General features: G+C 37.8%; 62 protein-coding genes, 2 tRNA genes, 1 rRNA gene and 1 riboswitch (1 of these 66 running past the window's edge). Of the genes, 8 read left to right on the forward strand and 57 right to left on the reverse strand.

All coding sequences use genetic code 11. The annotated features are described in order from the left end of the window. Window positions 1-339: 339 nt before the first annotated feature. The 17 genes from lysS to Q0371_RS06340 all read right to left on the reverse strand — a co-directional run bounded on the left by lysS (window position 340) and on the right by Q0371_RS06340 (window position 18,485). Window positions 340-1,830 (reverse strand): lysine--tRNA ligase, encoded by a 1,491-nt coding sequence (gene lysS / locus Q0371_RS06260; protein ID WP_298469506.1) that lies wholly within the window; start codon window positions 1,828-1,830, stop codon window positions 340-342. A gap of 160 nt (window positions 1,831-1,990) precedes the next feature. Next, window positions 1,991-3,016 (reverse strand): tRNA dihydrouridine synthase DusB, encoded by a 1,026-nt coding sequence (gene dusB, locus Q0371_RS06265; RefSeq protein WP_298469509.1) that lies wholly within the window; start codon window positions 3,014-3,016, stop codon window positions 1,991-1,993. Next, window positions 3,013-3,186, reverse strand: a complete 174-nt coding sequence (locus tag Q0371_RS06270) for a helix-turn-helix transcriptional regulator (RefSeq protein WP_340886226.1) — start codon at window positions 3,184-3,186, stop codon at window positions 3,013-3,015. Before Q0371_RS06270 ends, dusB begins: the two co-directional genes overlap by 4 nt. A 2-nt stretch (window positions 3,187-3,188) precedes the next feature. After that, a complete protein-coding gene (gene folK, locus Q0371_RS06275; protein WP_298469624.1) occupies window positions 3,189-3,710 on the reverse strand; it encodes a 2-amino-4-hydroxy-6-hydroxymethyldihydropteridine diphosphokinase in 522 nt (173 codons plus the stop codon). Then, window positions 3,704-4,069: a dihydroneopterin aldolase gene (gene folB / locus Q0371_RS06280; RefSeq protein ID WP_298469515.1), complete on the reverse strand. Its 366-nt coding sequence runs from the start codon at window positions 4,067-4,069 to the stop codon at window positions 3,704-3,706. Before folB ends, folK begins: the two co-directional genes overlap by 7 nt. Before the next feature lie 3 nt (window positions 4,070-4,072). Further along, complete coding sequence (folP, locus tag Q0371_RS06285) at window positions 4,073-4,930, reverse strand: dihydropteroate synthase (protein ID WP_298469518.1); 858 nt, start codon at window positions 4,928-4,930, stop codon at window positions 4,073-4,075. 1 nt (window position 4,931) lies between these two features. Continuing rightward, window positions 4,932-5,771 carry an aminodeoxychorismate lyase gene (gene pabC / locus Q0371_RS06290; RefSeq protein ID WP_298469521.1) on the reverse strand — a complete coding sequence of 280 codons (840 nt, stop codon included), beginning with the start codon at window positions 5,769-5,771 and terminating at the stop codon, window positions 4,932-4,934. Next, a complete protein-coding gene (pabA, locus tag Q0371_RS06295) occupies window positions 5,772-6,359 on the reverse strand; it encodes an aminodeoxychorismate/anthranilate synthase component II (RefSeq protein ID WP_251557197.1) in 588 nt (195 codons plus the stop codon). Continuing rightward, window positions 6,356-7,777, reverse strand: coding sequence for an anthranilate synthase component I family protein (locus Q0371_RS06300; RefSeq protein WP_298469523.1), 1,422 nt, complete (start codon window positions 7,775-7,777; stop codon window positions 6,356-6,358). The genes pabA and Q0371_RS06300 overlap by 4 nt, the downstream gene beginning before the upstream one ends. Window positions 7,778-7,909: 132 nt before the next feature. Continuing rightward, window positions 7,910-8,833 (reverse strand): cysteine synthase A, encoded by a 924-nt coding sequence (gene cysK / locus Q0371_RS06305; RefSeq protein WP_169360374.1) that lies wholly within the window; start codon window positions 8,831-8,833, stop codon window positions 7,910-7,912. Between the two features lie 385 nt (window positions 8,834-9,218). After that, window positions 9,219-10,148 (reverse strand): peptidyl-prolyl cis-trans isomerase, encoded by a 930-nt coding sequence (locus Q0371_RS06310; RefSeq protein WP_169360373.1) that lies wholly within the window; start codon window positions 10,146-10,148, stop codon window positions 9,219-9,221. Next, window positions 10,132-11,013 (reverse strand): Hsp33 family molecular chaperone HslO, encoded by an 882-nt coding sequence (hslO, locus tag Q0371_RS06315; RefSeq protein ID WP_169360372.1) that lies wholly within the window; start codon window positions 11,011-11,013, stop codon window positions 10,132-10,134. The genes Q0371_RS06310 and hslO overlap by 17 nt, the downstream gene beginning before the upstream one ends. Continuing rightward, window positions 11,014-11,796 carry a type III pantothenate kinase gene (locus Q0371_RS06320; RefSeq protein ID WP_169360371.1) on the reverse strand — a complete coding sequence of 261 codons (783 nt, stop codon included), beginning with the start codon at window positions 11,794-11,796 and terminating at the stop codon, window positions 11,014-11,016. 110 nt (window positions 11,797-11,906) lie between these two features. Continuing rightward, on the reverse strand, window positions 11,907-13,940 hold the full coding sequence (gene ftsH / locus Q0371_RS06325; protein ID WP_169360370.1) for an ATP-dependent zinc metalloprotease FtsH: 2,034 nt from the start codon (window positions 13,938-13,940) through the stop codon (window positions 11,907-11,909). A gap of 155 nt (window positions 13,941-14,095) precedes the next feature. Continuing rightward, the gene (hpt, locus tag Q0371_RS06330) at window positions 14,096-14,638 is read right to left on the reverse strand and encodes a hypoxanthine phosphoribosyltransferase (RefSeq protein ID WP_169360369.1); all 543 of its coding nucleotides are present in this window, start codon (window positions 14,636-14,638) and stop codon (window positions 14,096-14,098) included. Window positions 14,639-14,653: 15 nt separating this feature from the next. Beyond that, window positions 14,654-16,045, reverse strand: a complete 1,392-nt coding sequence (gene tilS / locus Q0371_RS06335; RefSeq protein ID WP_298469533.1) for a tRNA lysidine(34) synthetase TilS — start codon at window positions 16,043-16,045, stop codon at window positions 14,654-14,656. Window positions 16,046-16,112: 67 nt separating this feature from the next. After that, a complete protein-coding gene (locus tag Q0371_RS06340) occupies window positions 16,113-18,485 on the reverse strand; it encodes a SpoIIE family protein phosphatase (protein WP_298469537.1) in 2,373 nt (790 codons plus the stop codon). A gap of 296 nt (window positions 18,486-18,781) precedes the next feature. On the opposite strand from Q0371_RS06340, the gene Q0371_RS06345 reads away from it, so the two are divergent. The 3 genes from Q0371_RS06345 (at window position 18,782) to Q0371_RS06355 (ending at window position 19,733) form a co-directional block, all read left to right on the forward strand. Next, window positions 18,782-18,855, forward strand: a tRNA-Met gene (locus Q0371_RS06345). 7 nt (window positions 18,856-18,862) lie between these two features. Further along, window positions 18,863-18,934: transfer RNA gene (locus tag Q0371_RS06350), tRNA-Glu, on the forward strand. A 67-nt stretch (window positions 18,935-19,001) separates the two neighbouring features. Next, the gene (locus Q0371_RS06355) at window positions 19,002-19,733 is read left to right on the forward strand and encodes a nucleotidyltransferase domain-containing protein (RefSeq protein WP_169360366.1); all 732 of its coding nucleotides are present in this window, start codon (window positions 19,002-19,004) and stop codon (window positions 19,731-19,733) included. A gap of 464 nt (window positions 19,734-20,197) precedes the next feature. Here Q0371_RS06355 and Q0371_RS06360 read toward each other — a convergent pair whose 3' ends face one another. The 27 genes from Q0371_RS06360 to Q0371_RS06485 form a co-directional block, all read right to left on the reverse strand. Then, complete coding sequence (locus Q0371_RS06360; RefSeq protein WP_169360365.1) at window positions 20,198-20,656, reverse strand: DinB family protein; 459 nt, start codon at window positions 20,654-20,656, stop codon at window positions 20,198-20,200. Between the two features lie 353 nt (window positions 20,657-21,009). After that, window positions 21,010-21,441, reverse strand: a complete 432-nt coding sequence (locus tag Q0371_RS06365; protein ID WP_169360364.1) for a S1 domain-containing RNA-binding protein — start codon at window positions 21,439-21,441, stop codon at window positions 21,010-21,012. 143 nt (window positions 21,442-21,584) lie between these two features. Then, window positions 21,585-21,983 (reverse strand): septum formation initiator family protein, encoded by a 399-nt coding sequence (locus Q0371_RS06370; protein WP_298469544.1) that lies wholly within the window; start codon window positions 21,981-21,983, stop codon window positions 21,585-21,587. Window positions 21,984-21,994: 11 nt separating this feature from the next. Further along, the gene (yabQ, locus tag Q0371_RS19190; RefSeq protein WP_169360363.1) at window positions 21,995-22,513 is read right to left on the reverse strand and encodes a spore cortex biosynthesis protein YabQ; all 519 of its coding nucleotides are present in this window, start codon (window positions 22,511-22,513) and stop codon (window positions 21,995-21,997) included. Further along, the gene (gene yabP, locus Q0371_RS06375) at window positions 22,510-22,812 is read right to left on the reverse strand and encodes a sporulation protein YabP (protein ID WP_169360362.1); all 303 of its coding nucleotides are present in this window, start codon (window positions 22,810-22,812) and stop codon (window positions 22,510-22,512) included. Before yabP ends, yabQ begins: the two co-directional genes overlap by 4 nt. A 170-nt stretch (window positions 22,813-22,982) precedes the next feature. Continuing rightward, complete coding sequence (locus Q0371_RS06380) at window positions 22,983-23,273, reverse strand: RNA-binding S4 domain-containing protein (RefSeq protein WP_251556966.1); 291 nt, start codon at window positions 23,271-23,273, stop codon at window positions 22,983-22,985. Between the two features lie 4 nt (window positions 23,274-23,277). Then, window positions 23,278-24,738, reverse strand: a complete 1,461-nt coding sequence (gene mazG / locus Q0371_RS06385; protein WP_169360360.1) for a nucleoside triphosphate pyrophosphohydrolase — start codon at window positions 24,736-24,738, stop codon at window positions 23,278-23,280. 12 nt (window positions 24,739-24,750) lie between these two features. Next, complete coding sequence (locus Q0371_RS06390; RefSeq protein ID WP_298469552.1) at window positions 24,751-26,361, reverse strand: polysaccharide biosynthesis protein; 1,611 nt, start codon at window positions 26,359-26,361, stop codon at window positions 24,751-24,753. Window positions 26,362-26,446: 85 nt separating this feature from the next. Beyond that, window positions 26,447-26,983, reverse strand: coding sequence for a stage V sporulation protein T (gene spoVT / locus Q0371_RS06395; RefSeq protein ID WP_169360358.1), 537 nt, complete (start codon window positions 26,981-26,983; stop codon window positions 26,447-26,449). Window positions 26,984-27,071: 88 nt separating this feature from the next. Continuing rightward, entirely contained in the window at window positions 27,072-30,599 is a 3,528-nt protein-coding gene (gene mfd, locus Q0371_RS06400) for a transcription-repair coupling factor (protein ID WP_298469556.1), read from the reverse strand. A gap of 91 nt (window positions 30,600-30,690) precedes the next feature. Beyond that, complete coding sequence (locus Q0371_RS06405; protein ID WP_251556961.1) at window positions 30,691-30,921, reverse strand: anti-sigma-F factor Fin; 231 nt, start codon at window positions 30,919-30,921, stop codon at window positions 30,691-30,693. Between the two features lie 46 nt (window positions 30,922-30,967). Further along, window positions 30,968-31,531: an aminoacyl-tRNA hydrolase gene (gene pth / locus Q0371_RS06410; protein ID WP_169360355.1), complete on the reverse strand. Its 564-nt coding sequence runs from the start codon at window positions 31,529-31,531 to the stop codon at window positions 30,968-30,970. 235 nt (window positions 31,532-31,766) lie between these two features. Next, window positions 31,767-32,381 carry a 50S ribosomal protein L25/general stress protein Ctc gene (locus Q0371_RS06415; RefSeq protein WP_169360354.1) on the reverse strand — a complete coding sequence of 205 codons (615 nt, stop codon included), beginning with the start codon at window positions 32,379-32,381 and terminating at the stop codon, window positions 31,767-31,769. 79 nt (window positions 32,382-32,460) lie between these two features. Beyond that, complete coding sequence (locus Q0371_RS06420; RefSeq protein WP_169360353.1) at window positions 32,461-33,420, reverse strand: ribose-phosphate diphosphokinase; 960 nt, start codon at window positions 33,418-33,420, stop codon at window positions 32,461-32,463. A gap of 25 nt (window positions 33,421-33,445) precedes the next feature. Then, on the reverse strand, window positions 33,446-34,816 hold the full coding sequence (gene glmU / locus Q0371_RS06425) for a bifunctional UDP-N-acetylglucosamine diphosphorylase/glucosamine-1-phosphate N-acetyltransferase GlmU (protein ID WP_169360352.1): 1,371 nt from the start codon (window positions 34,814-34,816) through the stop codon (window positions 33,446-33,448). A 365-nt stretch (window positions 34,817-35,181) separates the two neighbouring features. Then, entirely contained in the window at window positions 35,182-35,496 is a 315-nt protein-coding gene (locus tag Q0371_RS06430; RefSeq protein ID WP_298469562.1) for a multidrug efflux SMR transporter, read from the reverse strand. Next, on the reverse strand, window positions 35,496-35,837 hold the full coding sequence (locus tag Q0371_RS06435) for a multidrug efflux SMR transporter (protein ID WP_169360350.1): 342 nt from the start codon (window positions 35,835-35,837) through the stop codon (window positions 35,496-35,498). The genes Q0371_RS06430 and Q0371_RS06435 overlap by 1 nt, the downstream gene beginning before the upstream one ends. A gap of 62 nt (window positions 35,838-35,899) precedes the next feature. Beyond that, window positions 35,900-35,998: riboswitch (guanidine-I (ykkC/yxkD leader) on the reverse strand. Between the two features lie 100 nt (window positions 35,999-36,098). Next, window positions 36,099-36,386 (reverse strand): septation regulator SpoVG, encoded by a 288-nt coding sequence (gene spoVG, locus Q0371_RS06440; RefSeq protein WP_169360349.1) that lies wholly within the window; start codon window positions 36,384-36,386, stop codon window positions 36,099-36,101. 287 nt (window positions 36,387-36,673) lie between these two features. After that, a complete protein-coding gene (locus Q0371_RS06445; protein ID WP_169360348.1) occupies window positions 36,674-37,045 on the reverse strand; it encodes a RidA family protein in 372 nt (123 codons plus the stop codon). Continuing rightward, window positions 37,023-37,874, reverse strand: coding sequence for a pur operon repressor (gene purR / locus Q0371_RS06450; protein WP_251556959.1), 852 nt, complete (start codon window positions 37,872-37,874; stop codon window positions 37,023-37,025). Before purR ends, Q0371_RS06445 begins: the two co-directional genes overlap by 23 nt. Window positions 37,875-37,931: 57 nt before the next feature. Next, the gene (gene ispE, locus Q0371_RS06455; RefSeq protein ID WP_169360347.1) at window positions 37,932-38,798 is read right to left on the reverse strand and encodes a 4-(cytidine 5'-diphospho)-2-C-methyl-D-erythritol kinase; all 867 of its coding nucleotides are present in this window, start codon (window positions 38,796-38,798) and stop codon (window positions 37,932-37,934) included. 214 nt (window positions 38,799-39,012) lie between these two features. Beyond that, window positions 39,013-39,189 carry a small, acid-soluble spore protein, alpha/beta type gene (locus Q0371_RS06460; protein ID WP_144541539.1) on the reverse strand — a complete coding sequence of 59 codons (177 nt, stop codon included), beginning with the start codon at window positions 39,187-39,189 and terminating at the stop codon, window positions 39,013-39,015. Window positions 39,190-39,320: 131 nt separating this feature from the next. Next, window positions 39,321-39,584, reverse strand: coding sequence for a biofilm formation stimulator Veg (gene veg / locus Q0371_RS06465; protein WP_144541541.1), 264 nt, complete (start codon window positions 39,582-39,584; stop codon window positions 39,321-39,323). 152 nt (window positions 39,585-39,736) lie between these two features. Then, window positions 39,737-40,618 carry a 16S rRNA (adenine(1518)-N(6)/adenine(1519)-N(6))-dimethyltransferase RsmA gene (gene rsmA, locus Q0371_RS06470; protein WP_169360346.1) on the reverse strand — a complete coding sequence of 294 codons (882 nt, stop codon included), beginning with the start codon at window positions 40,616-40,618 and terminating at the stop codon, window positions 39,737-39,739. Continuing rightward, on the reverse strand, window positions 40,615-41,184 hold the full coding sequence (gene rnmV, locus Q0371_RS06475) for a ribonuclease M5 (protein WP_298469577.1): 570 nt from the start codon (window positions 41,182-41,184) through the stop codon (window positions 40,615-40,617). The genes rsmA and rnmV overlap by 4 nt, the downstream gene beginning before the upstream one ends. Before the next feature lie 168 nt (window positions 41,185-41,352). Then, window positions 41,353-42,570 (reverse strand): G5 and 3D domain-containing protein, encoded by a 1,218-nt coding sequence (locus tag Q0371_RS06480; RefSeq protein WP_169360344.1) that lies wholly within the window; start codon window positions 42,568-42,570, stop codon window positions 41,353-41,355. Between the two features lie 122 nt (window positions 42,571-42,692). Next, window positions 42,693-43,463 (reverse strand): TatD family hydrolase, encoded by a 771-nt coding sequence (locus Q0371_RS06485; protein WP_298469581.1) that lies wholly within the window; start codon window positions 43,461-43,463, stop codon window positions 42,693-42,695. A 613-nt stretch (window positions 43,464-44,076) separates the two neighbouring features. On the opposite strand from Q0371_RS06485, the gene Q0371_RS06490 reads away from it, so the two are divergent. The 3 genes from Q0371_RS06490 (at window position 44,077) to Q0371_RS06500 (ending at window position 45,496) form a co-directional block, all read left to right on the forward strand. Next, window positions 44,077-44,610, forward strand: coding sequence for a spore coat protein (locus Q0371_RS06490; RefSeq protein ID WP_298469584.1), 534 nt, complete (start codon window positions 44,077-44,079; stop codon window positions 44,608-44,610). 31 nt (window positions 44,611-44,641) lie between these two features. After that, on the forward strand, window positions 44,642-45,064 hold the full coding sequence (locus Q0371_RS06495; protein WP_169360341.1) for a spore coat protein: 423 nt from the start codon (window positions 44,642-44,644) through the stop codon (window positions 45,062-45,064). A gap of 216 nt (window positions 45,065-45,280) precedes the next feature. Next, on the forward strand, window positions 45,281-45,496 hold the full coding sequence (locus tag Q0371_RS06500) for a spore coat protein (RefSeq protein ID WP_205964094.1): 216 nt from the start codon (window positions 45,281-45,283) through the stop codon (window positions 45,494-45,496). A gap of 696 nt (window positions 45,497-46,192) precedes the next feature. On the opposite strand, the gene metG is transcribed toward Q0371_RS06500, so the two are convergent. Continuing rightward, window positions 46,193-48,160 carry a methionine--tRNA ligase gene (metG, locus tag Q0371_RS06505; protein ID WP_298469590.1) on the reverse strand — a complete coding sequence of 656 codons (1,968 nt, stop codon included), beginning with the start codon at window positions 48,158-48,160 and terminating at the stop codon, window positions 46,193-46,195. A gap of 334 nt (window positions 48,161-48,494) precedes the next feature. Between metG and Q0371_RS06510 the strand changes: the two genes are divergently transcribed. Further along, window positions 48,495-48,770 carry an AbrB/MazE/SpoVT family DNA-binding domain-containing protein gene (locus tag Q0371_RS06510; RefSeq protein ID WP_144541581.1) on the forward strand — a complete coding sequence of 92 codons (276 nt, stop codon included), beginning with the start codon at window positions 48,495-48,497 and terminating at the stop codon, window positions 48,768-48,770. Window positions 48,771-48,891: 121 nt separating this feature from the next. Here Q0371_RS06510 and rsmI read toward each other — a convergent pair whose 3' ends face one another. From rsmI to Q0371_RS06560, 10 genes are all read right to left on the reverse strand, one after another. Then, the gene (rsmI, locus tag Q0371_RS06515) at window positions 48,892-49,764 is read right to left on the reverse strand and encodes a 16S rRNA (cytidine(1402)-2'-O)-methyltransferase (RefSeq protein ID WP_169360339.1); all 873 of its coding nucleotides are present in this window, start codon (window positions 49,762-49,764) and stop codon (window positions 48,892-48,894) included. Further along, window positions 49,736-50,026 (reverse strand): GIY-YIG nuclease family protein, encoded by a 291-nt coding sequence (locus Q0371_RS06520; protein WP_298469603.1) that lies wholly within the window; start codon window positions 50,024-50,026, stop codon window positions 49,736-49,738. Before Q0371_RS06520 ends, rsmI begins: the two co-directional genes overlap by 29 nt. Continuing rightward, on the reverse strand, window positions 50,013-50,759 hold the full coding sequence (locus tag Q0371_RS06525) for a tRNA1(Val) (adenine(37)-N6)-methyltransferase (protein WP_298469606.1): 747 nt from the start codon (window positions 50,757-50,759) through the stop codon (window positions 50,013-50,015). Before Q0371_RS06525 ends, Q0371_RS06520 begins: the two co-directional genes overlap by 14 nt. 62 nt (window positions 50,760-50,821) lie before the next feature. After that, window positions 50,822-51,178: a DNA replication initiation control protein YabA gene (gene yabA / locus Q0371_RS06530; protein WP_169360336.1), complete on the reverse strand. Its 357-nt coding sequence runs from the start codon at window positions 51,176-51,178 to the stop codon at window positions 50,822-50,824. Between the two features lie 24 nt (window positions 51,179-51,202). Then, window positions 51,203-52,018, reverse strand: coding sequence for a stage 0 sporulation family protein (locus Q0371_RS06535; protein WP_169360335.1), 816 nt, complete (start codon window positions 52,016-52,018; stop codon window positions 51,203-51,205). Continuing rightward, window positions 52,011-53,021 (reverse strand): AAA family ATPase, encoded by a 1,011-nt coding sequence (locus Q0371_RS06540; RefSeq protein ID WP_298469627.1) that lies wholly within the window; start codon window positions 53,019-53,021, stop codon window positions 52,011-52,013. Before Q0371_RS06540 ends, Q0371_RS06535 begins: the two co-directional genes overlap by 8 nt. A gap of 64 nt (window positions 53,022-53,085) precedes the next feature. Next, window positions 53,086-53,526 carry a YaaR family protein gene (locus tag Q0371_RS06545; protein WP_169360334.1) on the reverse strand — a complete coding sequence of 147 codons (441 nt, stop codon included), beginning with the start codon at window positions 53,524-53,526 and terminating at the stop codon, window positions 53,086-53,088. Between the two features lie 24 nt (window positions 53,527-53,550). Continuing rightward, the gene (locus Q0371_RS06550) at window positions 53,551-53,880 is read right to left on the reverse strand and encodes a cyclic-di-AMP receptor (protein WP_142643831.1); all 330 of its coding nucleotides are present in this window, start codon (window positions 53,878-53,880) and stop codon (window positions 53,551-53,553) included. Between the two features lie 49 nt (window positions 53,881-53,929). Beyond that, window positions 53,930-54,571 (reverse strand): dTMP kinase, encoded by a 642-nt coding sequence (gene tmk / locus Q0371_RS06555; protein ID WP_169360333.1) that lies wholly within the window; start codon window positions 54,569-54,571, stop codon window positions 53,930-53,932. Between the two features lie 2 nt (window positions 54,572-54,573). Continuing rightward, window positions 54,574-55,995, reverse strand: a complete 1,422-nt coding sequence (locus Q0371_RS06560) for an aminotransferase class I/II-fold pyridoxal phosphate-dependent enzyme (RefSeq protein WP_298469620.1) — start codon at window positions 55,993-55,995, stop codon at window positions 54,574-54,576. A 233-nt stretch (window positions 55,996-56,228) separates the two neighbouring features. Here Q0371_RS06560 and Q0371_RS06565 point away from each other — a divergent pair, with 233 nt between their 5' ends. Beyond that, a complete protein-coding gene (locus tag Q0371_RS06565; RefSeq protein ID WP_251556943.1) occupies window positions 56,229-56,777 on the forward strand; it encodes a cupin domain-containing protein in 549 nt (182 codons plus the stop codon). Between the two features lie 514 nt (window positions 56,778-57,291). On the opposite strand, the gene Q0371_RS06570 is transcribed toward Q0371_RS06565, so the two are convergent. Then, window positions 57,292-57,627 carry a hypothetical protein gene (locus tag Q0371_RS06570; RefSeq protein WP_298469621.1) on the reverse strand — a complete coding sequence of 112 codons (336 nt, stop codon included), beginning with the start codon at window positions 57,625-57,627 and terminating at the stop codon, window positions 57,292-57,294. A gap of 40 nt (window positions 57,628-57,667) precedes the next feature. Next, window positions 57,668-57,671, reverse strand: a 5S ribosomal RNA gene (rrf, locus tag Q0371_RS06575); it runs 112 nt beyond the window's last position.

Consider the following 57,671-nt stretch of genomic DNA (forward strand, 5'->3'; position numbering starts at 1 on the left):
ATTAAATGATGTCAAAAATTGTTTTGCGTCAATCAAGCCGAAGCTTGTTGATGCTATATGTCTTAACGTTTTGCATGTTCAGTTTTCAATGTTCATTGCGCCGTTCGTTTTGGCGACTTTATTATCTTACCAAATCTACTTTTCAATGTCAACAACTTTTTTCAAGTTATTTTTGTGAGATTTAGAAGTAAAATTGGGAACTTGATTACTATACCACCCTGCCAGCACCTTTTACAAGGGCTTTTTAAAAGTAAAATAATTAAAATAATTCTCACCCAATATATAGTCGTATAAATAGAAAGAGACACTACTACTAGTAGTGTCCCATTCTTAAGCTCTTTAATCTCTATGACGCATCGTAGGGAATAATAAAACATCGCGAATAGACGGGGAGTTTGTTAATAACATTACCAAACGATCTATTCCAATTCCTAGTCCACCTGTTGGTGGCATTCCATATTCTAATGCCTCTAAGAAATCTTCATCCATTTCATGTGCTTCATCGTTTCCAGCAGCTTTCTCTTCTAATTGCGCTTCAAAGCGATTACGTTGATCGATAGGATCATTTAACTCTGTGAAAGCATTAGCATGCTCACGACGAACAATAAACAGCTCAAAGCGATCTGTAAAACGTCCATCCTCTGGATTTTTCTTCGCAAGTGGAGAAACTTCTACTGGATGTCCATAAATAAATGTTGGTTGAACTAAAGTTTCTTCTACCTTTTGTTCAAAGAATTCGTTTAGTACATGTCCCACTTCCATAGAAGGTTTAACTTCTACTCCATGTTCTTTAGCCAAGGCATGAGCTTCTTCTTTCGTCATCTCTTTCCAGAAATCAACTCCTGAAGTCTCTTTGACTGCATCTGCCATATGCCAGCGTCTCCAACCAGGAGCAAGATTGATCTCATCATCTCCATACATAACTGTAGTAGAACCAAGAACTTCTTGAGCAACATGTGCTACTAGATTTTCTGTTAGATTCATGATGTCTTTATAGTCAGCGTATGCCTCATATAACTCAATCATTGTAAATTCAGGATTATGACGAGTAGATACACCTTCATTACGGAATACACGGCCTATTTCATAAACCTTTTCTAAACCACCTACAATTAGACGCTTTAAGTGTAATTCAATTGCAATTCGTAAATAAAGCTCCATATCTAATGCATTGTGATGAGTAATAAACGGACGAGCTGCTGCTCCCCCTGCTACAGTATGTAACAATGGTGTCTCTACTTCTAAATAGCCTTGGCTATCTAAGTAACGACGCATAGATTGAATAATACGGCTTCTAGTGATAAAAGTGTTTTTGCTTTCAGCACTAGTCATTAAATCTAAGTAGCGTTGACGGTAGCGTTGTTCAACATCTTTTAACCCGTGGAATTTCTCTGGCATTGGACGTAAGGATTTAGTTAAGAAGGTAAACTCTGTTGCTTTTACTGACAATTCACCTACCTGAGTTCTAAATACTTTACCTCGAACGCCTACGATGTCACCTAAGTCTGCTGTAGTAAATAGCTCGTAAGCATCTTCACCAATTGCATCTTTTCGTACATAAATCTGAATTTGGCCGCCTAGATCTTGTATATGCGCAAACCCAGCTTTTCCTTTTCCGCGCTTCGTCATGATTCGCCCAGCTATTACTACTTCGTGAGGCGTTTCTTCTAACTGCTCTTTTGTGAACTCTTCATATTCAGAAACGACTTGGTCACTTAAATGAGTTCTTTCAAACTTTCCGCCAAATGGATCTAATCCTTTTTCTTGTATCGTAGTCATCTTCTGGCGTCTCACCAAAAGTTGATCATTTAATTCTTCCATGTTAGACATTTCCTTCACTCCTTTTACAATCTATTATTCGCAAGTATCCTTTACGTTGCATTTATTGTACACAATTTCAGTGTTTACTTCATCTTTTATTTCTGCCACTGAACCTAACGACTAAATAAAAAACGGAAAGAGCCGTCACTTGATGTGACAGCCCACTAAATTAAGCAAGAATTGTGCTAGCCTCATTATATTCCTTTAAAGACTCTTCTGCAAAGAAGCGCAAGTAATCCTTCAGCTCTTGTGCAGTTTCTGTTTGGTTAATCATATTTCTAGCCGTCCCGTTTCCACGGATCCCTTTAAGATACCAAGATGCATGCTTACGCATTTCACGGACCGCAATATGCTCTCCCTTAAGAGCAGTCAGCCGATCAAAATGTAATAAACATACGTCAATCTTCTCTTGCACAGTAGGTTCAGGCTTTAGCTCGCCTGTTTCAAGATATTCCACTGTACGATAAATCATCCATGGATCACCTAATGCTGCTCGTCCGATCATTACACCATCAACGCCTGTTTCATCTAACATACGTTTTGCATCTTGTGGAGTGTTCACGTCCCCATTACCGATGACAGGAATATTGACTGCTTCTTTCACTTGTCGTATTAAGTCCCAGTTTGCTTCTCCCTCATACATTTGTACACGAGTACGTCCGTGTACGGCAACTGCTGCTCCACCAGCGCGCTCGACTGCTTGTGCATTTTCTACCATATATAAGTGTTCTTCATCCCAGCCTGTACGCATTTTTACACTTACCGGTTTTTTTACATTATCTACAACTGCAGATACCATCTCATAGATCTTGTTAGGGTCCAAGAGCCATCTTGCCCCAGCCTCACATTTTATAATCTTATTCACTGGGCAACCCATGTTAATATCAATAATATCGGCTGAAGTGTGCTGGTCAACATATTGCGCTGCAGCTACTAGCGTTTCTTTTTCTCCGCCAAAGATTTGCAGTGACAATGGATTTTCACGTTCATCAATGTAAAGCATGCTTAATGTTCTTTCATTTTTTTGAACAATCCCCTTATCGCTAATCATTTCAGCATAGACAAGTCCCGCGCCAAACTCTTTAACCGTTAGACGGAATGCTGAGTTACAAATACCAGCCATGGGTGCCAAAACCACTCGGTTATCCATTACATGGTTACCAATTTGAAATGGCTTAGTCGGTGCATTTGTCATTTATCTTCACCTGCCTCTATTTCTCCTTTTAGTTCCTCTATCTTTATATCAAGTATGGCAGCAATCTTTTCCAACTGTGCTTCGGTTGGAGCGCGCTTACCTTGTTCAATTTTCCCAAGTATAGACACAGACATATCCATTTCTTTTGCAAGCTCGACTTGCTTGATCATCTTTAACCTTCGAAATGCACGAATGCGTCGACCCCAGCGAACTTTCTCCATAAATGGACGCCCTCTTTCTGGTCATGCACTAAATTCGAAAAAGCTTGTTTTGTCCGCGGATCGATTATATTAGGATTTAACTCCAAAAGCGGAACAAGCACGAAGCCTCTTTCCGCCATCCTAGGATGAGGAATAATGAGGTCTTCTGTTTTCATATTTTCTTCATTATACAACAAAATGTCAAGGTCTACTGTTCTTGGACCCCAGCGAACTACTCTCTTTCTCCCCAGTAAGTCCTCTATTTCATTGCATTTTACTAATAATTCATGTGGAGTAAATAAAGTCTTCAGTTCTACAACTATATTTAAAAATGCCGCTTGGTCCACGTAACCGACTGGAGCTGTCTCGTAGACCGACGACACCTTCAGAACATCTATCTGTTGTGTCTCCTTCAATAAACCAACTGCTTCTTGTAAAAATTCTAATCGATTCCCTATATTCGATCCTAAGGAAATGTATGCTACGTTCATAATATACCCCTCGTTATATCAACAGCTACCGAAGTGTAGTGGCCTACTATAGGAGGGTTTGGTTTTACTAGATGTATTCGACATCCACTTACTTTTTCCTTATACCGCTCCAGTATTCGAGAAGCAATTCTTTCCGCAACAGCTTCTATTAACAAGTAGGGTTTTCCCTCCACGATCTCCTTACAAAGCTCAAACACCTCAGCATAGTTAACCGTTTCATCTAAATTATCTGTTTCCCCAGCTTTTTTTAAGTCACAGGCAAGAGTCACCGTTACTTTAAAAATTTGCCCGAGCTTTGTTTCCTCTGGAAGTGCCCCATGAAATCCGTAAAATTCTAAATCATTTAAATGAATATAGTCCATCTGTTAAGCCTCCGCTTTCATCTCGATGCCTTTGCCTAATAAAGCATCCATCATTTTCGTCATTCTTGCCATCTCCTTGACATCATGAACTCTCACTATATGACAGCCAAGCTGGACACCATAGCATACTGTCGCTCCAGTACCCTCCATACGTTCGTCCACTGGCAAATTTAATACATTACCAATCATACGCTTACGGGAAGTAGCCAACAATACTGGGTAGCCCATATCCACGAGGTCAGCTAAATGCTGCATCATTAAAATATTTTGATCATGAGATTTTGCAAATCCTATACCTGGGTCTAACCAAATATTTTCATGAGGTACACCTGCTGTCCTGGCAATATGGATGCTTTCTTCTAAATCCTTCTTCGCCTCTATCCAAAAATCTACATAGTCCTCATCATCTCGATTGTGCATGAGTATAATTGGGACATTGAATTCGGCTGCCACATTGGCAATCTCCGGATCTTTCTTAGCTCCCCAAATATCATTAATGACGTGAGCCCCGGCCTCTATAGCTGCTCTAGCTACAGCTGATTTATACGTATCAATAGAAATGATTGCGTCCACTTGTCGGCTAATAGCTTGGATGACCGGCACAACACGCGCAATTTCTTCTTCATCAGATATTGGCGTGTATCCTGGTCTGGTGGACTCTCCCCCAACATCTATTATTTTTGCTCCTTCGGCTACCATTTGTTTTGCTCTACCAACAGCATGCTCTATCTCGTTGAACCTTCCACCATCCGAAAAGGAATCCGGTGTAACGTTAAGAATGCCCATTATAATCGTTTCATTTCGAAAATCTAGAGTAACTCCTCCAGCTTTAAACGGTTGTAAATTATGTTTTAAATTCATGTTATGCTCTCCTTTTTCCCTGAATACACGCAACATATTGTTTGTGGAGCTCTTTGTAAACAGGACCGAGATTTCCTAAAAACTGTTTCCCGCCAATACTTTTAATCGGAACCAGCTCCTGAACTGCGTTTGTTATAAAAACCTCTTCCGCATATTCTAAATGATTCTTTGTGTAAAAACCTTCTTCTATATCGCTTGTACAATTTTTTAAAATCCATTTTCTCGTCGTTCCATTTAATATTCCAGTCTCAACAGAGGGAGTATAGACTTTCCCGCCATTTACCCAAAAGACATTTGAAGTAATACCTTCTGCCACAAAACCTGAGGCATTTACAAAAATCCCTTCCTGATCAGCTAGTGAGTCTAGTTCAAGCCTCGCTTGAACATTGTTTGCAAAGTGGTGGGATTTATGACGAATGCTGCTCTCTGGAGTATTTCTGACAGTCTTTAACCATACTGCCGACTTCTCTTTACCACGTATCATCGGAGGAAGGGGCTTTCGATATAAAATAACGGTTGGTTCCTGATAATTGTTTGGCTGTAATCCCAGATCATGAATACCTGCACTAACGTTTAAACGAAAATACCCGTCTTCCCCTTTATTCGCTTCTGTTAATAAATTCACAGCCTCCAAAATGGCCTGCTTGTCATAAGGCAAGTCTATACGAAAATCGGCCAGTGCCTCTGTGAGTCTCAACCAATGCTCATCCCATAAAAATACGTTGCCATTGTAAGTACGAAACGTTTCGAAAAAGCCAAGGCCATATAAGAAGCCATGATCATAGGCTGATACCGTTAATTCACTAGCTTTATATAATTGCCCATTCTTCCAAGCCTCCATTTAGGACAGCTCCTTAGCATAGCAGTGGTCATGCACAAAGTTTTGGATTAGTTTTTTTCCTTCCTCCGTCATGATAGACTCCGGGTGGAACTGTACACCCTCTACTGGAAAATCCTTATGGCGTATTCCCATTATTTCTCCCTCCGCTGTCCAGGATGTAATTTCGAGACTGTCTGGAAGTGAGCCTCTCTCTACTATTAAAGAATGATAGCGAGTAGCAAGGAACGGGTTAGGCATATTCTTATTAACACCTTTGCCATCATGAAAGACCGGAGACGTTTTCCCATGCATCAGTCGTTCTGCACGAATTACATTCCCCCCAAACGCTTGGCCAATGGATTGGTGTCCCAAACAAACCCCTAGTAAAGGTATTTTCCCGGCGAAATAGGTGATTACTTCTAAGCTGATACCTGCCTCGTTCGGGGTACAGGGACCTGGAGAAACAACTATAACTTGTGGTGATAATTGTTCGATGTCTTCTATTGAAAGCTCATCATTACGAACAACCTTTATCTCTACCCCACACTCTCCGATATATTGTACTAAATTGTAAGTAAAGGAATCATAGTTATCAATCATTAGAATCATTTGCTTGCTCCTTCCGCCATAGCCTTTGCCTGCCATAGAGCCTTTGCCTTGTTAATCGACTCTATATATTCTGCACTAGGCTTTGAGTCAATTACTATACCCGCTCCTGCTTGGATATGAGCCATTCTTTCTTGTATAAATGCTGTCCGTATAACGATATTAAGCTCTATATCCCCGGTATATCCAAGCCATCCTATAGAACCTGTATATAATCCTCTTCGAACAGGCTCTAACTCATCTATGATTTCCATGGTTCTTATTTTTGGTGCTCCAGTAATGGTTCCACCTGGGAACATTGCTCTAACTATTTCTGCATTTGTCGCCCCTTGACGTAGCTGCCCCTTAACATTTGAAACAATATGCATGACATGGGAATAACGCTCAATCACCATAAACTCATTTACTTCCACTGTGCCATAAGCAGAAACGCGCCCTAAGTCGTTCCTCTCCAGATCTACAAGCATGACGTGCTCAGCACGCTCTTTTTCATTTTCAATCAGCTCATTTGCCAATAAAAGATCTTCTGCCTCGTCTTTCCCTCTTGGCCTTGTACCAGCGATGGGTCTTGTAGATAGCTCCAGCCCCTTTTTCTTTACTAATAGCTCAGGAGATCCTGATACTACAGTAAACTCCGGTGACTGTATATATGCCATATAAGGAGAAGGGTTGAAGGTACGCAATGCCTCATACATTTCAATGGCAGATGCTTTTAACTCTTTAGATTGACGAACTGATAAGTTAACTTGGAAAACGTCTCCTTGAGCAATATATTCTTGAATTTTTAGCGTAGCTTCTTCAAATTCCTCTGAACTCATCGACACATGTAGCTCCGATGAATCCTCTTGAACTTCCATTGCAGCTCCTGGCAAGAAGATTCTAGAGGATATGCCCTGATCGGCTGCCTGTTTGTATCGCTCTTCCATTTCCTCTAAATCCTCACTACTGCTAGAGAGTTTCATCAATGTTACTGTTTCAGTCTCCACATCCAACACAGCCCAGCTATCTAATAGATAAAAGTATATATCCGGTATATGCAAATCATCTTCTGAATGGGTTGGTAGCACTTCTATCTTTCTAGCATAATCGTAGCTAATAAAACCAGCTGCTCCCCCTTGAAAATCAGGAAGGCTGTTATCGTAAGAAATCTTATAGTTTGCAATGAGACGCTCGAGCTCATCTAAGGGTTCGCCCTCTATAGATTCCTCCCCTCCTTCTCTCCACTTAACATGGATACCCTTCTCCTCAGACCTAATAGTAGCTACTGGATTCCAGGCCGCTACAGAAATATGACCGCCTCTCCCACTCTCTAAGAACAGATGATGTGTTTCGTTTTTGGTAAGCTCTTTATATCCATAAAAAAATGCCTCTTTAGACATTTGGAATGAATGTGTATGAAGATGTAATCCCACTATTTTCATTTCCCCCTAAAAACAATCTGACTTCATCTTAACGTGAAACTGTTACTTTTTGCCACAAAAAAGAGAGGAAGTAAACAAACTCCCTCTCGTTACATCAACTCTTATGAAATTAACTTTCGAAACATATATAAATTAGTCTTCAAATTGATAAAGAGGTGTACTCAAGTAACGTTCCCCGTTGTCAGGGATAACTGCAAGAACTTTTTTCCCTTTACCAAGTTGTTTCGCTAACTGAAGCGCTCCATAAATAGCAGCACCTGCAGATACTCCACCTAAGATTCCTTCACTTTTAGCAACTTCACGAGAAGTAGCATAAGCATCCTCGTTAGAAACTTGAATAATGGAATCATATAACTTAGTATCTAATACTTCTGGTACAAAGCCAGCGCCAATCCCTTGAATTTTATGTGGTCCTGGTTTACCACCAGAAAGGACACTTGAATCTTTTGGTTCAACTGCAGCAATGTGGATATTCGGGAATTTTTCCTTTAACACGCCACCAGCACCTGTTATTGTACCACCAGTACCGATTCCAGCAACAAATCCATCTAATTGGTCAAATGCTTCTACAATTTCAGGACCAGTTGTTAAACGGTGCACCTCTGGGTTTGCAGGGTTATTAAATTGTTGTGGCATAAACCAACCGTTTTCATTCGATAGTTCTAGCGCCTTCGCAATTGCACCCTTCATACCATCAGCTCCAGGTGTTAACACTAATTCAGCACCATATGCACGAAGTAAATTTCTACGCTCTAAGCTCATTGTGTCTGGCATTACTAATACAGCTTTATATCCTTTTGCTGACGCAATCATTGCTAGCCCGATTCCTGTGTTACCACTTGTAGGCTCAATAATTGTGCTTTCTGCATTTAATTTGCCTTCTTTTTCGGCATTTTCAATCATTGCTAGAGCAATACGATCTTTTACACTGCTTCCAGGGTTAAAATATTCTAATTTCACATAAACCTCAGCATCTTCTGGGCTAGTCACTCTGTTTAATTTAACAATCGGTGTTTTACCTATTAAATCTGCTACACTATTCGCTAATTTTGCCATTCTACGATTCACTCCTAATCCCTACTTGATTGATAGGTTTTATTTCCTATATCATATCAATCTTTGAGAACTACTGTCAATTAATACAGTTCGCCAAATAAAGTAAATTTTTTTATTGACTACTCTTTTAAAATAAGCAGTTCACACACATTTCCATAATTACTAACCTACCCCTTTTACTACAGTACAATCAAAAATTTAAATTCTTGTTCTATATATTCTACGGGACTTTAGACTCTTATATACATTTGTTTTCAAAATGAATCCATTTCGTGTTCCGTAAGAGAGCAGCATGGGATATTCCCGACACTCTTGCGTCGTCTATAAAAAGCGCCCTCCAATGTTAGATTCATCCAACACTGGAGGGCGGTTTAAAGCCTTATTTTTACTGTTCGCCATATATCCATTCGGCTTTATATTCCTGCCAGAATGATTCTTGTGTTACAGATTGATGTATTTGACTTAGTGCCAACTCTCTCTTTATATGACCTTCTACTTTCTCATAAGAGAATGCTTGTCCTTCAAATATATCCTTTACAAGTGCTATTGCATAACGGCCATCCTTAAGAGCGATAACTCCGCTAGTCTTTCCTTCTTTAACTTTCTCTAATGCCTCAACTAAAGCTTCATCTATCGAATCAGTACCTTTAGAGATATAACCCACGTCTCCACCTAAGCTTGCAGAACTTGGATCTGTCGAACGCTCTCTTGCCAGACCATCAAAGGACGATTCATCCTTGAGCTCTTTTAAAACAGCTTTCCCTTCCTCTTCTGTAGCCACGTAAATAACGCTAGTACGGTAGGAAGTTGGGATATTATATAGATTTTTATTATTTTCATAGAAATCCTTTATATCCTTTTCCTTTACATTAACATCTTTTGCTAATACCTTCTCTAAAATAAGGCGAGATCGAATTTTCTTTCGTAATATCTCATCGTCATATGCTTGAAGGGAAGTGTCTGTACCTTCCCTTGTGGACCTAATAAGCGCTAGCTCCAGATCTATCTCCGCGTCCGTTACTTTAATATCGTTTTTCTTCGCAGCAGCCTCCATGACTTCTGCGTTTACCATATCTAATAATACTTCTTTTCCATAAATTGTTTCCATGGAAGCCATCCATTGCTCTTTCGTAATAATCTTTCCATCAACTGAAGCGACTTCTTCGGATGCCTTTGCTTGTTGATCATTTGGTATTAACCAAGCTATAAACCAAAGTAAGTTTCCAAGTAAAAGTATACCTAGTACAATAAGTACCGGTTTCGTTTTTAAACGTCGTTTAGGTTGAGTTGGAACATTATTATGAATTGATTTCATCGATAAAAGACTCCAATTCATTTACTGAGTAATTATATTTTTCCATACAAAAATGACATTGAGCCTCAGCACCGCCGTCTTCTTCAATCATGTCACGGATTTCACTTTCCCCAAGACTGATAATTGCACTACCAAATCGATCTTTAGAGCAATTACATTCAAATTGTACTGGCATCTCATTTAATATTTGAACGTTTTCTTTCCCAAGAATTTCAAATAAGAGTTCCTCTGGAGTCAATCCTCTTTCAATTAACTTAGACACCGGCTCCATCTTATTTAAATGTTCTTCTATAATTGTTATAGTCTCGTCATCTGTCCCTGGTAATAACTGAATGATAAACCCACCAGCAGCCAAAATGGAGTTGTCTGGGTTCACCAATACTCCTAGACCTACTGAGGACGGAACTTGTTCTGAAATAGCGTAATAGTAAGTGAAATCCTCTGCAATTTCTCCAGAAACTATTGGTACTTGTCCCGTGAAGAAGTCTCGCATTCCTAGATCTTTGACAATTGTTAAAGTACCCTCTGTTCCAACTGCACGACGAACATCAAGCTTACCTACTGAGTTTAAGTCGAAATGTACTTGAGGATTTGTTACATATCCACGCACCTCACCTTTAGCATTGCTATCGATGATCATAGGACCAATAGGACCGTTTCCTTCTACTTTAACTGTTAACTTATCGTCACCCTTTAACATTGCTCCCATCATAACTGCAGCGGTCATAGATCTACCTAATGCGGCAGAAGCAGTTGGCCACGTTTGATGACGTTGCTGTGCCTCACCTACCGTACCTGTTGTGCGAACTGCAAATGCTCTAACACTTCCTTCAAAAGCTAAAGCTCTAACTAAATAATCATTCATTTATCTCATACCTCTTTCATCTATATTTCGTTGATAAATTAAATACAATCCTTTTAATGTAAGAAAAGGATCAATCATATCCATAATCGTTGTTTCATTACCTATTAAAGGAGCAAGCCCTCCTGTAGATATAACTTTAGGATTCACTTTAGAAACTTTTTTCATCCTATTTACAATGCCCTCCACTTGCCCAACGTATCCAAATACGATACCAGATTGCATGGCGGAAACTGTATTTTTGCCGATTACATGCTCTGGAGTTGTAAGTTCAATTCTAGGAAGCTTACTAGCCTTTTCAAATAATGCTTCTGTTGAAATACCGATTCCCGGAGCTATAGCACCACCCAAGTATTCACCTTTTTCATTTACATAACAGTAAGTGGTTGCAGTACCAAAGTCCACAATAATTAAAGGTGCTCCATATTCATGAATAGCTGCTACTGCATTAACAATACGATCGGCACCGACTTCACGAGGATTTTCATATTTTATATTCAATCCCGTCTTTACACCGGGACCTACAACTAAGGGTTTTATACCAAAATACTTCTTACACATCGCTTCTAAGGAGAACATAATTGGCGGCACTACTGAGGAAATGATAATACCTTCTATTTGTTCGAAAGTTATATTAACATGAGAAAAGAGTGCTTTGACCTGCATCCCGAACTCATCCTCTGTTTTACGACGGTCCGTCTCCATTCTCCAGTGATGAATCAGCTGATCATTATGGTAAATTCCTAGGACAATATTTGTATTTCCTGTATCAAGCACAAGTATCATGAAGATTTTCCTCACTTTTACGTAGATTTCCAACACATCATACCATATTTCCCGAGAAATAAAAAAGCTGAGTGACTCGCCTAAAGACGAAAATCACTCAGCTATATATTTTATTTATCAGTTGGACGCTTTTCTTGAATTGGATCTGAAGTACTATCTGTACGTTCTTCTAGAATAGGACCGGTCTCATGAGACGTGCCTTTTTCTGATGGTAAATCACCGATTGTCGGATCAGAAGAAGCTCCTGTAGCATCGGAATCCTTTTCCTTACTCAAATCAACCTTTTGATCGTTTTGATCGTATTCACGAACAGGTAGTGTTCCATGCTCTTGTAAATGTAAAATTTGAGCAGCATCTAACGTTTCAACATCTAATAACGTATTTGCGATTAAATCTAACAAATCGCGTTTCTCTGTTAAGATCTGTTTAGTTCGTTCGTATTGCTCTTTGATCATCGTTTGCATCTCATGATCAATTTCATATGCAATCTTATCGGAATAATTTTGCTCTGAGTTAAAGTCACGACCTAGGAAGACATTTCCTCCTTGAGTTTGACCAAATTGCATTGGTCCTAGCTTGTCACTCATACCATATTCCGTAACCATTTTTCTGACGATACCAGTAGCACGTTGGAAGTCATTATGAGCTCCTGTAGAAACTTCTCCAAAGACGATATCCTCTGCAACACGACCACCTAGTAATCCTGAAACTTTATCCAGAAGCTCTGGTTTAGTCATGAAGTAACGATCTTCTTTTGGAAGCATTACTGCATATCCACCAGCTTGGCCACGAGGAACAATAGTTACTTTATGAACGACTTCTGCATCATCTAGTGTTAAACCTACTACTACGTGTCCAGCCTCATGGAAGGCAACAATTTTACGTTCTTTCGGAGATATTACTTTACCAGATTTAGCTGGTCCAGCAATAACTCGGTCTGTTGCTTCATCAATGTCTGACATATCAATTTTTGTTTTGTTTCTTCTAGCAGCTACCAGGGCAGCTTCATTTAGAAGATTTTCTAAATCTGCTCCAGAGAATCCTGGTGTACGTTGAGCAATTGCTTTCAAATCAACCGTATCATCTAAAGGTTTGTTGCGTGCATGTACTTGAAGCACTGCTTCGCGACCTTTAACATCTGGGCGACCTACTGTAATTTGACGGTCAAAACGTCCAGGACGTAGAAGAGCCGGGTCTAGAATGTCTGGTCTGTTTGTAGCTGCGATGATAATAATACCTTCGTTAGCTCCAAAACCATCCATCTCAACAAGTAATTGGTTTAGTGTTTGCTCACGCTCATCGTGACCGCCACCAAGACCTGCTCCACGTTGACGACCAACTGCATCAATTTCATCTATGAAAATAATACAAGGCGCATTTTTCTTTGCATTTTCAAACAAATCACGTACGCGGGATGCACCGACCCCAACGAACATCTCTACGAAGTCAGAACCACTGATAGAGAAGAATGGTACTCCTGCTTCACCAGCTACAGCACGTGCTAGTAACGTTTTACCAGTACCTGGAGGACCCACTAAAAGAATCCCTTTAGGTATACGTGCTCCAATTTCTACAAACTTGCGTGGATCTTTCAAGAAGTCTACAACTTCTACTAACTCTGCTTTTTCTTCATCTGCCCCAGCAACATCTGGGAATTTCACTTTTTTCTTGTCGTTATCATACAGTTTTGCTTTACTCTTACCGAAGTTCATCACACGGTTACCACCGCCTTGAGATTGGCTCAATAAGAAGAAGAATAAAATGATGATAATCAAGAAAGGAAGTAGACCGGTAAAGAACTGTACCCAGCCACTAGTTTTTGAAGTTTCAATAACATCAATTTGTACATTATTTGCAGTTGCTAGTGAATCTATTCTCTCTAGCACTTTTTCACTATTGTAAGGAAGTTTAGTTAAAAACTTTTCTCCTTCTTCATAGCCCTTCATAGAACCTTCTATAAAGTAAACTCCTTGTTCAGGTTGCATTGAAAAGCTAGTAACATCACCTTTTGAAAGTGAAGTCATAAATTCATCATAACGAATATTTTTAGTAGGGGTATTATTTGTATTGAACGTAGCAAATATTCCTACAATCACAAAAAATATCAATAAATACAATATGGCGTAGCGCAATGCTCGATTCATTCCTAGCCTCCTCACAAGGTAAACAGAAAAACTAATGATTATCTTAACATACGTTTTTTTTGGCGTACAATGAAAAGCCTTCTAAAAAAGAACAAAATTTTAAGGCTTTGTTCATATCTATTAATGACTTTCATAGAGCTTCGCAGCTTCTAAATTTAAAAAGAGTAAACTTCTTTTTTAAGAACACCAACGTACGGTAAGTTTCTGTATTTTTCTGCGTAATCTAATCCATAACCAACAACAAAAGCATCTGGAACTATAAAACCAACATAATCAGCTTCTAACTTTACTTTTCTGCCTGTCGGCTTATCCAATAATGTGACAATCTTAATAGATTTTGCTTTACGATACTTGAATAGATCCACTAAATAGCTTAATGTCATCCCACTATCAATGATATCCTCAATAATTAAAATATCTCGGCCCTCTACACTTGTATTCAAATCTTTTACAATTTTCACTTCACCGGAAGAAACAGTAGCATTTCCATAACTAGAAACGTCCATATAGTCCATTTCGATGTATGTATCCACTCGTTTCATCAAATCAGACATAAATGGCATTGCACCTTTTAAAATTCCGATAGCAAGGGGAAATTGGTCCGCATAATCTGCAGTAAGCATAGCTCCAAGCTCATTTGTTTTTTCTTGAATTTGTTCTTCTGTCAATAAAATCTCTAGAATATCTTTCTCTAGCATTTCTAGTCCCCCTAGTCATTTATCTCGCTTTACAAACATCACATAGTTCTGCGAGCTGTGTTGCTTTGAAAATAATTCTCCGTAGCGTAAGCCAATTACTGCAATTATATCATTGTTAGCTTGCACAAGCAGTGGCCAACTCATCCTATCCTCTGGTAAGACCTTCTCATCGATAAATAGACGGGAAACTTTTTTAGAAGAGGACATTCCCTTGATACGTATTCGATCACCTTGTACCTTCTGTCTTATAGAAAGCGGAAAGTGGTGGTTTTCTAATTGTACAAACCATTTCTCTTGGGAAAGATCGTCTGTTAAGTTTCGCGTTAAGTAGATGGAAAAGCCAGCACCGCAATTGATCCAACAATCTTCCGACAAAACAAATTCCCCACGTATAACAGGTGCCGTTTTATGAGCGCTAAATTGTATGTGGTTGTAATGGCGAGTGAGATGAAAAGCATTTGGTAAGTGTAATACCTCATTACCTTCATGATTATTGCAAGCGGCGAGAATGGATTCAATCAATCGATCGTTAAGTAGTATATCGGAGTTTTTGTATAGATACTCTAATAGTAGTAGAATCACTCTTCTTTGTAAAGCAATGGGAACTGTAGAAAAGCTTAGAGAATCTATAACCAATGCCCCTTCCTCATTAACCGTCACAAGCTGTTCATACTTTTTTGCCGCTATCTCTTGAAGGTACTTTTCATCCTGAAGCTGTTTCTCTACAAAATGCATTATTCGATCGCTTATATTTGGATTTTCTTCTTTCAAGAGAGGCACTAATCGATGGCGAATTCGATTTCTTGTATATGTATGTTTGTCATTGCTTGGGTCATGTCTATGAAGTTGTTGTTGGTCCTTTAGATAGGTTGCAATCTCTTGCTTTGTAACACCTAGAAAAGGACGGATTATTTGACCACTTGAAAAAGGTCTCTTTTTTGGAATCCCCGTTATCGTGGAGCTAATAGTACCTCTTATTAACGACATCAAGACATTTTCTATTTGGTCATCTGCATGGTGTCCCAACAAAAGCTTGTTATAATTATAGGCTTCCATCACCTCATCGAAAAAGGAATAACGCTCCTGCCTACAAATAACTTGAACATTTCCCCCTTCTTGTTCCACTCTACTCATCACCTCTAACGTAGCAGAATAGAAAGGAAGTTTTAACCGATTAGCTAATTCCTTGACGAATTCGAGGTCCTCGGCAGACTCTTTTCCACGCAATTGATGATCTGTATGAACAATACCAAGCTCACAACTGTAAAAAACCGCAAGTTCCCTCATGGCTAGTACCACTGCAACAGAGTCTGTACCGCCAGAACAAGCGATAAGAAGACGCTCTTTTTCTTCAATCAATCGGTGCTGGTCTATATATTGCTTCACCTTTCGAACGAATGGATGCATCTTCTCATCTCTCCCTTAAAAATAATCTATCTTCATAATTCACTTCTCTATAAACATTTATACTAGTCTAGTGTACCATTTTTTCTTGAAATTTTGCGGCTTGTCTTGGTGAAAATATCGACCATTCCGGTACAGCATGCTTCACCTGCATAAAGATTACAGTTCTATCATCTCCTGGCAATGAGTAGGTTTCCTCTAAAATCTTCACAAATTTTTCTGCACTCATTGTAGGATCCTGTAACACCTTTTTGTAGTAGGCCTCCTGTTTTTCTATTGTTGTATTTGCTGAGAACACACCATCCGATAGCATTAATAATATATCTCCATCTTTAATATCGACCTTTTTCGCCTCTATTGAAAAAGTAGGCAAAAAGCCAAATGGCACATGCTTACTTTCAATTTTACGCATCTCATTACCTCGAATTAGATACGTAGACATACTACCAGCTTTCCAGGACCACAACTCTCCCTTTTGTAAATCTATTAAAGCCAGATCTACCGTAGCATAGCTATCTGAGTCATCTTGTAGACTCATCATATAATGCAATGTATGCATAGTTGTCTCAGGATCCATTTTCTTATGAAGGCATTCCCTCATAAACTGCATTACCCTCCTACTTTCCCTATGTGCCTCTACATTATTACCCATCCCATCTGATAAAATAACTGCTAATAACCCCGGGTGTAGCTGGAAAACGGCATGTGCATCTCCTGAATAGATTGTATTTTTACTAGAAGAAGTAAATATATCGTGTGAAACACTAAATCGGACAGAAGATTTAAATGATACTTGAATATGTTCATATGGGTGATGAACTTCTTTCATCGAAGTTATTTCAAAAGGTTCCTTCCATAGCTCATATAAAATCGGAATTATTAACCTTTCCCCTATCATTTTACCTCTAGCTTCTATTGGCAAACAGCAGACTACCTCCATCTGACCCACATCAATGTTCAATACATCTATTTGATAAAATGGAATATTGCATTGCTGAAATTTCTGTTTCACCTCTTCCTCCTGGGATGTATACAACGCAACATTATTTTCTAAGTTGTTCATCAGCTCACTCATGTGATTTCCCATATCTCTCAATTTTAAGGCAAACATCTTTTTACCATGCTGCATTTCATAGGCTAGCTTTCTTTTCGCCTCCCTCTCCTTTAATTCGTGCATTATTTGTAATGGTTTAACGCATTTAAACTGCATTTTCTTTTCTAACTGTATCCTCGCTTTTTTAGGTTGCTCCTCCCATTGTTGAATTAGACTCGGTATGCCGTTTGATTTTGCCCCCCAACATTTTTCATAATGAAAACAAGACTGACAAGTTACTAATGCTTCTACCCTCTCCTCACTTGCTACTTTAGGTTCAAATCGATCTGATATAAAACGCGTAATGAAATCCACAAAGTGTTGAAATTCCTGTAACTGATGATTCACCTTTTCAGTCATCCACTTCTGTCTTCTCAATAAGACATGCGTCGTGTCAGGATAAAGCTGTTCCTTCAAATCCTTAATCCATGCAGAAGGAATCATAAAAAAGATTAGCGAGGCCGCTACCAATGAGCCGATATAAACCGAATCTAGAGGTAACGTTCGATCATATAACAGAAAGAAAAATGTGGCTCCAAGCATACTGAATGCCTGCCAAAGCCTGCCAAATCTCTTATGGAGACCCGCTAAGAAGCCGGTCAAGGCATAAACCGCAATCATTCCACTAAAGCTTAAGGTGGAAATACTTAATACCGTGCCCGCCAGGACTGCCACAACAGTAGAAAGTTGAACACCTCCTACCGCGGCAGCAACAGCAATTACTAGATGTGCAAGTATTAATGGAACCGAAACATAACCAATGATAAAGGATGACATACCAGTTAGCACTAGGGCTCCTATTAATAAAGCAGAGCCCATCCTTTCCATTGTCCATTTTTTATGGATCAATTCGGGTAATGGAATGAATAACTGAAACAAAAAGATTGTCATGAACAAGCTCAATACACCTTCGTACCCTATCGCTAACCAAACAGAAACTGGAACTGAGCCCCTATATGAAGCGAATTGCCAAAGAACCTGGATCAATACGACATCTATTAATACAAATAAGGGAATAGGGATTTTATTTATCAGCTTCTTTCCTTGAAGCGTAAAGAAAATACCCTGAAATACATGAATCATCAATTGCCCTAATCCAAGCGTCAAGCTTCCTAATAGTGCTCCTGCAAATGTCCAAGGAATAAATCGTTGAAATCTTAAGCTAACCAATGCCCAAATAGGCAAGAAAAATGGTACTGACGCTTCGAATAGAACAACCTGGGCTAAGAAAAATGAAAGTACAAAGAATGTCGCCATTAAGGTTAAGGTGACCTTTCTTGCTTGAATATTTTCAACTACCCTTCTCCATGTGAAACTTCTTTTTTGCTCTTGTTCGTAAATAGTTTTCATATTGTATTCCTCCCTATTCAACTCATGTTCGAAGTATACCTAGTGGATCTCAAAAAGTATGTCTCTTCCTGGCACCACTCTCAAAAACTTTTCGACCTGATATACCACGTTTTGAATTCCCTGAAATATTGAATGATGCATTTGGCCCTGGACCACTCGAAAACCAACGTATTCCTAGGTTATTATCCGCACATAAATTGTCAGTTTTTTTCGTAAATGAATATTTATGAATATCTTTTTAAAAAAGTATTGACACTTTGTCCAAACGCTTGTAATATGATATTTGTTGTTATAACGGCGGCCTAGCTCAGCTGGCTAGAGCGTACGGTTCATACCCGTGAGGTCGGGGGTTCGATCCCCTCGGCCGCCATTTATACGGCCCCTTGGTCAAGCGGTTAAGACACCGCCCTTTCACGGCGGTAACACGGGTTCGAATCCCGTAGGGGTCATCTTTAAAAAGAGGTTGCATACTTGCAACCTCTTTTTTGTTATCCTTTTATCAAAGGAGGCAGGTAAATGTTTAAGAAGAAAAGTGATCCACTTGTAGTAGCTGAGCATTTTGTTCAGCAATACTTTCCTCATTGTCTAGGAGCCATTTTAGCTGGGAGTGTTGTTCGAGGAGAAGGTACCTCCACCTCTGATTTGGATATTGTAATATTCGATGAGCACATTCTCACCTCCTATAGAGAATCTCTATACTTAGAAGGATGGCCAATAGAGGTATTTGCCCATAGTTTGAGCTCCTACAAGCAATTCTTTGAGCTGGATTGTGAAAGGGCTAAGCCTTCCCTTCCAAAGATGGTCGCGGAGGGAGTGGTATTAAAGGGGCAAGGGGTATTGTCCCCTATTCAAGAAGAGGCTCGCGTACTATTGTCGAATGGACCGAGGGAATGGTCTAAAGAGACTATTACGATGAAACGCTATTTTCTTACAGATGTTTTAGATGATTTTATTGGCTGTACAAATACCCAAGAGGAGCTATTTGTCGTCCATTCCCTCTTAGATCTAGCCAATGAATTTGTATTAAGAACAAATCGGCAGTGGACGGGTACGTCTAAATGGGGGTATCGTGCTTTGAAACAATTTGACGAATCATTTGCAATTAAATTTACGGAAGCCTTCGATGCCTATTACAAGCATCGTGAAAAAGAGAAGATTGTCGAGATTGTCGACGAGATGCTTCAGCCTTATGGTGGGCGCTTGTTTGAAGGGTTTTCTTTAGGCAAGCCTACCAGTGATGATCACTAAGCATAGTTAACCTAATGCAACAGTTGGAGATATATCTGTACGATAATATATCGGAAAGACTATGCGCCTGCAAAGAAAAATGGAGATTATCATATTGTAGATCATTTATAATCTTCTAAACCTAGTGTTTAATTAGTTGATTCATATTAGAATCTTCAAATATTAATTCTTTCTAAAATTTTGTAGTAGGATACTTAAATCTTTCCAGAATGTATTTTTATATTGCTTGAAATTGTGCAGAACATTAATTTGCATAGTAGGAATACTAAGTGATTGAAGTGAAAGGCGGCGACTCCTGCCGGAATAGCATGAGGTGAAGACCCCGCAGGAGCGCAGCGACGAGGAGGCTGAGGCCATGCCGGCGGAAAGCGTCCGACTGGAACGGAAATCGCAATTTCTTATTTACTTCCCAAAGAACAAAACCCGTAGACCTTTTGAAAATGGTCTAACGGGTTTTTGAGAGGTTAGTTATTATATTCCGGTGTTATTTGTTTTTGATGATGTAGGTCATGCTCGATGAAGTCTGTAAAATAATTTCGTATAGTACTTGAATGGTCACCAATATAAAAGTACTTATCCCATTCTACTTCATCAATTTTCTGAAGCTCTGCCATGATCGCTTCACGTTGCTTTTTTGCATGAGCAAGGGTTTCTTTAAATGTTTGTTCATGAGCAAGGGCTGCAGCTTTTGCATTGAAGTCTTCGAAATTCGGATACGCTTGATGTTTTTCCCCTTCTTTCATTAGAGGTAAACGCTCCTGCAAGGTAAACTTATCCCACTCTGCCAGATGCATTACAATCTCGTTTGGAGTCCATTTCCCTTCTCGATAAGGAGTATTTCCTTCATCCTCACTCATCTTCTCAAGAAAGGTCAACCAACGTAAGTAGTTTTGATGTGCATGTAGAATTTCATCCTTAGTCATCACTCATCCTCCTACACTAAATCCTAGATTTAACTATTCATTCTCTTTTTCATGGTTGCACTAAGTAAATATTACCTTAGTTGTGCGTATTTTGAAAATATTTTAAATACAAGAAAAGCGCAGGCACCTATGTCTGCCCCGACAGGCAAATGGGGAAAAGCGAGGAGGCAGTTCCTCAGCCACCGGAGCTTTTATCCATTTGACCCCGAGGGGCAAGGTGCCAGAGCTAGACATCAATTTATCCACAGGTTCAAAATTTTATAATTTTCCTAAACAACAAAAAAGGCACTAGCTAAGCTAGCACCTTTCTACATCTATTAAACATTTTTTCTACCGATAAAACAGACAGCATGTTATCCTCGTTTTGCGCCTCTACCACCGCGTTTAGATTCAGTTGCGCGTTTTAACGTAGTCAAACGATCTTCACTATCCTTTAAGAATCTCGCCATTTTTTGCTCAAAATTCTCTTTGCTCGGACGATCACGATCGTTCGGGCGGTTATTACTGCGTGGACGCTGAGGACGTTCTGGTCTCTCTGGTCTTTCTGCTTGTGGCTTTGCTTTACGAATAGATAAGCCGATTTTGCCATCCGCTTCAACATTCATCACTTTAACTTCTACCATGTCGCCCACTTTTAAATGATCATTAATATCCTTCACATAGTTATCTGCAACTTCACTAATGTGAACTAGACCAGTTGAGCCTCCTGGAAGCTCGACAAATGCTCCGAAGTTAGTGATTCCTGTTACTTTACCTTGTACCTTGCTGCCTACTTCAATTGACATAAAAAAAATGCTCCTCCTTAAAATTTAAGCGGTCCTTAAAAAATGAATTTGTATAGTTTTTTTATACATATCCTATCTTTTATTATAGCTAACAAAAAAAGAGTGTCAACAAGACCACTCTCTTCAAATTGGTTTTTTTTAATTTACTTATCATTTTCCTCTGGAAGAGAGAAGATAATTTCGCCTTCCTCTGAAAGGAAAAATTCTTTTCTTAATAACTTTCCGATGTAATCATCATCATTTAACTTGGAGATTTGGATTTTGAGCATTTCTTGGTCTTCTTGAACTTTTGCTAGTTCTTCTTCTACCTGGACCTGCTGTTCCTTTTTCTCTGCTAATGTTTGATGGCTGTTCACAAGGGTCATTATTAAAAATCCAGTTACTGCTATTGAAACGATAAAGAATACTGCTAACCGTCTAAATAACCGAACTTTTTTAGATTTTATACGAGATTCGCGACGTTGAACAGAGCGTAAATAATCTGTATTTATAGATGCCACTTGTTTTTCGTATGGTTCTTTTTGTATTTGTCTCTGCCTCACATCGTTCTCTCCTATCTTTTCTTATATTTTTTCTTATATTTTTGGTATCTTTTATTATAACTTATTTTTGGCAATTTCTGTAGTGCCAATAGCTTTAATTTTTTGTATGGAGTACGGAATGGTTTTATTATTAAACTGATAATAAATATGATAAAAGATATAATTTTTCCAAGAATCCTTAAAATGGTCCGAATTATGAACCAAATCGGCTTTACTACCAAACGCAAAAAGATTCTTCCAGCTAACCGAAAGACGGGCTGAAAAAATAACTGGTAAAGGAGGATTCCTAACACTTGTGCAAGTGGATCATAAATTCTCCAAATCCCGTCTCGTACATTAAAAAGAATGTAAAAGGTCGCTAGTCCCATTAAAATCCAAATAACTATTTCTAACACTACCTGATATTTAAAAACAAAGGAACGCTTGGGAGTATGCCCCGTTATAAAACGCGTTCCTTCTATTACAGCACCAACTAAAATACCGCTGCCAATCATTAGCATTAAACTATAAAACTGTAGAGAAAGTGTCATCCGAATAATTTATGAAGTAATCCTCTAGCACCGTCTGAACTTTGTTCCTCATCGTACTCCATAGATCGTACAATGCCCTCCAAAGTTAGAAGTCCTTTATCAACATCTAGATGGACAATCTTCAAGTCCTCTCCTTTGATATGAAGGGTTCCTTGAGATGTACGTACATAAAATTCCTGCTGATCAAATCGTTCGATTGCTTTTACAGATGTTAAGTCCATTCTTTTACGATTTCTAAGTGAAATTAAGTGATCCCCCGACGGAATTGTGATAGTTTGATTCTCTGCTTGATATTGCATATACTCTCTCCTCTCCTTGTCCTAATCTATTGTATGCTCCATATAAAAAAAGCATGACACAATCTCATGCTTTTTTTTAAAAGAATTTATTCTTAATAGATTTAGCCGGAAAGGAAGACTATCATCTTCCAATTTAAACGTAATCTTTGAAAACCAAGATAATCTTTCTCCTAATCTTCATCATCAATGAACTGAGGGTCTACCTTCTCTAATCTCTCTTCTTTAATAATGGTGAACATGGATGCAGCCTCTTCTTTTTTAGCAGAGTCTTTAATCCCGTCCACGGATGCAGTCACAACCTTTTGGCCGAAACGAATAGATAGCTCGTCACCAACCTTAACGTCAGAGCTAGCCTTTGCCACCTTATTATTAATGGTAATACGTCCTTGATCCGCTACCTCTTTAGCTAATGTTCTTCTTTTAATAAGTCTTGAAACTTTTAGAAATTTATCTAATCTCATATCCTCACTGCCTCTCTAATTTTTTGGCATCCTTCCAAAACTGGTCAAGCTCCTCTAAGTTATAATCTTCAAAGCTTCCTCTGTTTTGTTGAACACATCGTTCTATATATTCAAATCTTCTTTTGAATTTTTGATTTGCTTGCATCATGGCAAGCTCAGGAGATAGTCCGTAAAAACGTGCTAAATTCACCACGGTAAACAATAAATCTCCCAGCTCATCTGTCTGTGCTTCTTTATCATTAGATACGAGCTCAGCCTTCCACTCCTGCAGCTCTTCCTCAAACTTATCCCAAGCTCCAGAAACCTCTGGCCAATCAAAGCCAACTTTGGCAGCTCTTTTTTGATAATTAAAGGAGGTCAATAGAGACGATTCCGTTCGTAATTCATCCTCTAATAAAGATTTTGACGTTTTCTTACCTTCTTTTTCTTTAATCTCCTGCCAATTACTTAATACTTGTTCTGTACTATTTGCTTCTACATCTCCAAAAACATGCGGATGTCTTCGAATCATTTTTTCAGTTATAGAAGCTAATACATCCTCTAAGCTGAAGTATCCATTGTCTTCTCCAATTTGAGCATGTAAGAAAACCTGTAACAGTACATCTCCCAGCTCTTCTACAATATGATCGTCATCTTCCTCGTCTATTGCTTGAAGTAGCTCGTAAACCTCTTCTACTGCATATTTTTTCAAGGTTGTATGTGTTTGTTCCTTATCCCAAGGGCACCCATTAGGACCCCTTAGCTGGGCTACCACCTCTCGAAGAGTTTGCCACTCCTTTACACGACTTTCTTTTTCATGAATAGGCGGAACGTATAAGGTGGTTAAATTATTTAATTCCATTTCCCGATCCAGTTCAAATAAAGGCACCTTTTTTAAAACTTCTTCGGAGGAACCTGCCGCTGTCACTATTGTGACCTCGAAATCGTCCGGATACTTTTCCATTAGTGTTAGCTTAACGTCTGAAGCACTAAAGGAATCATAAACCTGCCCTATTAAAACGTGAGAATTCATCTGTATATCATCTCGCTTAAAGCTAGTTCCGTCTATCAATTGAAACCCTTCTATAGGATCTATGCGAAGAGCTCCAAAAATAGGGTCTAGAAAGCTCTGCCCGCCCTCTATAGTAATCGTTGCCTTGCCTTGTTTTTCAGCCTGAACCAATAGTTGAACGGTTTGCTCCGCTACTAAAGGGTGACCAGGAACAGCATAAATTATCGGATTTACAGCTGACAGCTTCAGAAGATTTTCCACTATCTCTTTATACACATTCTCAAATTGATCATTCTTTTCATAAATAGCATCGAAGCTAGTCCATGTTACGCCCTCTGTTTGGAGCTCCTGAAGGACTGGATGCTGTTCTGTACGAACGTATAAATGAGTAGCATTTTTTAACTTTTTATAAATCCCTAGTGGAAGCTGATTTAAATCACCAGCCCCAAGTCCGATTATTGTAATTTCGTGCATCTTCTCACAACCTTACTTTTCTTTATTTAGCCAAAGCTGAAGCTTGGCCATTCTTCTTCCAAAGGGAAGTAAGAACCATTCTTTCTCTGCAATTACACGTCTTTTCGTCAATACAAAGATAAAAACTATTGCACCAAGCATTACCGAACTAAGTGAAATGACTACTGCCTCCACTCTGCTAGATAAAATTCCAACTGGAAAATGATCTATAAGCCTAGTATAAGCAATAACGATTACGAACATAACTAATGATGCATGAGCAACTCCCTTATAAAAACTGTTGGGAGCGAAGCGTATTTTCCACTGTTTTTTAAAGTAAAACAACATCAATATACATGCAATAGCTAAACTAGCATTCCCCGACCAGGCAGCACCAATTACACCATAACTAGGTATTAGTATACCGTTTAATATCCATTTACAGCACACACAAAGTAGTAAGATTAGAGTTGGAACTCTCACCTTTCCTCCACCTTGAAGCATAGCCATGAATGTTAATATTAAAGACATCCAAATAATCTGCAAAGAAAATACCATGAGAGTAATAGATTCTGCACGCGTTTTAAACAGCATTTCGTTTAAATAAGGAAGTACTGCAATAAGTCCTAATGCGGCAGCAATTCCAAACGTAAAGGCTATTCTAAACGTCAACTGCATAAATGGTTGGGCCGTTCTTCCTTTGTCTTTATTTAAACGATGTGCAACAAGAGGCACGATAGAAAGAGAAAGGGTAGAGGCGATGACAATCCCAAGCTGTACGAGTGGTTGGCCTCGATCATATACGCCCTTTTTCTCCATCGCCTCTTGTCTACCCATTCCATTATCTATTAGTAACTGAAATACTGTGAAGGAGTCTACCAGTTGAAGAAGTAAAAATAGCAATGCACTTATACTTGCACTTATACTTAGCATCGTCAGTTGCTTTACGATGGGCCATACAGGCACCGGTCCTACATTTTCTTCTTTACCTGTTTTCTTTGTTATCTTCCAATAGACTATTCCTAAGAACACTACTCCTCCCAATTCTCCAGCAACTGCTCCATACATCGCCATACTTCCCGCTTTATATAAATCCAAGCTATTTAAGAGAACTATCCAGGTCCCGAGTAAAATAACCGAGACACGAATGGCCTGCTCTAGTACCTGAGCATAAGCAACTGTCCCCATTCGTCCCTCTGCTTGAAATTCTCCTTTTAGGACTGCAAGGAGTGGCATAAGCAGAATGACATAGGATCCTGCTCTTAAAAGCTGAGCTAGTTGGACATCCCCCATAAAACTGCCTAATAAATTTGCACCAAAAAATAAGAAAACAAAAAATATAATAGAAATAATTCCGATATAATAAAAAGCAATTTTTCTTATTTTAGGGATTGCAAAGGTTTTCCCATTCGCTTTATAATCAGACAAAATTTTGGAAAGTGCTATAGCAAAGCCAAAAGAAGTCCAAGTTGTAATAATCGCAATAAAAGGATAAACCTGTTGGTAAATGTAAAAGCCTTCATCGCCGACTAGGTTTTGAAAGGGTACGCGATAAACTGCACTAAGTAGTTTCACGATAATTGCTGCCACCGTTAGCATGGCAGCGCCCTTCATATACGATTTCATATTCCAATCATTACTCATTTTTAAAATCCTTCTTCCATCCAGCAATAGCACTATTATACATGAATATAAAGAATCCTTCCTCTTGTACAAGAGGAAGGTTCATTTAGCTCTCCATTTGCTTTGCTAAGAAATTAGCTGCTGTTTCGATAGCTTTCATTTCTGCTTCTCCGATAAAATGCACTTTAGAGAATAGGAATATAGCGCCTATCGGATCGCCAGAAGCAATGATTGGGGCGATACAGTAGGATTTAACTGTTTCAACTACTCCCGGTACCCATTCTACTGAGTTTTCATGCTTTTCCACTACCATTGTTCTATTATTCACTACATCCTCAACGTCGGAACTTAAACGACGTTTTAAATAATCCTTCTTAGATAACCCTGCTGCAGCAATCATTTCATCGCGATCACTAATAAGTACTGGCGTACCTAACGTTTCATAAAGCGTTTCAGCATACTCTTTTGCAAAGTCTCCAAGCTCACTAATTGGAGAATATTTTTTTAGGATAATTTCTCCTTCTCGGTCTGTAAAGATTTCTAAAGGATCACCTTCTCGTATACGAAGGGTTCTACGTATTTCTTTTGGAATTACAACTCTACCTAGATCATCAATTCTACGTACTATGCCTGTTGCTTTCATGTAATGTGTGCCTCTCTTTCGACAGAATGGAAATTAAAGTTCATTTCTGCCATAGTATGCCTCACATTACCCAATAATATGCAATACGTTAATTTACTTCTAATTTCTTTTTTGCTTTAGGTAATAAACTCATTATTTCTTCTAATACATCAAACGTATTTAACTTTCCTATTTTACGCTCATCTATGGTGACAACTAAGTTGCCCTTATCTACATTAAAGCCTACAGCACGACCAAACTTCATCGTTTCCTCTAACAGTAATGCACCATCAATAGATTGTGTTCCAGACTCACTCAGCCTAATGGATGTTATCTTATTGGCTTCTTTAATAGATTCTATTCCAGCAATTTTACCCCAGACCTTCATACGAGCAATTCTAAGAAGTACTTCCGTTTCTAGAGGCATATCTCCAAAACGGTCCTGTAATTCTTCAACAATGTCCAAATACTCTTCTTCTGTTTCCATTGCCTTGACTCGCTTATACATTTGAATTTTTTGATATCCATCTGCAATATACTCATCTGAAATATATGCTTCTACTCCTAATACAATTTCAATATCTTGTACTTCTTCTTTTTTAGTTCCAGTTTGTTTTTCTTGTATAGCTTCTTCTAGCATTTGCGTATATAGATCAAATCCTACCGAATCAATAAATCCGTGCTGCTGTGAGCCCAATAGATTTCCTGCTCCTCGGATAGATAAATCTCTCATCGCTATCTTGAAGCCAGATCCAAGCTCTGTAAATTCCTTAACCGCCTGTAGCCTTTTTTCTGCTACATCAGTTAACACTTTGTCCCTTTGATACATTAAGTAGGCATAAGCCACACGATTAGAACGACCTACGCGTCCACGTAGCTGATACAGCTGGGACAGCCCCATTTTATCCGCATCATGGATGATCAACGTATTAACATTCGGTATATCAATTCCAGTTTCTATAATAGTAGTTGTCACAAGGACATCATACTCTCCCTCTAAAAAGCTGATAATGACAGACTCTAGCTCCGTCTCGGACATTTGCCCATGTGCATAGCCTACTCTAGCCGTTGGGACTAACATTTGTATCTCATCAACCTTGCGAGTAATGTCCTCAACGCGGTTGTATAGGAAAAATGCCTGTCCTCCCCTAGCCAGTTCTCTCTCAATAGATTCCCTAACTAAAGCTCCGTTATATTCCATTACATATGTTTGCACTGGGAAACGGTTTTTAGGGGGAGTTTCGATAACGGATAAATCCCGTACTCCAATCATCGACATATGGAGGGTACGAGGAATTGGAGTGGCAGTAAGCGTTAAAACATCAACGTTTGTTTTAAGCTGCTTAATCTTTTCTTTATGCTTAACTCCAAAACGTTGCTCCTCATCCACTACCAATAGCCCTAAATCTTGATATTCTACATCCTTTGACAGGATACGGTGAGTTCCAACTACTATATCCACTAGACCCTTTTTCAGTCCGGTAATTGTTTCTGCCTGTTGCTTCTTTGTGCGGAAACGGCTTAGCATCCCTACCTCAATTGGGAAGTCTTGAAAACGCTCCAACATCGTTTCATAATGTTGTTGCGCAAGAATGGTAGTAGGACATAGAAATGCTACCTGTTTTCCTTCCATCACAGCTTTAAAAGCAGCACGGATCGCAACCTCGGTCTTACCATAGCCCACATCGCCACAAACTAGACGATCCATCGGTCTTGGTCTCTCCATGTCTCGTTTAACCTCTTGAATTGTCCGTAGCTGATCCTCAGTTTCCTCATACGGGAAAGCTGCCTCAAAGGTATGCTGCATCTCTCCATCAGGCTCAAAAGCATATCCAACCTCAGCCTCACGCTTAGCGTAGAGCTTGATCAGCTCATCTGCAATATCTTGAACTGCCGCTGAAACTTTGGATTTTGTTTTCTTCCAATCGGTTCCGCCTAATTTATGAAGCTTCGGATCCTTTTCCCCTGAAGCAACATACTTTTGGATAAGATCTATTTGATCTACTGGTACATAGAGTTTATCCTCGCCTCGATAACGTATATGCAAATAGTCTTTATGAACGCCGTTCACAAGCAAGGTTTCTATTCCTATATATTTCCCTATCCCATGATGGATATGTACAACATTATCTCCAGGCTTTATTTCTGAATAGCTTTTTATACGTTCAGCATTCGTCACTTTTTGTGTACGAGATTTTTTCTTACTCTTTTGCTTAAACAATTCCGAATCCGTTATGACGGCTATTCTTTGAAGAGGTAATTCGAAACCTGCTTCCAGATCTCCCTCTACGATAAAAATTCCTGGGTTATTTAAATCATTTGTAGACGTACCAATCTGGGAAACTATTTCATAATCTTCTAGAACCGTATGGACTTTTTGAACACGGTCTTTACCATCTGCTAAAATAATTACTCTAAATTTACCTTGAGCAAATCTCTCTGTTTCATTTTTTAGCAGATGCATTTGTCCATGGAAATTTTGCATAGGCTTACACGAAACGCTCATCGCCTTCTTTATAACAATGCCAGAAAAAGTACGTGAAAATAATGATAGGTACACCTTATAGTTAGAAAGCATATGAATGATTTCTTTCAAGTGGTACGACGGTTTTACACTATGGACAGTCTTCCCTTCTTCTAATAAGGAAAGATACCAATCATTTTCTTCTTTTTCCAAAGTCTCTGTTACTTCTTGGATTCTTCCAAGCTCATCGAACATAACAATTCCTTGTGGATCAAAATAACTTCCTAAAAAGCTGTCTTCTTCTATCAAGGAGATGTACTTCATAAACTCCTTTGGTTGTTCTCCTTGTTTTAAAAGTTCTATATCCTGTTGTATATTTTGATAAAATTTTTCTTTAATATCCGACAGCTTAACCTTTTTCAAGCTTTCCGCTAATGCTTCCTCGAGCTTTTGTGCTAGCATCATTTTTTTCTCTTTTGTTAAAACATATTCAGTCGCAGGTAAAATACGAACGTCTTTTAATTTTTTTAATGACCGTTGATCCTCTGCAGAAAAGGTACGAATGGAATCTATTTCTGTGTCAAATAACTCTATCCGAATAGGATCTTCCAAATATAGTGGATATATATCTATAATACCGCCTCGTAATGCAAACTCTCCTGGAGTGGTAACCATAGGCTGACGTACATAACCCATGTCTACTAAACCTTGCAGGAAATTGTCTAATACAAGATCCTCTCCCTCCTTAAGGGAGATGGAGCTATTTTTCCAATCCTCTACGTTCCCCATTCGCTTTTTCAGGCCAGACACTGGAACAATATAGACACCTTTTTTTATATTTAACATGTGATCTAATGTTTCTAAACGTTGTGCACGCAATTCGGGGCTGGCAATAGTTATATCTGCAGCTATCAATTCATCGGCTGGGTATAAACGAACTAAGTCTTCTCCAATTAGCTTGACTAAATCCTCAGCAAGCTTTTGAGCGTGTAAAAGGTTCGGTGTAACAATCAGAATGGGTTTATCTAATTCCTTATGAAGCATTTTAGTAAAGACAGCACGTGCGCTTCCTGATAGACCCGTGATTAATGTTTGGTCTATACCATTCTCTAAATCTTTCACTAGCTTTTGCATTTGTTTATCTTCGATTAATACATTACTTAGTAATTCCATTTTCACCCACCCTTATCTAATAAACATACAAACGATTTACGCTACAATTAAAAACAGAAAAAGGCTTTGTGCACGAAGTGTGCCAAAGCGTTTACTGTATCCATTTTTTTAATGCATAATAGCTAGGAAACTTTTGCAAAGAGGTTTGACACTCTTCACAAATACACTGTATCGTATAATCTCCCTCAGCCCCCGTTTGTATATATATGTGTTGTTCTTCTGGCTCAATATTGTGTTTTTCTAAAAAAGCCTCGTCTATGGAATCGAATGGTAGCTGACCAACTTCTGTTTCACAATGGCGACATCTATAACGAATCGGCATAGCCATTAACCCCCTTTTTAGGAAGTATAGGCTTTTACTTCAACTTTTATGCACCATTAAAAACATTCATTACTTCAAGAAAGCTCTTCGTAAACCATTGTTCGCAAGCATCCGCGCTCTTTTTAATCGCTAAATCAATTTCTGGTTTTTCTTCATTGGTGAAATTGGAGAGTACATAGTCTGGAACCTTCATCCCGTTTTTTGGACGGTCCACTCCGATTCGAATTCGATTAAATTCCTGTGTACCCAAATGTTGAATGATGGACTTAATCCCGTTATGACCTCCCGCACTTCCCTTTTGGCGAAGTCGTAGCTTCCCAGCTTGTAAGTCTAAATCATCATAAATAACAACTAATTCCTCATCCTCTACATCAAAATAATTCATCATCGGAACGATACATTCTCCCGATAAATTCATATATGTTAAAGGTTTTAGAAGCATCACTTTTTCAGTTCCTACAAAGCCAGCGCCGTACATTCCATTAAATTTTGATTGATTGAGGGGAATGTTTAAACGCTTGGACAGTTCATCTATTACATGAAAACCAATATTATGTCTTGTTCCTTCATATTGCTTGCCTGGGTTTCCTAGGCCAACGATCATTTTCATTTCTTTCCATTCCTTTTAACCTTATTTCTTTTATTTTAACATAAGAGGGATGAGTAAAGCCCATAAATCAGTTTGTTCACTTGGAACATCACCTTCTTTTAAAGCAAAAGAATGGAACCCAGTTCCTAAACTAATAATTGTATCGGTGCATAACTAAAGACGAGAATGTCGATTAAACATCATTCTCGCCTTTAGGATTGCTTGCATAATTTTAGTAGGGACTCACCCTATTACTTTATTCCTCTGAGGATGCTTCTTCTGTTCCTTCGGCATCTGCCTCAGCTTCTGTTTCAGTATCCGATTCTGTCTCAACTCTTGGAGCAGATACAGTTACTAAAGTATAGTCGTCATCTTCGACTATTTTATAATCTACCTTTTCACGAACGTCTCCAACTGTTAGCGTATCACCGATAGCGATATTAGTTACATCTACTTCTATAGAATCTGGAATATCGGAAGGTTTTACAATAACAGTAAGTTCTCTGTTTGGCTGTTGAAGTAATCCACCCTCTGAGACACCTACAGAAGTTCCAGTTGTGTTAACTGTTACACTTACTTCTAATTCTTCCTTCATATTAATCGCGAGAAAGTCCGCATGAATCATTTGAGCCTTTAATATATTCATTTGATAATCATTCAATACAACGTTTAGAGATTGACCTTCTACATCAATTTTCATTACGCCATTTCTACCAACTTCACGTAATGTTTTTATTAAATCTTTTTCATCTACCGCAATTGGTTGAGACTCTGTTTCAAAACCATATACAACTGCCGGTATGTACCCACTATTTCTTAGCTTGGTATTGTTTTTATGTTCTCTCTTTTGTGCTTTAATAATTGTAGCCATAAATAAAATCATCCTCCCGATGTAATTGGTAACTAAAGATAAGATACCCTTCGGGAGGATGATTCAAACATCTATGAGATTAATCAAACAAAGTACTTACAGATTTTTCTTCAAATACACGAACAATTGCATCACCTAATAATTTTGCAACTGATAGTTCTTTAATTTTTGGTGAGTGCTTATCTTCTGGTAATTGAATAGAGTTTGTAATAACCAATTCTTTAATAACAGAGTTATCTATACGTTCAATTGCTGGCCCCGATAGCACTGGGTGTGTACAACATGCATACACTTCTTTTGCACCGCTTTCCATTAAGGCCGCAGCAGCAATCGATATAGTTCCCGCAGTATCAATAATATCGTCGATTAAAATTGCCGTTTTTCCTTCTACATTACCAACTATGTTCATTACTTCTGCAACATTAGGGCGTGGACGTCGTTTATCAATAATAGCAATTGGCGCTTTCAAACGGTCTGCCATTTTACGTGCACGAGTAACTCCACCATGGTCAGGTGAAACAATAACAATTTGAGAAGGATCTAGGTTTTTCGTTAAGAAGTAGTCAGATAAGATAGGCACAGCTACTAAATGATCGATTGGAATATCGAAGAAACCTTGGATTTGTGGTGCATGCAAGTCTAAAACAATTGCGCGAGTTGCTCCAGCAGAAGTTAGCAGGTTAGCTACTAGCTTAGCTGTGATTGGTTCACGAGCACGAGCTTTTCTGTCTTGTCGAGCATATCCGTAATAAGGTAATACAACACTTACGGTACGAGCAGAAGCACGTTTAACTGCATCTAACATGATTAATAATTCCATTATATTTTCGTTTACAGGACCTGAAGTGGATTGAACGATAAATACATCACATCCACGTATGCTCTCTTCGATATTAATTTGGACTTCGCCATCGCTAAATCTTGTTACAGTACTTTTCCCTAGCGGAACTCCAACCTCTTTTGCAATTTCTTCTGCTAATTTCTTATTCGAATTAAGAGTAAATATTTTTAGTTTGGCATTTTCATATCGATGAGTCATGATAATCCTCCTGAATAGTAATTGGTTATTTTAGATTGAGTTTGTTTACGTAGCCTTCTTTGTTTTCTTGTCGAGCACGACCAATAGCAAGTGCTTCACCTGGAACATCCTTAGTAATCGTAGATCCTGCTGCTATATATCCCTTTTTACCGATTGTTACAGGTGCAATGAGATTAGAATTACATCCAACAAATGCATCGTCTTCAATAGTTGTTACAAATTTATTTTTACCGTCGTAATTAACCGTAATAGCTCCGCAACCAATATTCACATTAGTTCCTATAGATGCATCGCCCATATAGCTTAGGTGAGAGATTTTACTTCCATTGCCAACTACTGATTTTTTCACTTCCACAAAGTTACCAATCTTAACTTGGTCACCCAATTCCGAGTCTGGTCGTATGTGTGCGAATGGGCCTACTGAGGTATGGTTACCAATTTCACTTGATAATACTACAGAAGAGTGAATAGTTGTTTCATCACCAATGACACTAGAGACTATGTGGCTATTTGGGCCAATTGTACATTTTTCTCCGATAATTGTCTTACCCTCAATGATAACTCCTGGCTGTAGAACAGTGTCAGAGCCAATTGTTGCTTCACTGCTTATATATGTACTTTGAGGGTCTATAATAGTTACGCCTTCACGCATATGGTGATGGGCTATTCTAGCACGCATAATTTGTTCTGCTTGCGATAGTGCAACACGATCATTAATTCCAAGAGTTTCATCAAAGTCTTTTGCTGCATATGCAGAAATAACTTCTCCATCTTGTTGTAAAATCCCAATAACATCAGGTAAATAATACTCACCTTGAGTATTTTCATTTTTTACTAATTTTAATGATTTAAATAATGCTTCGTTGTCAAAGCAGTAAGTACCAGAGTTAATCTCTTTGACAAGCTTCTCTTCTGAATTTGCATCTTTGTCTTCTACTATAGACTTAACGTTCCCTTGCTCGGTACGAATAATTCTTCCATAACCAGTTGGATCTTCAGCTATTGCAGTCAATATAGTAGCTTTTGCATTTGTTTCTTTGTGATGCTTAAGCAATTCCTTAATAGTTTCTGCAGTTATTAGAGGAGTATCGCCACACACAACAATAGTTGTTCCCTTCAGGTTAGAAAGAACTTCTTCTGCTTGTAAAACAGCGTGTGCCGTACCTAGTTGCTCTGATTGTAAAGCATATTCGCTTCTGCTCCCAAGCTTACTTTGTACAATTTCAGCACCATGACCAACAATAGTCACAATCTTTTCTACCCCTACCTGATCCATGTTATCAATAACATGCTCTACCATTGGCTTTCCACACACAGGATGTAATACTTTATATAGACTAGATTTCATACGAGTGCCTTTACCAGCTGCCAAAACAACTGCATAGGTATTTGTCATTTGATATTCCCTCCAGTGGGCTAATTTCCTCTTTTGACTATATAGGAAAAGAGGGTTTTTTTCAAGGAATTATCTCTTGACAAATACATGACAAAACAAGTAATATATATATTTTTTTGTTAAATCATACTTTATCTTTATATAACAAATCTTAATGATTAGATAGACTATGACATATATCTGCTTTTTAATAATTGATTTCTGCTTTATTGTAGTAACTTTTCCAGAACGATGATAATTTATAAACTTCCTCATTTGCTAAATAAATTATAGTGAAATTATATTTTTTTGCGAAGGGAGAGGCGGCATCTATAAATAGTTTATTCCACCTTTAGCTTAAAGATTTTTCCTCACACTCAATCATCTTATGATACGAGTTTTAGACCAACAGCGGACCCTAAAATCATTCCTATAAAAATTAGTCGTTTTGGGTCTTTAGATTCTCCATATAAAACCATACCTAATATCGCTCCTCCAGAGGCTCCAATACCTGTCCAAATAGCATACGCTGTTCCCATGGGAAGAGTTTTCATGGAATAAGCCAAAAGAAGAAAACTTGCTCCAAATCCGAGTATTAAGAGTACTGCTGCTTGCCAATTACGATCTTTATGCAATTTACTTATCATCGCCACTCCGAACATTTCACAAAACCCTGCTAAAATTAATGAAATCCAAGCCATTAAGATTCATTCCTTTCCTGAACTTTTTCCTTTGTAATTAATTTCAACCCAATTACTCCTGCAAGTAATAGTACGATCAAAAGTACTTTTTCTACTTGAAATGGTTCGTCAAAGAATAGAATCTCAGAAAAAACAGTTCCTGCTGTACCTATACCAACGAAAACAGCATAAACCGTACCTACGGGAAGTTCTCGACCAGCCATAATCATTAAATAGAAACTGATAAAGATAGCAATAACTGTTCCAGCCCAAGTCCAAAAATCGTCTGCATGCTTTAATCCAATAACCCAAAAAACCTCAAATACTGCAGCAATGAACACTTTAATCCATGCTTTATCCATTCTAAAAAACCTCCAATTATTATTTTTCTCAAAAAAAAGCCTGAGAGAAACTATTAAACAGTTTCTCCCAGGCTTTTATCCTTCCGTGACACAGCAATGCTGTGAGTTTTCTCTCGGTCCAGACCAATATTGACAGTTGCGGAACCCTAGAAAACATTCAAAGTATTTTATTATGGATATTATATCGTTGTCTGTTAGTAAAGTAAAAGTATAAGATTCTAATAACCTTTTTTAGAACGCTAACTACAACTGAAGCTAGTCTTATATAGTCGCTTCTTCCACTTCCGCTATTACATCATCACTTAAATGATAGGCATATAGCACAGCATCCTGAATTTTAGATCGTGTGCCTACATTTATAGGATGAGCTATATCTCGAAATTCCCCTTCTGGTGTTCGCTTACTTGGCATAGCCACAAATAACCCTGCATTTCCTTCGATAACTCTAATGTCATGGACTACAAACTCGTTGTCTAGTGTTATAGAAGCGATTGCCCTCATACGCCCATCGGTTAATACTTTACGCAACCTCACATCTGTCACTTCCATATAATCTCTCCTTCCCCCTAGTTGCAAATATCTATATTAACTTACTATTCCACAAAAATTTAAAAATTCCTGCTTTGTTTTGGAATATTTTTAATATTATATACATTAAAAAATTATTAAAAAATAGTATAAAAGACGAGGGGATTTTACAAAACGTATTTGGAGTATTAAATTAAGATTCTTGTATCATTATTGTTCGATGAAATACTTGTGGGAGTGACAATAAAGTAAATTTAAAGAAAATCTAAAAAAGCACATAATTTCCGAAGAAAACATGTGCCTTAGCTTTAAATAACTGCTATAACTTCAATTTCTACCTTTACATCTTTAGGCAAACGAGCAACCTCTACAGCTGAGCGAGCAGGCTTGTGATCACCAAAATGTTTTTCATAGGCAGCATTGAATTCAACAAAATCGTTCATATCTTTTAAAAAGACAAGAGTTTTTACTACCTTGGACAAAGAAGATCCAGCTTCAGTTAGAACTGCTTCTAAGTTAGCGAAAACTTGGTCAGTCTGTTCCGTAATAGAACCATCAATTACTTCTCCGGTTGGCGTTAATGGTATTTGACCTGAGCTGTAAAACATTCCGTTAACTACCATACCCTGGACGTATGGACCTATTGCAGCTGGAGCCTTATTCGTTGATACTATTTTCATTTGTTTTTCCACCCCTCGTGAAATAATTTCCCTCGGTTAAAGCGATCGTACCGTCTTTTTCATTTACTTCATGTAATTTTAATAAAGACAAGTAATTCTCAACCAATTGTTCCCCTGTATGCTCAGCTTCCACTAAGACAGCTATGCCCGCAAGCTCACAGTTAAACTCCTCAAGTAAGCTTTTCATACCATTGATGGTTCCTCCAACTTTCATAAAGTCGTCGGTAATTAGCACACGCTGGCCTTTTTCCATACTTCTTTTAGAAAGAACCATTGTTTGAATTCTTCTAGCTGAACCAGAAACATAATTTATGCTGACAGTAGGTCCTTCTGTTACCTTACTATCTCGTCGTACTACAACTACTGGAACATTTAAGTGTCTTGCAATAGCATGAGCAATAGGAATACCTTTTGTTGCAACTGTCATAATAGCATCGATTTTTGTATCGACAAATGCAGAAGCAAATACTTTCCCTATTTTATTCATTAGCATCGGTTCACCCAAAAGGTCAGTCATATACAAATAACCACCAGGTAAGAGACGTTCCGCTTTAGAAAGTTGGTCCATTAATTCCTGAGCGATTTTCTTAACATCCTGGTCTGTCATAGTAGGAATAAATTTAACTCCCCCTGTTGCACCAGGTACAGTCACAAGTATGCCTTTGCCTCTTTCTTCAAATGTTTCTTTTACTATCGTTAAATCTTCACTAATAGAAGATTTTGCAGACTGATATAAAGCAGCAAAATAAGTTAAAGGGATTAGTTTATGTGGATGCTCCATTAAATATTGAGTCATGTCCACTAACCGTTCACTTCTTTTCCATTTCATCATTTTCCACCTCTAATCACGAATATTTTAAACAAAACTTACCACAATTATACGTGTTTAAGCAAGTGGTTCTCTATCTCCCATTAGCCTAACGGCATATACCTCATCACAGAAACCTCGAAGCCCGTTATATATTCTCTGTACTCGTGATTCTTGGTTTACAAGTCCAAAAACAGTTGGACCACTACCACTCATTAATACAGCATCAGCTCCGAAGCGTTGCATTTGCTCTTTTAGGTTGGCAACTTCCGGGTATAGTTTTAATGTTACATCTTCTAAAACATTCCCAAGTGAGTTGCACATCAAATCATAATCCTTATCCTTAATAGCATTTACCATTGCTGTTGTTTTCGGATGAATTATTTGATCAATTTTTAAATTTCCATATACATCTGCAGTAGATACCCCTAACGTTGGCTTAGCTAATATCACCCAACAGTTGGCCGGTGCCGGAAGCTCTTGTATTTTTTCTCCTCGCCCGGTCGCCAATGCAGTCCCACCGTATACACAAAATGCCACGTCTGACCCTATTTTTGTTCCTATTTGAGCTAGCTCGTCTATAGTGAGATTTAATCCCCAAAGAACATTTAGCCCCTTTAAAGTTGCCGCAGCGTCACTACTGCCACCTGCAAGTCCTGCTGCAACTGGTATATTCTTTTCGATTTTAATAGAGACGCCAGACTTCACCTTGTACATTTCTTTAAGTATCTTTGCCGCTTGATAGGCAAGGTTACGATGATCATTTGGAACAAAACGATCGACTGAAATAATATGTATAGCTCCGTCTTCTCTTATTTCTAGCCCGATGCGGTCTGCTAAATCTACAGTGGTCATAATCATTTCCACCTCATGATAGCCATCAGGGCGTTTATGTAATACATCAAGTGTTAAATTTATCTTAGCAGGTGCTTTCACATAGTACATCCCATCTGCTCCTTTTCCTACTTATGCTGTTCCCTATTTTACCATAGTCCTTCCTTTTTGAAAAAAATGAGAACAATAAGAAAAGTATAAGCATTGGCTGTGCCCCATTAAACGAATGATGGAATGGAAGAAGTGATAAAAAAAGAAAAGGCATAAATCGCCTTTTCTTTGCTAGTTGTATTATATTTTGGATATCGAACTTAGGTAATCTTGTTTATTTACTTTGGTTGTTCATTTGTTGTTCAGCCATTTCAATTGCACGTTTTACCATATTACCTGCGTCTCGGGATTTAATCCCACCCCAGCCTTCTGTTTTGACTACATCATAAAATCCAAGATCCTTGGCAATCTCTTCTTTTAATTCCTTAGACATAATCCCTCTTCTAGCCATATGGTGAATCCTCCTCAAAACAACTAGCAACGTTAGTATGTGCATTTAAAAGAAAAAAACTCCTATCCACTCATTCAAATGGGATAGGAGTTTTTGCCATATAAAAACGTAAAAATAAAAGTTCTAAACAATCATTTTACTACAATTGAATTATTTGCTTCATCATAAATAGTGATTTCTACTGCTTCTGTCAAAATGTCTGCGTAACTATAAGATACCCGTTCAAAAGAATTTTCATCTTGATCCAAATCGATTACGAACACTGCATGATAGGTTTCTCTTAACACCCCTGCACGTTCAATTGTTTTCTTACGACCTCCGTTTGCTTTTAATTGCAAACGTTTCCCTAAATGATGATCTAATGACTTTTTAATATCAGCTAAAGTTTTTGGCATTCCGCTTACACCTCACTGACTCAATCCTAACACATATCCATTTTTTTGTCAAACAAAACATTTTATCAACTTACACATACTCTTGTCAACGTTTTTATTAATCGTTTTTACTACTTTATTTATTAACATTACTAATATTGTAACAAGTAAATTTAATGGAAATTTGGATACAACTCATCTGCTAGCCTTCCAAACTCTTCAATACTCAGCGTTTCTCCTCTACGTGTGGGTGATACGCCTACCTTCTCCAGTGCTTGAATGATTAGTTCCTTCTTCTCCTTCCCATTAGGAAGGGAGGATTGTAGGTTATTTATTATCGTTTTTCTTCGTTGCACAAAAGAACCTCTTGAAACTTTAAATAAGAAATCCTCATCTATCACTTGTACTGGCGGAGTTTCATGGCGAGTTAGCTTAATTACCGCAGAGTCTACGTTTGGCGGTGGCATAAAGACAGCCCTAGGAACAGTCATAGCTACTTCGGCTTTCATATAATACTGAATTGCAATTGACAAAGACCCATAAGCCTTGGTCCCCGGTGAAGCAGTAATTCTATCAGCCACCTCCTTCTGCATCATCACAACCATCCCCCGTATAGGCAAACGATCCATTAATAGCTTCAGCAAAATTGGGGTTGTTACATAGTATGGCAAATTAGCTACAACCATGACATCTTTATAATCGGTTAACTTTTCCTCAAATACTTCTACCATATTCGCTTCAAGAATATCCTTGTGAATGATTTCTACGTTGTTATATGGTGAGAGTGTATCTGCTAACACAGGCAACAAGCGCTGATCTATTTCAAAAGCGATTACTTTTCCAGCTTCTCTTGCTAGATGTTCTGTTAAAGCTCCTATTCCCGGGCCAATTTCAATTGCGGCTGATTCACTTGTTAAATTGGCATGACTAACGATATTTCTAAGAATATTAGGGTCTATTAAGAAATTTTGTCCTAAGCTCTTTTTAAAAGAAAAACCATATTTTTTTAGTATTTCCTGTGTGCGTATAGGAGTTGCTATATCTTTTTGTGTCATTTCGTATTGTCCTCCAAATCGAGTTGCAGAATCGCTGCTTCCAGCTGTTCCTTATTTATTTGAAATATAGTTAGTCTCTTTTGTAGCTGCTTTCCATTGGTATAGCCTATTTTTAATATCTCTCCAAGTCGAGTCCTTCTGTCTTTTGCATGCGGGTGTCCAATGAGCTTTCCTGCAATTAGCACCTCTAGTGGAATGGCAGGAAAGATAGTTTCCATGTCAGTTTTAGGGGTATACACATGACTAAGAGCTTGTCGAATATCTTCATCTTTAGCATGTTCAATGCCTAGTCCCTTACCATTTTTCGCTATTGTTTTTTCTTTTGATAAAAAAGCATGCTTCACCCCAGGAATTTGTTGTTCTATAATGGCACGAATTCTTCTGCCAGGGTAATCTGGGTCAGTGAATACAATGACACCTCTTTTATCTTGAGCGTGCTGAATTTTGATAAGTGTTTCTTTTGATATGGCAGAACCATTAGTTTCTATAGTATCAGCTTCAACTGCTCTTTTTATAGCAGTTGTATCATCTTTTCCTTCTACGACGATTATTTCATTTATTCGCAAGCGTTTTACCTCTTTTCCACTTCTATACTAGCCTCTATCATAACGCAAAAAAGCTCTCCCTATCAACGAGAGGGAAAGCTATACGAAAAATGATATACAATGTCGTATAAAGCGAGTACGTAGTTTACCCGATAACTGTATCTACGCCTGCTTTACATACCTTTTGTATTATTTTAAAACTTTTACACGAACTTTTTTACGCCCGAAATCATAGGCTTGCGATTTGGAAGCCATAAATAAGTCTATTTTCTTTCCTTTTATAGCACCACCAGTATCTCCAGCCACCGCATAGCCGTAGCCTTCGACCCATACCTTAGACCCCAGAGGAATAACACTAGGATCTACAGCGATCACTTTTACCTCTGGATTAGACTTTAAATTAATACCAGTTGCTGTCACACCTGTACAACCATTACAGTTAGCTGTATACGCTGTAGCTGTGACATAAAACTCGCTTCCCTTGGATGGGGCAGCCGAGGTTTTAGTTCCACGAGATACATTTGCACTTGCAGTCATTACTTTAGTTCCAACTGCTACAACTTTCTTTTTAGGCTCTTTAGTAACTTTTTCACTCACTATGTTACGGGAAACTTCTACCCCGTTTTCTTTAACTACCTCATAAGTGCGCGCAACAGAACCTTTTTCACCTGTTTCAACGACTTTTTCTTTTCCCTTAAGCAGAGAATCATCTTTCTTTGTCACTACTGCAAAGTTTGTTTCTTCCTCAACTACATCGGTGACCTTTTCTACTCTCACTATTTGTATTTCAGAATTAGGAAGTATAAGTTCATCCATTTTCTGTTCTACACGGTCCAATTCATTTAATGAAATGTTATGTTTTTTTAAAAAGTCAGCGACCGTAGTCGAAGTGGACCATAATTTTTGTTCTTCCTTGCCATCTATAAGCGTGACTTCATATGCCTTTTCAATTGCAATTCGATTATCGGGTCCCACCTCTGCATCTGCAGCAGGGGTAATCGCATCATGTTCTGTATAAGCAACATTTGCCTTTGCTAGTATTTCTGATACTACATCATCAGTAGTCTGGACAGTTTGAATTTTACCGTCTACTGTGATTTCTATTTGTCTTGCCTGCTCCCACTCAATCTTAAGATTATTTTTGATTGAAGTGTTCACTGAGGGATGTAAAAAATCATCGTTAGAGACCACTAGATTATTTTCTTCTAGTAGTTCTCCAACGGTATTGGCATGTGTTGTTATTTCTTGTTGTTCTCCGTTAACTGTTATAGCAACAGTTTTCTTTGTTCCTTCGTATAATACGAACGAAACCACTGCAAAAAACAATAGTAAAGATGCAATCGTTACTAGTGTTTTCTTGCTCCTCAATGAATGAAAGAACAGGTTTTTCATGGTATTATTTTGCATGAAAAACGCCTCCTTGTTCACTCGTGTGATTATATAGAGTACTTTTAAGCTTGTCAACACTTTAGGTTTTTATCCAATTTTTACCTCAAGGTGGTTTACTATACAAAAATAAGGGTCATTTGTTAGTCATCTATGTGAAAAAAACGCATAGCATTGCTTGTTGTAGCTTCTGCTACTTCCTCCACTGAAATACCCTTTAATCGAGCAATTTCTTCTGCAACAAGTGCAACAAGTGCAGGTTCATTTCTTTTACCTCTATGAGGATGTGGAGCCAAATAAGGAGCATCGGTTTCGATTAATAAATGCTCTATGGGAATTTCCATTGCCACCTCTTTAGGTTTCTTTGCATTTTTAAAGGTTACAGGTCCACCAAGTGAAATCATAAAGTTCATATCAATACATTGTTTTGCTGTTTCTACACTTCCCCCAAAGCAATGCATAATCCCCCCTGTTAGATGAGCCTCCTCCTCTTGAAGAATCCTAATCACGTCTTCCGTTGCTTCTCGATTATGTATAATGATTGGCAAGTTAACCTTTTGGGCTAAGCGTATTTGCTTGCGGAAAATAGTCTGTTGAATTTCTTTAGGGGACTTATCCCAATAATAGTCTAGCCCTGTTTCACCAATACCTACTACTTTCTCATGTGCAGATAACTCTTCAATCCACTGTAAATCTTCTTCCGTACAATCAATTGCATCCACTGGATGCCATCCAATTACGGCATAAATAAACGGGTATGTTTCTGCTAACTCCATTGCACGTTCAATTGTTTTACGATCAAAACCAATTACGACCATCTTCTGAACATTTGCCTCTAAGGCTCTATCAATTACTTCCTGAAGATCATCATCATATTGATCTGCGTTTAAATGGACATGTGTATCTATTAGCATATACATTCTCCTATCTGATATTTATTTTACAATCTTTTTAATTTACATACATCACAATATTATTACATTTACATTAAATGAGTCATATTTTAAAATATTTTGATTAATTTCCTACAGTAAAAAAACAAATTTCCTGGATCATTTTCATAATTAATTTGTAAGAACTTGAACAATTTGATAAAAATAATGACATTTATATGCTTTTCGCAGGGTTAAGTAAGCCGTCACTTGCGTACGTTTGGGATGGTTCAACTGTCTTAATCATACCTCTAGAGTCACCTCCTTCACTTCATAATAGGTGTTATGAAATTAACCTACCTATGTTTGATAATAATTGCTCGGTTTAGTTGATTAATAAAAATCTATTCACCCATCTTCTTTAAATCTAATTAATCTTGCTTATTTTTCTATAGGCAAGATTATTTAGTTTGCTCGAATCGTCAAGATTATCACACCAATTATGCGTTCAAAAAATAATTAATCCTAAAAACATAGTCTTTTTAATAGTCAAACAAACTATGTCAATAAATATCTTGTTCATATGATACAGAAGTGAGGTTGAAAGGATTCATTTCTTATAACCAAGCTAGAAAATAGGAAAGGAGATTTTAGAATGAGTCAACCACAAAATAAACGATATAGTGACACTAGTTATCAACCAGTAAGAGACTGCCAACTATGTAGCAGCCTTGATGCCAAAGATAGCGAGCTAAAAAACCATCATTATCAGAATGATCATGAACCTAGTGATCATCATGATAATGATTTTAGTGAGGCAGCTGTTGTTGAGGAAGGCGATCAATTGGTATCTGTAGACCAAGAATCTGATGAACTAATTTGGATTAAGGATTCCTGTAATGTAACTGTTCAAACAACGGATACTCAAGCATCCGTGTCTCTTCAAATTGGACTACAACTTGCAATTGCTCTAGTAGTAAGTATTGCAATTGGTGATTCTAATCAGGGTCAAGCTATTGCACAAGATATATTCCAAAGGTTTAATGATGAACAATCCAATAAGCAAAAAATCATTATTTATAACTCAAAAGACGTTAATATCGTGACTACCGATACAGATTTAGCCGTGAACATTCAGGCTATGCTTCAAGTATTAGTTTCATTAGTTGTTAAACTAGACGTTCTTTAAATTTTTTATAAAAAAGAAAAGAGGTGAAAATATGAATAAATGGAAAGCATTAGATCATTGCGATGATAATGATCATAATAATGCGGATGTACAGCAAAATGGAGCACAAGTAGTATCTACTAAGCAACAATCATACGAGTGGATTGTTGTAAAGAATTCAGAAGGCGTAGACATCCAAACAACAGACACACAAGCAGCATTGTCCTTACAACTAGGAATTCAAGCAGCTATTGCTGCAGTTATCACCATTACTTTAGGAGATACAGATCAAGCTAGAGCTGTTGCCCAAGACATGAAGCAGTTTATAAAGACTAAACAACAAAATGTCCAAAAAACTATTATTGAGGGATCCAAAAATGTAAAAGTTACAACTACAGACACAGATCTAGCAGTAAACATTCAGGCTATGCTTCAAGTTCTTGTATCTTTAGTAGCTAAGTTAGATATTTTATAATATATCGAATCAATTTAGAAATATTTAATTTGAGTAAGTGCGCTTCAAATTTGGTTTGAGCGAGTCACTTTTAAAATATTTTCTAATTAACCTCCAATTAAGGTTATGGTTGAGACGGTCTATTCGTTGGGTTTGAAAACGTAAAAGATTCCACGCTCCTCTTAAATTATAGTTGCATATAATAATACGAATGATATTAGAGAAGGAGTGAAAGACGTGAGCGAGATACCCAAAAAAGCAAATGCAATTCCTAATAAGGTCATTGATTTAATAGTGAGTGATACACTACGTAAAAATGGCGTAGATCTTGATGATGTTAAAGGAAAATTATCCACTGAGCAAAAGCAATTACTCAAAGAACTAGTGGAAGAACTGACCTTACAAGTGGACCAATTTATTGATCCGACATCCGAAAAAAAGAATGATGACTGAAAAACAACGTTGCTTATTAGTAACTGACAAATAATTTTAAGATGTATTAATTAGAGTAACATGTCTTTAATTTCCGCTATGGTGGAAGCAGTGAATGAGAAGAGCAGGTAAGATTTACTATAGGATTACGCTGTTGTGAAGGCTTGTCTGCCTACTCATCCCACTGTATGTTTCAACATTAATATACAAGTTATACTGCCAATACTATTTTAGGAATCATATTTAAACGCCTATGTTATAGGCGTTTATTTTTTTATAGCTTTGTTAAAGTTATTGGTGGATTTTGACTAACAATTCTTTTTTATAGTGACTGTAAACATTAAAAAAGGAACTTTTAAATGGCTATTAAGAACATAAATAGATGATGAAATTGGGTTGGTGACAGTTTTTAGCTTTGTTTAAGCGAGTAAATTTTTTTTATGCTTTATCGGTGCTAAAGCTGTTCCATTTATTGATTGGAGCACCAGACGGCGACTCCTACGGGATGAGTGAGACAGATAAGACATCACAACCACGCGCGTAAGCGATGGGTGATGGCTTATCGCTCACCCCGAGGAAAGCGTCCGGCTGGGGCGAAAAATCAATTCTACTCTCTGTTCTAAGATTTCTTTGCATTATAAATCAACCCTAACCTTTAACATAGCCTTTTTTATTTATAAAAAAACTGCCGCTCCCGCGACAGTTTTAATTGGCATATTATTTTACTTGTGCACCATTTTCTAGTTTTTCATCAACAGTTGCTAGAGTTAAGTATCCATCTTTTTCACCAGCTAAAATCATCCCTTGGGAAAGTTCTCCACGAAGTTTTACTGGTTTCAAATTAGCTACTACAATTACTTTTTTCCCTACTAGCTCCTCTGGTTTATAATGCTTTGCTATTCCTGAGACAACCTGACGTTTTTCATACCCCAAGTCTAATTGTAATTTTAATAATTTGTCTGCTTTAGGAATAGCTTTACATTCCAATACTGTTGCTACTCTTAAATCAACTTTAAAGAAGTCATCAATAGAAATTTCCTCTGATTGCTCTTGCTCTTCCTCTGCTTCTTCCTCCACCTCTTCTTGTAGAGTTTTGACAGAACCGCGCATTTGCTCACGTATAAAAGCTACTTCTATATCTACGTCTAAACGAGGGAAAATAGGCACTCCTGTACTAATAACTTGTGTACCCTCAGGGATGACATTAAAATCACCAAGTTTCTCCCATTGTAGCTGAGCGTCAGTTAAGCCTAACTGCTCCATAATTTCTTTTGGGCTATTTGGCATAAATGGTTGGATTAAGGTAGCAATCTGACGAAGACTTTCCGCTAAGTTAATCATAACACTAGCAAGTTGCCCTTTTTTTGCTTCATCTTTTGCTAGAACCCATGGCTGAGTCTCATCAATATATTTGTTTGTACGAGACACAAGAGACCATAAATCTCCTAATACAAGGCTAAACTGCATTTTCTCCATATTGACTTCATATTTTTCTATTGCTTCTTTAGCAAATTGATGTAAAGTTGCATCAAATTCTGTCGCTTCTCCTTGGTTAACAGGAATATTACCATCAAAGTATTTGTTGATCATCGAGACTGTTCTATTTAAAAGATTCCCAAGATCATTAGCAAGGTCAAAATTCGTGCGTTCTACAAAGGATTCCGGTGAAAATACACCATCTTGTCCAAATGGAAGCTCACGAAGTAGGAAATAACGTGTCGCATCAAGTCCATAACGCTCCACTAGCATCTCTGGATATACAACGTTTCCTTTTGATTTTGACATTTTACCGTCTTTCATCATGATAAATCCATGTGCAAACACTTTTTTCGGAAGAGGTAAATCTAAAGCCATTAAGAAAATCGGCCAATAAATCGTATGGAAACGAACTATATCCTTCCCTACCACATGTACATCTGCTGGCCAATATCTTTTAAAAAGGGTATCGTCATCTGACATATAGCCTAATGACGTTATATAGTTTGTTAAAGCATCTACCCATACATATATGACATGCTTTGCATCTCCAGGAACACGAATTCCCCAGTCAAAGGAAGTTCTCGATACAGATAAATCTTCTAGACCTGGCTTGATGAAGTTATTGATCATCTCATTTTTTCTGGATTCCGGTTCTATAAACTCTACATTGTTTTCATAGTATTCCAATAAACGTCCCGCATACTTCTTCATATTGAAGAAATACGATTCTTCTTTTACCTTGTGAACTGGTCTACCACAATCCGGACAATTTCCTTCATCCAATTGAGTTTCTGTGAAGAAGGACTCACATGGCGTACAGTAGGACCCCTCATATTCTCCTTTGTATATATCTCCATTGTCTAGGAAGGTTTGAAAGATTTTTTCTACTGCTTCTGTATGACGGCTTTCTGTTGTTTGTATAAAATCGTCATAAGATATATCCATAGTTGCCCAAGTTTTCTTAGCAGCTAATGCAATTTCGTCCACATATGCTTGTGGCTCCATCCCCGCTTCTTGCGCTTTTTCCTGTATTTTTTGACCATGCTCGTCCATCCCAGTTAAAAAGCGAACGTCATAGCCTCTTAATCGTTTATAGCGTGCCATTGCATCGGAAGCTACCGTTGTATAAGCTGTTCCAATATGGAATTTACCACTTGGATAGTAAATAGGGGTCGTAATATAAAATGTTTTATCTTGTGCGCTCAATGCTAATTGCCTCCAATGCTGAATCTTCTATATACTTTATTCTATCGAAATGGGGTAGTTGTTTCAATCTATACCTCTGAAGCAATTTTGTCGAATTTTCTTTATGACTTACATTATTTCCATTAATAGCAAGATTATTCCTAAGAATGATATAATAATTATTTTTATTAGGTATATTATGTAAACATAGTCATATTTTTATCATCCATTCTAATAAAATCAGAAGAATAATTATTGACCAATATGGTAGTACTTGGTATGATTAAGTACATAAAAGAGGTTAATGTCGAATTTTGGCGAAAAATATACACTCTTGAGAGGAGAAACTTTAATAATGAAATCTACAGGTATAGTTCGTAAAGTTGATGAGTTAGGACGCGTTGTTATTCCTATTGAACTTCGTCGTACACTAGGTATAGCAGAAAAAGATGCGCTTGAAATATATGTTGACGATGATAAAATCATCTTAAAAAAATATATGCCAAACATGACTTGTGCAGTTACTGGTGAAGTATCAGATGAAAATCTTCGTCTTGTTGGGGGCAAATTAATTTTAAGCCCAGAAGGTGCAGAACAATTAATTAAAGAAATTCAAAGCAGCTTAAAATAAGAACTAAAAAACATCCGTGCAGACGGATGTTTTTTTTTAACCTTTGAACTTTAAAATATGCCATGAGGTTTTATAAGAATCAATCCCCTACTCAATCGATTTCATAGCTAGGGAAATTTCGCTATTCTACGTGATAACTTTGGTAAACCTCTCTTTTAGGTAACCCTCGTTGAATGGAAACTTCTTTAATCGCATCCTTTGATTTCAGTTGCTTTTCCTGTATCAAATGCTCGACATGTTCTTCAATGCTTAAATCTTTCCACCAAGCTTCTTCTATTTCTTCTTTAGCTTCATTGCCAGCAAGCACTATACAAAATTCACCACGAATTTCATTTGTTTCTGCCCATTCGACCGCTTCGTCTATTGTACCTCTTAAAAATTCCTCAAATTTCTTTGTAAGCTCTCTCGCTAATACAATTTGACGTGTTCCATCCATAATTGCTTGCATATCTTTTAAAGATTCCTTCAGACGGTGAGGAGACTCATATAATAGAATTGTTTCTTGTCTCTTTTCTAGTGTTGTAATTTCCGCTTTTCTTTCCTTCTTATTTCTGCTAAGGAATCCGTAAAAAAAGAACGGTTGCGTAATCATTCCTGAGGCTATTAGAGCACTTATAGCAGCATTTGCTCCTGGAACGGGTACCACTGCAAATCCTTCTGCTATTGCTTTTGCAGCAATATCCGCTCCTGGATCTGAGATGCACGGTAGACCAGCATCACTTACCAATGCAACTTGTTTCCCATCCCTCAATATTTCTAATATTTTCTCTCCACCAGCTAGCTGGTTATGGTCATGATAGCTTGTTAAGGGAGTAGATATCTCAAAATAGTTACATAACTTCTTCGTATTCCTAGTATCTTCTGCTGCTATATAGTCGACTTCCTTCAAAATACGGATAGCACGCATTGTCATATCCTCTAGGTTACCTATTGGGGTAGCTACTAAATACAAACAACTACTGTTTTCATGTTCTGTTGATTTTTGTGAATTCATTTGCTGACTCACCTCTCATATGAGCTATTTTTTGTTTTCTTGTAAGTTGCTTAAAAGCATATTCTGCCTGCATTGCCTCTTGTTTTGACTCAAAAATTTCCTTATAAATACACTTAACTGGGAGTCTTGCCCTCGTGTACTTTGCTCCTTTTCCTTCATTATGAACCTTGATACGCTTAAACAAATCATTTGTATAACCAGCATAGTAGGAGCCGTCATTACATTGTAATACATAAAAAGTATGCTCTTTATTTGTCACCATACAGCATCTCTTTAACCTCATCTGTGTATTGTCCATCTTCTCCGTACACATAAAGAGGAGGTAAAATTTTTAAATCTGGTTTTCCATCCTTAATAGCCTCGATCAATAATGTATTAGCTTCCTTACCTTTTTTGGGATAAACAAACCGAATACGTTTTGGCTCTAGTCGGTTGGCTCGCATAGAAGTGACAATATCTAATAACCTACCAGGGCGATGCACAAATGCCGCTTTCCCTCCCTGTTTGAGTAGCTCACTCGCTGATTGCACCGCTTCTTCCAAGGTAAGATGTATCTCATGCCTTGCAATAGCTAGATGTTCCTTGAGATTTTTGTCACTTGCTACATGTGCTGGAAAATAAGGAGGATTACAGGTTACCACATCATATTTTTCAGTTCCAATTTTACTTGCTATTCCTATAACATTATCTTGCATAATATGAATTTGTTCTGTTAGCTTGTTAAACTCGACACTTCTCGTTGCCATATCAGCTAACCTTTCCTGCAATTCAATCCCCACTATTTCAGCTTGTGATCGTGCACTTAGGAAAAGAGGAATAGCTCCATTTCCCGTACATAGATCTACCATTTTTCCTCTTTTAAAAGGGACATATGTAAATCTTGCTAATAAAACTGCATCTAAGGAAAAGGAGAAAACAGAAGGGCTTTGTATAATTCTTAAATCCTCTGCCAATAAATAGTCTAGCCTTTCATCATCCTTTAGCCATTGCTCCATAACTTAAACCTCCATAAAACAAAAGACTGACACCCACCTATGGAGTGGCATCAGTCAATTGATTAGACATTTTGTTTATTTAAAAAAGATAAGCAAAATAAACAATCTTCTTCCTTCCGAGCGCTTCCGAAATGAACATGACATACATGGTAACCTTCCTGATAAAGCCTTGCTAGGTTATCATAGCCTTCACCTATATCTGCCTTGTTTAATCGTTTCTCTCGTATCTTTTCGTCCATTACTTCTTTTCCATGTATTTCATCAAGTCTTTGTCTTAAATGATTGTTCTCTTCTTGTAACGCTTGACGTTCTTCTATCATAATCGCTACAAATTCTTTCAAAGCGCGAAATTGGAGCTGCGTGGACTCTAACTGTTTTTCAAATTCTATAATTGTATCAAAAAAATTACGGTCCATCACCTATTCACCTCATTGCCCCGTCCATTATACTGGATTTTTAGCATAGTTTACAACCTCATCTAACGTATAGTCTAATATACGAAGTGGATCACTTAACTCAATACGTAAAATTCTCTCTAAAATATTCATGCTGACCACTTTTCCGAATCCATCTGGTGTCTCAATTTTATCACCAATGTCAGGCATTTGCTCTCTTGCAGCCTCATATTCGTCATTTTCATACTTTAAGCAGCACATTAGACGTCCGCACAATCCGGAAATCTTAGAAGGATTCAATGATAGGTTTTGATCTTTTGCCATCTTAATAGATACTGGCTCAAAATCACCTAAAAAGGTTGAACAGCAAAGCATTCTTCCACAAGGACCAATACCACCAAGCATTTTTGCCTCATCTCGCACCCCTATTTGTCTGAGTTCAATACGAGTTCTAAATACAGAAGCAAGATCCTTTACTAAGTCACGAAAGTCTACTCGACCCTCCGCCGTGAAATAGAAGATAATTTTGTTTCGGTCGAATGTATATTCAACGTCTACAAGCTTCATCTCTAATTCTCTTTGTAATATTTTTTCGGTTCCCAATGCTAATGCCTGGGCCGATTCTAAACGATTTTCTTCCACTTGGATTTTGTCCTTCTCCGTAGAAGGACGGACTACTTGCTTCAACGGTAAAACGACATCGTTTTCTCCTACTTGTTTAATAGGTACGACGACTTTCCCATATTCTACGCCACGAGCAGTTTCAACAATTACATAGTCATCTTTCTCTAAAGCGTAGTCTACTGGATCAAAATAATATATTTTACCCGCTTTCTTAAAGCGGACTCCTACAACATTATACAAAACTATACCCCTCCTGCAGGTTAAGCATCAGCTGCTCCATCATCAGTGTCCGGTTCATATTTCTATGCAAATTTTGCTTTGCATCTAAAATTAATTCTAACTGTTTAGACAATTGCTCATACGTCTTTTGTAATGCTATCTGTTTCCAGAATGAAATCATATCTGGATAGGTACAAACTGCGAGTGGAGTTGCTTTTATAGCTACTATATCACGATAAGCAAATAGTAGTAAATCTAATACTTGTTCTGCACTTTCCTTTTCTTTTAGCAAGGGACCAAAATCTTCATGTATGCACATAAGTGCATGCTGAACACTTTTTTCACTTGCTTCCACCAATTTTATCACTGATTTCCTTGCAAGTCCAAATTGCTCGTCTTTCGCTAAAATTAGAGCTTCTTCTACTTGATTCGTCATTCTACTAACTGTAGAAGCCATTGAATCAGTAATTCCCTCTTCCATTAACTTCTTTTTTAATACTCCCTGTGGCATGGTGGCTAAGCCTATATGCTGACATCTGGACCGTATTGTTGGTAATAAGGCATGCATCTTATCGGTCAATAGAATGGCAGTAATTTCGCTCTGAGGCTCCTCTAAAAATTTAAGTAATGTATTAGAGGAACTTGTGTTCAATCGATCTGCTTCATGTATTACATAAACCTTTCTTCCTCTTTCAATAGAGGTTTTGCTCATCTCATGTATTAATTCATCAATTTGATTTCTTTTTATATTTTGACCATCTGGCTCCAGTTGAATAATGTTCAAATGATTAGACGATTTTAATCTTTTACAGTTTCGACATGTTTCACATGGAACATTTTCTGTCGAATTTTCGCAAAACATAAGCTGTACAAAAAATTGCATAACTTTCGTTTTCCCTGTACCATTAGCACCTTCAATAATGTAGGCATGTCCAATACGATTTTTGGCTACTATAGATTGGATTTGTTTAATAGCAGTAGGTTGTATTTTTTCTATTCCTTGAATGGACCATTCTTCTTCCATGCTCATAGTGGTTCCACCTCTCTAAAAAATCCCGTGTCTCGCACGGTGCGATAACACGGGAACATTACGTATATAGATTAATAAGTAATCCTTTAATTTCGCCTATTTTATCTAGTAATTCTATAGAGCTTTTTTCTTGGCTCAGAATTTCTTCTGCTAGCTCTACCAATTTTTCATCTATAGTCTCTACGATTTTTAACTTTCTTCCTTCACCAAATCGATTCCATGTATGAGATTGCTTTAATCCCATTCCAAAATCTACAGCTTCCTCTAGAAACTTTTTAATCAGCATTTTAAACTTAGCCATATCACGTAGATTTCTAGACCTTGCTAAACGATCTCCTGCTGTCGTAATATCTCCTAACAGTTTCGTTAAGGCTTCGGTTTGCATCCGCTGATCCTGCTTTGTAATCATTTGCCCAAACTTTGCAGATTGAATATTGTTCTGCATAGTATCCTTGCGTATCTTATCTATCCCTACTCGTACATCTTGATTTATCTTCAAATTTTTCGATCCTTTCCTTCATTATTAAAAATGATGGAATTGTTCAATTGGAAGAACAAATACTGTAGCTCCTCCTACCTCTACTTCCACTGGGTACGGAATGTAAGAATCAGCATTTCCTCCCATAGGTGAAACTGGGGCTACCATCTGTTCACGTGCTCTACAATTGTCTCTTATTAATTCTAACGCAGAAGATACTAAGGAGTCATCTGTACCGATCAGAAACGTAGTATTTCCAGATCTTAAAAACCCACCTGTACTAGCAAGTTTTGTTGCACGAAACTTTGCTTTCGTTAACGCATTTGACAATCTGTTACTATCTTGGTCCTGCACTACGGCTACTATTAATTTCATCGCTACTCACTCCCACTTTTCTATTCTGTTTATTTTATTATAGCATTAATTACCTAAAAATTTCTAATTCCATTTTTACTACTTTATAGGTATCTTCTAATACTTCTTCGAGCTTTTGAGAAGCATCTATTACTTTAATTCTGTCTGGATATTGTTTTACTAAGTTAAGGTAGCCTTCTCTAACCTTTTCATGAAATTGAAGACTCTCCACATCTAGCCTGTTTTTTTCTCTACTGCTATGTGCATTAATTCTTTCTAACCCAACACTAGGTTCTATATCAAAAAGAATCGTGCGGTCGGGCATAGTCTGTCCAATTGCAAATTGATTGATTGCTAATATTTCTTCTACCCCTATCCCTCTTGCATGTCCTTGATATGCAAGCGAACTATCAATAAAACGATCACAAATAACAATTTTACCAGCTTCTAGAGCAGGCAAAACTTTTTCAACTAAATGCTGTCTCCTTGCTGCAGCATATAATAATGCCTCCGTACGGCTATCCATCATTGTATGCTCGTTATCTAAAATTATTCCTCTTATTTTCTCCGAGATATTAATGCCTCCAGGCTCTCTTGTCATCACGACTTCAAAGCCCTCTTCCATTAATCTTTTTCCAAGTAATTGCATGACAGTTGTCTTGCCTGCACCTTCTGGACCCTCGCTTGTTATAAAATACCCTTTTTTTTGCACTATTAATCCTCCACAACATAAATTAGCTTTTCATCGAGTCTATGATCCCCCTGGAAGGTAGCTCCTTTATCAATCCATTCCTCCAGTTCAGTTAACATAGAAATCGTAATCTTTTCTCCTGGAATGAACAATGGTACTCCCGGTGGATACGGAATGAGTATTCCTTTAGCTATTCTTCCTATGGAGCGAACATAGGGAACCCACTCGCCTTTTTTCTCATTTAAGAGGCTCATATTCATTTCAATCGTAGAAACAGATTTAAACGATTTATTTCTTATATCTTTAGGAATTATCGGTGTTTCTTTTTTAAGCTCGTCTACGGCATTTTTAATTCGTTTTCTTACTTCTGCAAAAGGGTAGTCTTGGTCCTTTTTTAGCAAAGGAAGAATTATTAAAACCTGATAAGTATCCGCAAGCTCCGCATATACATGTTGTGCTTCTAAAGCCTGTTGAACTTGAAAACCAGAATAGCTCCCAACACGTATTAGTAATTTCAGTGGATCATTTACTTCTATTACTTCCACTAACTTAATCGTTTGGAGTGCCTGAATGAACAAATCTCTTTTATATATTAACTGTTTGAAATCCATTTCATTGTATCTTTGTACATAGCTTCTTGCATCATCTAAGGATGCCATTAATAAATAAGAAGGACTGCTTGATTGAAGCATCCTTAAATACTTGTTTACTTGAGAAACTTTTATAATAGAAGAATTCATATGTAAGTACGAACCCATTGTCATAGATGGTAATGTTTTGTGTGCAGATTGTACTACTATATCTGCACCGTAATCAAGAGCAGATAATGGAAAACCGCTGTTTGCCTTAAAATGTGCCCCATGTGCTTCGTCTACTAGAACTGGAATACCTTTTGTATGGCAATAATCGATAATCTCTTTTATTTCATTAGAAGCCATTCCATAGTAAGTTGGGTAAGTGAGTAGAACACCTTTTACTAAAGGAAACTCTTCTATTGCGCTTTTAATGGTGTTGGCAGAAACAAAGGTTGTTGTCTTTGTGCGAGAATCCCATTCTGGTGTGACAAAGATAGGTTCAACACCTACTAGCTCAATTGCATGAAAAATTGACTTGTGAGCATTCCTCTGTACTATTAACTGTTCTCCATACTGGCATGTTGCATATAGCATAGCTAAATTCCCAACAGTCGTTCCATTGACAAGAAAATAACTTTTTTTTGCCCCGAATGTAGAGGCTAACAATTCTTCCGCTTCTTTAATCGCTTCTTCTGGATGATGTAAGTCATCTAAGCCTTTAAGTTCTGTAAGGTCATAGGATAAGGCGTCCTTAATAACCTCAGGAAGATTGGATAACACCCCATGTTTATGTCCTGGTACATGAAAGGAGATATTCTTTTGACTATGAAATTTTTCAAGCGCTTCTACTAAAGGTCGTTTTTCATGCATTTCTTATACCTCACCAAACTTTATTATCTTTCTATTATACATGAAATAAGACATGAGATAAGGATAGATGGTTTGCACCTATTTTTGGACAGAAAGGGCAGAACTTTATTAAATATTTATTTTCCGGGAAATTATTTTATTGTATGAATATAGCTCCTACTGCACAACAAATTGGATTCACACATATTATGCGGAGAATGTATAGCAATGACGATATAGAAAGGAGCTGCTCTATGGTTTTCCCGTTTGACTACACCTCCCCATCCGCTCAATTCACTTTTGATGTGAACACAAGTACCTTGTTTAAAAAAGATAGCCAAAACTTTATTAATGTTTTAGGGATTCAGCAATTAAACACACTAGACAATGTATCTTTACTTGATATTTTTCTTAGTCCAAACAATGTGATTGAGCCCCATTACCACCAAAATGCTGCCGAGCTTGTCTATTGTATTTCTGGTGCATTAACCGTCTCATTATTGAATCCTTTTACCAAGCAAATGCAACATTTTCCGCTTTCACCTGGCCAAGTAGCAAATGTACCTCAAGGATGGTGGCATTATGAAGTAGCTACAGAGAAACATACACATCTACTAGCCATTTTTAATGCACCAACACCCGAAGTAATACTCGGATCAGATATCCTGAAGTTGACTCCAGCAAATGTTATGGCCCAGACGTATTGTTTAGATGAAACTCTTTGGGAAAAAGCAATTGCACCAGTAGTCCCTTCCACATTTATTGGTCCACCTGCGAGCTGTAACAAAACTACTGAAAGTTAATTCTTAACATAATGAGTTGCAGACAAGATGACATGGACTATTCCCATGTCTCTTTTATGTTTTTTCACACTTACTTAGCGGGAGATTGATTTTTGTTTTAAGGCTATGTTAAAGATAAAAGTCGATTTGAAAATGCACGAAACAAATAACTTCTGCCTCTCTACTTTTCCTAGTGGGTTTTAAGTGAATTTTTTTGGCTAAAAATTACGGTGTTAGTTCCATAAAATAGCCGTAATCGTTAACCTAACAAAGGCACTATTGCTATTGATAATACTAAACTTATTAAGAATGTAATTAGCCAGTCTCTTTTTTGAGTTGTTTTAAGTAGTATATTCAATACAGACCCAATACAAATACATACTATAAATCCGACAACAATATTAATGAGTTCCATGAGATACCTCCTAACAAAAATATTTTCCCATTTACCCACAAATTCATTGACACAACTAGTCTAAGCCGTTCGTATTTAAAGGTCAGCCCAAATTGGTTGACCTTTTTGTATTGATTTTTATTATAACATTCTTCCTTGCTCCCTCGAACCCTTTGTCTCTTCGCTTTTTCCTGTAAAAGACAAAACAAAAAAGCCGCCACCGATTACTCGGTGACGACTTCCTTTAGTTGCCCAGCGACGTCCTACTCTTGCAGGGGCGACCCTCCAACTACCATCGGCGGCTGCGAAACCAGATGGGCGGCAGATTTCTTCGTCAGCCGCAGTCGTTCGGTTCTCGCGTATGCCATACGCTCCGAGCCTCTCTTCCTTGCTTCCTCGAACTCTTTGCCCCTCCGGCTTCTCGCCCACTTGCTTAGGGAGAGAGTGCCTTCGGCTTTTTTTTTTCATTTTAAACAAAAAAGCCGCCACCGATTACTCGGTGACGACTTCCTTTGGTGCCC

It is taken from the genome of uncultured Psychrobacillus sp. (genome assembly GCF_938022135.1).
In the GTDB taxonomy this organism is placed as follows: domain Bacteria; phylum Bacillota; class Bacilli; order Bacillales_A; family Planococcaceae; genus Psychrobacillus.

Coding starts and splice junctions, on each gene's coding strand:
- pabC (WP_298469521.1), bottom strand. CDS start 5,771: ATGGAGGCTTGGAAGAATGGGCAATTATATAAAGCTAGTGAATTAACG.
- Q0371_RS06365 (WP_169360364.1), bottom strand. CDS start 21,441: ATGTCAATTGAAGTAGGCAGCAAGGTACAAGGTAAAGTAACAGGAATC.
- lysS (WP_298469506.1), bottom strand. CDS start 1,830: ATGTCTAACATGGAAGAATTAAATGATCAACTTTTGGTGAGACGCCAG.
- purR (WP_251556959.1), bottom strand. CDS start 37,874: ATGAAATGGAAAAGAAGTGAACGGTTAGTGGACATGACTCAATATTTA.
- Q0371_RS06340 (WP_298469537.1), bottom strand. CDS start 18,485: ATGAAAACTATTTACGAACAAGAGCAAAAAAGAAGTTTCACATGGAGA.
- Q0371_RS06355 (WP_169360366.1), top strand. CDS start 19,002: ATGTTTAAGAAGAAAAGTGATCCACTTGTAGTAGCTGAGCATTTTGTT.
- Q0371_RS06320 (WP_169360371.1), bottom strand. CDS start 11,796: ATGATACTTGTGCTTGATACAGGAAATACAAATATTGTCCTAGGAATT.
- folB (WP_298469515.1), bottom strand. CDS start 4,069: ATGGACTATATTCATTTAAATGATTTAGAATTTTACGGATTTCATGGG.
- Q0371_RS06490 (WP_298469584.1), top strand. CDS start 44,077: ATGAGTCAACCACAAAATAAACGATATAGTGACACTAGTTATCAACCA.
- spoVG (WP_169360349.1), bottom strand. CDS start 36,386: ATGGAAGTGACAGATGTGAGGTTGCGTAAAGTATTAACCGATGGGCGT.
- folP (WP_298469518.1), bottom strand. CDS start 4,930: ATGAATTTAAAACATAATTTACAACCGTTTAAAGCTGGAGGAGTTACT.
- Q0371_RS06480 (WP_169360344.1), bottom strand. CDS start 42,570: ATGCAAAATAATACCATGAAAAACCTGTTCTTTCATTCATTGAGGAGC.
- Q0371_RS06445 (WP_169360348.1), bottom strand. CDS start 37,045: ATGAAAATAGTATCAACGAATAAGGCTCCAGCTGCAATAGGTCCATAC.
- Q0371_RS06510 (WP_144541581.1), top strand. CDS start 48,495: ATGAAATCTACAGGTATAGTTCGTAAAGTTGATGAGTTAGGACGCGTT.
- Q0371_RS06435 (WP_169360350.1), bottom strand. CDS start 35,837: ATGGATAAAGCATGGATTAAAGTGTTCATTGCTGCAGTATTTGAGGTT.
- pabA (WP_251557197.1), bottom strand. CDS start 6,359: ATGATTCTAATGATTGATAACTATGATTCCTTTACTTACAATTTAGTA.
- glmU (WP_169360352.1), bottom strand. CDS start 34,816: ATGACAAATACCTATGCAGTTGTTTTGGCAGCTGGTAAAGGCACTCGT.
- veg (WP_144541541.1), bottom strand. CDS start 39,584: ATGCCAAAAACTTTAGCTGATATTAAAAAGTCATTAGATCATCATTTA.
- Q0371_RS06415 (WP_169360354.1), bottom strand. CDS start 32,381: ATGGCTACAATTATTAAAGCACAAAAGAGAGAACATAAAAACAATACC.
- Q0371_RS06430 (WP_298469562.1), bottom strand. CDS start 35,496: ATGGCTTGGATTTCATTAATTTTAGCAGGGTTTTGTGAAATGTTCGGA.
- Q0371_RS06565 (WP_251556943.1), top strand. CDS start 56,229: ATGGTTTTCCCGTTTGACTACACCTCCCCATCCGCTCAATTCACTTTT.
- spoVT (WP_169360358.1), bottom strand. CDS start 26,983: ATGAAAGCAACAGGCATAGTACGTAGAATTGATGATCTAGGTAGAGTT.
- Q0371_RS06520 (WP_298469603.1), bottom strand. CDS start 50,026: ATGGTGACAAATAAAGAGCATACTTTTTATGTATTACAATGTAATGAC.
- mazG (WP_169360360.1), bottom strand. CDS start 24,738: ATGCACGAAATTACAATAATCGGACTTGGGGCTGGTGATTTAAATCAG.
- Q0371_RS06390 (WP_298469552.1), bottom strand. CDS start 26,361: ATGAGTAATGATTGGAATATGAAATCGTATATGAAGGGCGCTGCCATG.
- Q0371_RS06485 (WP_298469581.1), bottom strand. CDS start 43,463: ATGCTAATAGATACACATGTCCATTTAAACGCAGATCAATATGATGAT.
- cysK (WP_169360374.1), bottom strand. CDS start 8,833: ATGGCAAAATTAGCGAATAGTGTAGCAGATTTAATAGGTAAAACACCG.
- Q0371_RS06495 (WP_169360341.1), top strand. CDS start 44,642: ATGAATAAATGGAAAGCATTAGATCATTGCGATGATAATGATCATAAT.
- Q0371_RS06560 (WP_298469620.1), bottom strand. CDS start 55,995: ATGCATGAAAAACGACCTTTAGTAGAAGCGCTTGAAAAATTTCATAGT.
- yabP (WP_169360362.1), bottom strand. CDS start 22,812: ATGCAATATCAAGCAGAGAATCAAACTATCACAATTCCGTCGGGGGAT.
- Q0371_RS06270 (WP_340886226.1), bottom strand. CDS start 3,186: ATGATCAAGCAAGTCGAGCTTGCAAAAGAAATGGATATGTCTGTGTCT.
- Q0371_RS06525 (WP_298469606.1), bottom strand. CDS start 50,759: ATGGAGCAATGGCTAAAGGATGATGAAAGGCTAGACTATTTATTGGCA.
- Q0371_RS06550 (WP_142643831.1), bottom strand. CDS start 53,880: ATGAAATTAATAGTAGCCGTAGTGCAGGACCAAGATAGTAACAGATTG.
- dusB (WP_298469509.1), bottom strand. CDS start 3,016: ATGACAAATGCACCGACTAAGCCATTTCAAATTGGTAACCATGTAATG.
- hslO (WP_169360372.1), bottom strand. CDS start 11,013: ATGAATGATTATTTAGTTAGAGCTTTAGCTTTTGAAGGAAGTGTTAGA.
- rsmA (WP_169360346.1), bottom strand. CDS start 40,618: ATGACACAAAAAGATATAGCAACTCCTATACGCACACAGGAAATACTA.
- rsmI (WP_169360339.1), bottom strand. CDS start 49,764: ATGAATTCACAAAAATCAACAGAACATGAAAACAGTAGTTGTTTGTAT.
- Q0371_RS06460 (WP_144541539.1), bottom strand. CDS start 39,189: ATGGCTAGAAGAGGGATTATGTCTAAGGAATTAAAAGAAGAGATTGCC.
- Q0371_RS06380 (WP_251556966.1), bottom strand. CDS start 23,273: ATGAGATTAGATAAATTTCTAAAAGTTTCAAGACTTATTAAAAGAAGA.
- Q0371_RS06360 (WP_169360365.1), bottom strand. CDS start 20,656: ATGACTAAGGATGAAATTCTACATGCACATCAAAACTACTTACGTTGG.
- pth (WP_169360355.1), bottom strand. CDS start 31,531: ATGAAAATGATCGTTGGCCTAGGAAACCCAGGCAAGCAATATGAAGGA.
- hpt (WP_169360369.1), bottom strand. CDS start 14,638: ATGCTAGAGAAAGATATTCTAGAGATTTTATTGACAGAAGAACAAATT.
- Q0371_RS06405 (WP_251556961.1), bottom strand. CDS start 30,921: ATGCCGATTCGTTATAGATGTCGCCATTGTGAAACAGAAGTTGGTCAG.
- Q0371_RS06540 (WP_298469627.1), bottom strand. CDS start 53,021: ATGGAAGAAGAATGGTCCATTCAAGGAATAGAAAAAATACAACCTACT.
- mfd (WP_298469556.1), bottom strand. CDS start 30,599: ATGGAATTACTAAGTAATGTATTAATCGAAGATAAACAAATGCAAAAG.
- Q0371_RS06310 (WP_169360373.1), bottom strand. CDS start 10,148: ATGAAATCAATTCATAATAATGTTCCAACTCAACCTAAACGACGTTTA.
- Q0371_RS06300 (WP_298469523.1), bottom strand. CDS start 7,777: ATGAAAATAGTGGGATTACATCTTCATACACATTCATTCCAAATGTCT.
- ftsH (WP_169360370.1), bottom strand. CDS start 13,940: ATGAATCGAGCATTGCGCTACGCCATATTGTATTTATTGATATTTTTT.
- Q0371_RS06420 (WP_169360353.1), bottom strand. CDS start 33,420: ATGACTCATCGATATGAAAATGCCAAACTAAAAATATTTACTCTTAAT.
- ispE (WP_169360347.1), bottom strand. CDS start 38,798: ATGTACTATGTGAAAGCACCTGCTAAGATAAATTTAACACTTGATGTA.
- yabQ (WP_169360363.1), bottom strand. CDS start 22,513: ATGACACTTTCTCTACAGTTTTATAGTTTAATGCTAATGATTGGCAGC.
- tilS (WP_298469533.1), bottom strand. CDS start 16,045: ATGCATCCATTCGTTCGAAAGGTGAAGCAATATATAGACCAGCACCGA.